This window comes from Leptospira ryugenii (assembly GCF_003114855.1).
GTDB lineage: Bacteria > Spirochaetota > Leptospiria > Leptospirales > Leptospiraceae > Leptospira_A > Leptospira_A ryugenii.
In genome coordinates, this window is sequence record NZ_BFBB01000007.1 from 171565 (window position 1) to 228981 (window position 57417).

Sequence of the window (57417 nt, forward strand, 5' to 3'; positions counted from 1 at the left end):
AAAAGAATGATGGAGAGAGAGGAAAGAGAGTATGGATTAACGGTCGATTCCGACAAGGTCGATGACTTTGATTTTCGACTAGGCAGACTCAGGCATGCCATTTTGGACAATATAGCCGCAAAAGCAAAAATTCCAAAATGGGATAAAGAATCGAATGCGATCGAAAAATTAAGAAAGATCCTTTCTACCTTAGAAATGGTTATGATCGGCTCCAAAGATCCAGAACTTCCTTCTTTGGAAATGGCAACTTGGGCAAGGAAAGCAGCAAGCAAAGCTTATGATTTCATTACCATCCAAACAAGTTACATCAAAGATCTTCCGTCTGCGGAGCGTCTTTATGAATTTCTCTATCGCTATGAAAATGAAATACTGGGTGAATCTCGCAACCGACCTCACAAAGCTTTCGTACGAATCGCCCCCGCCTTTACGATCAATGAATTTTTTGCAGACTACAAAAAAGACAAACGTGCGACCATTGAGGCACTTACCAATCGATTGAAACAAGATGTAGAGACACTAATGAAGGATGAAATCTCAAAATCGCATCCTTTATTTCCAAATAATTATATTTTTTAAATATGAGTTTGGATGCTAAATCAATTCGAGAATGCATAGACGCTAACAAAGCCATAACTTTTAGAAAGTATGGCCCTTCTAGCGAATTTGATGAAGAGTTGATTCTTGTATGTAACGAGTTATGTGATTACTTTCATCTAGAAGACTTTGGATCCTTGTTTTATACTATGGTAAAGGATTTGGTCTTAAATGGTTTTAAAGCAAACTTCAAAAGAGTTTTTTTCTTAGAAAATCATTTGGATATTGATTCTCCCGCAGATTATGAACTTGGTGTTAGGATGTACAAAAGTTTCATCTTAGCAGGCAAAAGCAAAACTTACACAGACATCGCCGCTGGAAAAAACTTTTGGGTAAATACTGAGTTTTCATTTGATCAAGATGAGATCCGAGTTATTGTAGCAAATAACCAATCTTTGACGCCAGCTGAGATGTCGAAAATCAAACATTCTCTCGTCCATGCTCAAAACTATAATGATATTATGGAATATTATATAGAAAGAGGAGACCATTCAGAGGGAGAGGGAATAGGAATTGCTCTTATCGTAATTTTAATGAAGGGCAACGGCATCCCCACAACCAACTTTAAAATCCAAAGCATCAAGGGAGAGACAATCGCAAGCGTGAAAATCCCGATAAAGAAAAACTAGGCAAATACATTCTTCCGAAAAAGCTGGATAGTAAATGTCGTATACAATTTCGAAAGTAGAAACAGATTTTCCAAAATTAAATAGTTTTCTAAAAAAAGTTATCGAATCTCCTAAACAGCATTTTTTATGGCTCAATACGCTGTCTCTCTTAGAACATATAGGATCCAGAAAGATCTTACTTACTCAATCCAATCAAAATACATCGGAAATGATTTTACGGCATGCAACGGAAGAAGCAAGGCATGCATTATTTTTTAAGAAGGCAGCAAATTCTTATCGTGAGGACCAGGAAGCAACCTACAAGAACAATGAATTACTTAGAGGTAGCTCAGCGAAGATTTATTTTGCAAAACTGGATGCTTCAGTGCGCAAAGAACTTAAGAAATCTAATATAGCACCTGAGCACCATTCCTTCCTCTCCTATTTGTACACAACAACACTGATAGAACTTAGGGCTTTGGATGTCTATGAAAGTTATAATCAAATCTTGCGTAATACGCTTGCAAGCTTTCAGTTGGATAATCTGATTTTAGAAGAAGAAGGACATCTTGATGAGATGCAAAAAGAAATCATGAGCCTAGACTCTGAGTATATGACTCGTTTAGAAAGACTCATTCAAAAAGAAAACACTTTGTTTTCAAAATTACTCAATCAATTTATTTTAGCAGTTGTTTGACGTCAAAAAATTTCCAGTATTCCCAAGAAAATGCAGAGAATAGATAAAATTGTTGGTAGGGATACATCTCTGCTAACAATTTACCCTTGTATATATTCCCATAGTCGATAAGTTTGATTTCACTTTCTCCGCCAGAATCATTTCGATAAAGTACGCGAAGGTATTGCACAAATGTGGGACGAGCATTTGTTGGGAATTTTTTATCCAATGTAACACTATCCGATGTCCAAAATCTGACTCTCTTAAAAAATTGCTGGATTGCCATTTCATCAGCGGTGCCATCAACTTCAGGAAATATTTTCCAATTCCCATTTAAGTAATGAATAGAATAAACAAGTCTTTGGTTGGAATGGTATTCAACAGCAATCAATCGATCCTCTGGAATTGAACCAAAAGGTTGTTTATCCAGGATTGATTCTTCAAAAAAAATTGAAATCGGCAATTGCTCTCGCAAAGGATAAGAATACAATGTCTTATCAGCACCAATTTGTAAAAAACACAATTCTAAATCCGTTCGGCATCCAAAAGAATGGAGATCATACATAAGATTCGACTTCAATTGAATTTGAATATTCTCACTTGTGAATTTTTCAGAAAGATTGAGTTTACTTGGATCGCCTTTGTATGGAAACTCTCGGATATTGAGGAGCTTTGAAAGAAAGTTTTGAATTTGCATTGGGTCTGGGATTTTTTCCGTCTCCTCCCAATTTCTTTTGATTCGCCATACCCCTGTTTGATTAGATATTTTGACATTTTTCTTTTCATCTGCCTTATCCACCTGAATAATCAAGGCGCGAATCTCATCAGATTCAAAACCAAACAAAAGATTCCCTTCTTCATAGGTTTTTGGATCGAAGGAAAAGGGATCATAGCTCAAAAACAGAACAATTAGGAGAAGGAAATTTATACAGGAGAGCAAAATGCTAATGCGCTTCATTCAATTTTGCCCAATTGTCTTTTGTACAGATATCTTATGACTAAAAGGATCATCAAAAAAGGTAAAAGAATGACATTAAAGGAGGAATAAATGATCCTCTCTCGGGGTGAAAAAAGATTCAAAGGACTAGCAACTATTTTTTTGTTACGAGAAAGTATGAAATCGGTCTCACCTAACATATAATCAATGAGATTTAGCATGAAACTAACATTAGAAGATTTATAAACGGATCGAAATTCTGGCAAAGAGAGAATATCTGAAATCAAATGACCGCTTGAAAGTGTAAAAATTTCTGTTTCTACCAAAGATTTTGTCCCTGAGAAGTAAGGGTTTATCTTTCCTTTAGTGAGTACTCCTAAAGGAATCCTATTTCTAATGATCTCATTCTCTGAAAACTGATTCAATTGATCGAGTTGGAATACATTTGATTTTTTCATAATCTGCAAATCAGAGTAGAGAATTGTTTCGGATTTCATACCTACTTGAAAACTCAAATCTATTTGCATCACAGAAACCCAAGGCACTAACAATAAATTTGAGTTAAGCGTTAACAAATGATTTTGATGAAAATTCCCTTCCTCTTTGTACAAATAATGCCAGAGTGGGTAGTATTTTTTTATTTCTTGGCTGGACTGTGAAATCAATACAGGGCGGTTGAGATTAAATAGTAAACTTGGCTCTATCCGAAAGCCATAGTGGGCAAATTGATCTGACCATGTGGCATATCCTTGCTCTGGATATGCCAAAGTGCTCCCATAAAATTTCAATCCATCTCGATCTCTCGATGTTTTTAAATTAAACTTAATTGAGTTGGCAAAAAATACCAACCTACCACCTGAAGCCAAAAAGGCATCCAGCCTTCTTTTTCCCACTTCACTCCAATTAGGCGATCCAATGATCAATAGTAGCTTTATTTCTGGAGAAATTTCTTGATCATTTAATGCAATAAATTGAGGAGGTCCGTATTCTTCTACGAAAACTTGATGAAAGAAAACTCCCCATGTATTGATACCTGATCCATTTCCAGGAACTGGAAAATCCAAACAACCTCGGTCAACTATGATGCCAATCTGTTGGCCAATTCTCCTTTGGTCAAATTTTCTTAGCACACGCATTATTTTTTCTTCTGCCTCTTCTACAAAGAAAAAATCTGAAATAGGAAATGATTCATTTCGATACCGAATCACAATTCCCATATAGGCCTCGCGAATAGATTTTGAGGATCCCACATTGTTTTGGATTTCATTGGCGATGAGGCCAACTTCGCTTGCCTGTTTACGAATCTCTGGTGAGGAGGAAGGATCCAAAAATTTGATTTTGATAAAATCTGGATTTAACTTTCTGAGCTCTCCCAAATAAAATTGAATGAGCTCCATTCGGGTTGAGTACTCAGGAGGAAGATCCGAAGAAAAGTAAGCATCAATGAATAAAGGACTTTGTAAGTCCTGAATCCGATTCTCCGTTGATTTAGAAAACTCAAAACGTACCGAATTGGAAATATCGGTTCGACAACTCAACTTACTCACCAATAGATTTGAAAGTATAAAAAATAGTACGATTTGTACCAGAAAGAAGTATTTCAAAGGGAATTTCAATTTCGTTCCCTCAGTTTCCAATATGTAAAAAATAAAAAAAGACCTGAAACCGAAATGAAAAAATAAAAATCATAAACATCTAATATACCCAATAAAAAAGTTTCCACATGCCTTTGAAGAGAAATGGATTGTAAGCTTGAAAATTGTTCAATTCCAATCAGATCCGTAAACTTTTGAATCCCAAAGAAGTATAGAGTAAACAACAGAAAAAATGAAAATACCATAGAAGCGATTTGTGTTTGAAAGAACAAAGAAATAAAAAACACAATCGAAAGATTTGTGGCACCTAACAAAAAAATTCCAAAATAGCCAGATAGGATTAATCCAAAATCAGGTCTCCCAAAAACAAAGGTTGTGATTGGAACCATTACTGTACTGAGAAGCGCTATAAATAGAAATGCTAAAAAAGCAACGTATTTGCCTAATACGATTTCCCAAGTAGCTAGAGGAAGCGTGAAAATTAATTCTATCGTCCCCATCTCCCGTTCTTCTGCCCAAACTCTCATTCCAATAGTAGGGATAAAGATTAGTAACATATAAGAGGTATATTGAAAGAAAAATGTAATATCAGAACTTCTTCGATCCCAAAATGAACTTGGACCAGCTCCGTAAAAAAAGAAAAGATTTTCGAGAAACATAAACAACAAAAGAATCGTAAAGCCCAAAGAAGTCCCAAATAGGATTTTCCATTCTTTATAGATAACAGCCGATAGTCTTTGGAAAGAAATCACTATTTGTTTGTTATTTCCTTGAATATTTTTTTTAGAGACTCTTCTGATTCTTGAAGTTCTCTGACCAAAATTTTGTTCTCTGAGCAAAGAAGATACAATTCTTCGATTTTTTTATCATTCAATGAAACTTCATACCGAAAGAATGAGTCTGCGCTTTTTGAAATTAGTTTCAGTTCGGAAAAGCCTGCCGATTTGAGCAAATGTAAAAAAGTATCATAGTCTTGGTTGGTTTGAATGAACACTTTGTCCTTTCTCTTCAATTCTTCTACTGAGTTATTTGCCAGCATTCTACCTTCTGAGAGGATAATCACATCATCACAAATTTCCTCCACCTCGCTCAAGCTATGCGTTGAAATCAAAACTGTTTTATCTTTACTCAAATTCTTGATGATTTTGTGTACTTGTCCGATTTGGATGGGATCGAGTCCATAACTTGGTTCATCCAAGAACAAGTAGTCCGGATCGCCTAATAAGGTGGAAGCCAAAGCCAATCGTTGGCGGAATCCTTTCGAAAGTGTGGCGACCAATTTGTTCCGAACATCCCCTAAGTCGAGTTCTTCCATCATCCTAGTTAATGCTCGATTGATCTGCTGGCTTGGAATGCCTTTTGCCTTCGCAAAGAACCACAATGACTCTTGTACGGATAGATCTCGGTAAACTGGTCCGTTTTCAGGAAGGTAGGCAATTTTTTCGCGGATGCCTTTCGGTAAAGTCTGGTAGACTTTTCCCTCCACTTCCATATAGCCTTGGTTTGCGCGGAAAAATCCTGCCAAAAGTCGCATAGAAGTTGTCTTTCCGGCCCCATTTGGGCCAAGCAGTGCCGTTAAACGCCCCGGTTTGAGATGGAAATCGAGCCCGGAGACTCCCCATTTTCCAAAAAACTGTTTTCCGAGTCCAACGGCGCGCACAGCTTCGATTCCGAGGTATGGGAAAGAAAAGCCAACCACAAAAAATGGCTTGCGGAAAAAGGACTGGGGGCCAAATTTCCAACATACTTGATGAGACATAATGTAGAAATGGATACCCTTTGGCCATGGGCTTAGAACTGATTTTATTACCTTTTCTTGCCAGCGTAGCCGTGACCATTGGTCTCAGACGACTCGACAAATCCAACACCAAACTCTCGCAATTAAAGCGTTATGCGACCAAACTCACAGAGGAAATCCATAATTCTGCTCTGGTAAAGATCCAATCTGTCAAAGATGCCGGCATTGACTTGGACATTTTGGTCAAACAATCGAGAAAGGTAGCTGAAGAAATCCAAAATTTAAGTGCCGAATCACGCGAGTTATTCGAAAAACTGAAATCTAATAAAGAATATTTATCTACCATCGCCGGGGAACTAGACCAAGTCGCCTATCTTGGCCAAGAAGTCAAAAAAGAAACTTCCATGATGGAGTCAGGTTTACAGCAAATCCATTCTCACAAACGAGAATTGGAAAATCTCTCTCTAATAATGGATCGGATTCAGGATGAGAGCCAGGAAATGGTCCATGAATTTGAATCCAAGCTAAACCAAAGATCGGATGAAATTTTGCAAAGTGTTGCCCACAAAATGGTTGAGCTGGAAGGTTTATTAGAAAGCAAATCAGAGTCTTTGGATGAATCGATCCAACACATCGCCAAACAAGCAAAAGAAAAACTTGTCTCCCATGCCGAAGTGATGGTGCAAGAATCTACTGGCAAGGTAGACCAAGTGAAAAGAGAAATCGATGCTCTTTTCGATTCCATGAGACTTGCTCAAAATGAATTAGACCTAAAGCTTACAAAATTTGAAGACACTTCTTCTTTGTTAGCCGACAAAGTTGATAAATTCGATGAAAAGATAGAAGATAAATACTTACGCATTTCCCAAAAGCTGGATGACCGAGTCGCACTGCTAGAGAAAAAAATCCAAGAACGGTTTGATTCGATTTTTGATCAAGTCAGTCATACAAAAGATTCCTTTATGAAAGGTCTTTCGAACGAAACGCAAACCATTAAGCGAGAAATAGAAGATTTATCCCTTGAGACTCTTTCAAAACGAGATGAGATCATCAATGAAACAAGGAGACAGGCTGACCAGATCAACCAAACAATCACCAGTTTCCAAGAAAAGTATTTGGAAGCAGAAAATAAACTTCTAAGACAAGCAGACACTCGCAAACAAGAATTGATAAGAGAGATTGAGACCTTTAGTGAAGAATTCCATCGCATTTCAGAAGAGTTAAAGGAAGAGGCAAGTCACTTGAAAAAAAGTGCACTCCAAGAGTTAAAGACCTTTGAACGTGATTTAGAAGAGGCAAGAAACGCTCAAGAAAATCAAACAAAAACATCCTTACTTAGCCTCAAACATGAACTAGAAGAAAGTATTAAAAATAGCTTCGCAAAATCTGAAGCAGAGATCAGCCAAGAAATCGAAGGCCTTGAAAAAAGAATTTCTTCATTGGGCCAAAACGTTGAAGAACATACCAAAGAAGTTGATGAATATGTAGAGGAACTAAAAGGTGCCCTCAGAGAAACGGCTTCTGAGATATTGGAATCCGTAGAGGAAAAAGCAGAAAAAGCAGAAGAAATTGTAACGGAAAAGATTCACATCGCAAACGCCAATCTAGAACAGTTCGTTCAGAAGTGGGAAGAATCCCTTTCTCACCTGCGTGCAGACCAGCTCGACTCTATTGAGGAACTTCAAAATCGATTAAAAGACATTCACATTGAAGGAAAGGACTTATTAGCCTCTTTCCAAGATGCAAGTAATGAAGGTAAAACCCAACTCAATCGCCATGCGGATTCCTTGGTACAAAAAATTTCTGATACCACTAGTATCGCGGAAAAAGAGCTCTCTCATATTTTGCAATCCCTAGAAGAAACGGGAAATGCATTTTTCCATTCTCAAGAAGAGAAGATGGATCGTCTCAACGAAACAATCGATAGTAAAATTTCTCACCAACTCACAAAATTATTGGATAAGGGAAATATTCAGCTAGGCCAACTCGAGGAAAAGATCACTCAACACTTAAATGGTGTTAGAAAGAATTTAGAAGAAAGCATCAAACGCTCCAAAGAAGAATCAAAACGGCAAATAGAAACCTATCAAAAAGATTATGAGAAATCTTTCCGTGAAATCGCAAAGGACAGTCGGGATTTTTTAAAAGATACCCACGAGCAATTCCAAATACTTAAGTCTGAAATAGCGGACGGTTTGTCCGAATTCAAAGAAACAAAAGAGGAAACTCTATCCGAGATTCGATACAATTTAGATGAAATCACAGAAACAATTTCTACTTTAAAATCCGACCTAGAAGAAGTCAAAGAGCACACTGACCTATTTGTAAGCGCCAATCAAATTGCTGAAAAGTCAGAGAAGGCAGTTTCAGAAATCAAAGAAGCACTTTCCCAAATGGAAGAGAAAAAACCTGATTTTGAAATTGTTGCTCAGTCAATTGAAACTTTCCACGAACTACAAGAAAAAATCCGAGAAGAGTGGGAACGTATCCAAATTTCCCAAAACCAAACCGAAGATATTGACAAACAAGTCGAGATCCTATCCAGCCAAGTAGAATTTGTGAAAGGCAAAATGGATGAGTTCCAAGGTATACTTCCTGAGGTCAGTAGCTTAGAAAATCGTTTACTTAACATTAGCCGAGACCAAGAAAAGATCGAATCCTTCCTATCCTCTCTGCAAGAGTCGGAAGACTCAGTCCTTCTCCTTGTTGATAACATTGAAAACCAAAAACAAAACACCCGAGAAGTACAAGCACGCTTGGATATCCTGGACCGCGAGATCGGGGTGGTAGAGGCAAGAGAGCGAGAATTAGCCGAGTCTATCCGCCTAGCAGAGAATAAGACCTCCTTCCTTTCGGAAAAAGCGAGCCAAATGGAGTCTGTGGAAAGAAAGTTTGAAAAAATTGAGGAGCTCTTAGGTGATCTTTCTGACCGACACAAACAAATCCTCACACTGCAGAAACGTTTGGAGGAGTTGAGGGAAACTTCCGTAGAAACGCGCGATGACCTTGAGTCCCTTTTGGGTGAAGCGGACGAGACATTCGAAAAACTCTCGCAATTCTTGGACATCGTCCAATCCACGATGGCCCCAACGCCAAACCAGGAAAAAACAGCCAGAAAAACGGGACATAATCCATTTATTGAGCGCAAAAAAGCCACAATCCTGAGTTTATACGACAACTACCAATGGACGGCAGAGGCAATTAGCGAAAAATTAAATATTGAAAAATCCCTTGTGGATACGATCCTCGGAGCAAGAAAGAAATAAACCCTCCGAGGAAACCATGTCAGAAGACCAAAACGAAACAACTTCAAAAGAAACTCTCATCGTAGCATCCAAAGTAAAGGCTTATATCAAATCCAAAGGATTTATGACAGCTGGTGATGCGATTGAAGGATTGAATGAAGAGATTTACCGCCTCATCGACCGTGCTCTTGAACGCACTGCTTCCAACAAACGAACAACTGCGAGAGCTACTGATTTTTAATCCGCCTAGTGATTTACATCAAAAACAAATCTGAAATCGAAAAGATGCGTAAGGCAGGTGCCTTCGCAGCAAAACTCCTTAACTATCTGGCTCCCTTCGTAAAGGCGGGAGTCAGTACTCTCGAACTCAATGATATCGCGGAAGACTATACCAAAAGGCATGGGCATAGATCGGCACCTCTTGGCTATAAAGGCTTCCCAAAATCGATCTGCTCCTCCATCAACCAGGTAGTTTGCCATGGCATCCCCAAAAAGGAAGATATTTTGAAGGATGGTGACATCATCAACTTAGATGTCTCACCAGTTGTGGACGGCTATATTGGGGATACCTCGCGTACCTTCTTCGTAGGAACGCCTGCTCCGGAAATCCGCCAATTGGTGGAAGACACGGAAAGAGCTATGTGGATCGGCATTGAGCAAGTAAAACCAGGCGCAAGGGTAGACGAGATCGGAAATGCCATCGATGACTTTCTGAGCCCCAAGGGATATGGCATTGTGAGAGACCTCATGGGACATGGAGTTGGGCGCAATTTTCATGAAGAACCACAGATCCCTCACTTCCGCATGGGAAGAAAGTTAGCAAAGATTGAAGCAGGGATGATCTTCACTGTTGAACCCATGGTCAACCAAGGAACTTGGGAGGTCAATTTTGACAAACTCGACAAGTGGACCGTCCGCACAAAAGACGGAAAGTGGTCTGCCCAATTTGAACACACAGTACTTGTCACTGAAAAAGGTTACGAAATTCTCACAAAAGAAGACTGAGCACCCTTTTTCTACTTGAGGATTTCAAAATTCTGGGAGTCTAATGGAAAAATACCTAGGAGATTCCTATGAAAATCACACTCGCTCTTTCCTCATTCTTCCTTAGCTTAGCCCTCACTGCTTCGACTCTTCCCTCAGAGAAGTCCTTTTTCCATTGCCCTGGCAAAGAAAAGAGAAGCTGCCCGAACGACGGTAAGTAAACAACCAAATCTCGAGCGCCAATGGTCCAATCCTTGACTCATGCCATACTCTTTGTGGATGACGAACAAATCATTTTGATGAGTTTGAAATCCCAATTAAAAAAACATTTTGGGAACGACTACCGATATGAAACGGCCCAGAATACAGAAGAGGCATGGTCCATCATTGATGAGTTGGCCGAGGAAGGCATCACCATCTTGATCATCATATCAGATTGGCTGATGCCAAACCAGCGCGGTGATGAATTTTTAAGGGATGTCCATAAAAAATACCCAGCAATCAAAAAGATCATTATCTCTGGCCACATAGATGAAAATTCGCTTAACAAATTGAAGGCAGAGGTCAATTTGCACAGTTTTTTAAACAAACCTTGGTCTGAATCAGACCTAATCAAAAAAGTGGAAGATGCGATTGCCAAAATAGCTTAGTTTTCTCATCCTATTCTTGGTATGGAAACAAAGATAGAAGCGATCATCGAAGACCTCAGTTTAGTCCGTAAAACAAATCCATTAGTACACAATATCACAAATTATGTTGTGATGAACAACACTGCAAATGCTCTGCTTGCTATAGGTGCTTCTCCTATCATGGCACATGCTGAGGAAGAAGTGGAAGAAATGGTTAGCATTTGTTCCTCTTTGGTCATCAATATTGGAACACTTTCAGAACCTTGGACCAAAGCCATGGTGAAAGCTATCATAAAAGCAAAAAACATTCAAAAGCCAATCATATTAGATCCTGTCGGCGCTGGTGCTAGCACATTACGAAACCAAACAATCAAACGACTGCTAGATGCAGCCTCCCCTTCTGTGATCAGAGGCAATGCCTCTGAGATCATTTCTACACTTTCTTCCTCGGGTAAAACAAAGGGTGTAGATTCCATTCACTCCTCTGAGTCTGCTATTGAATCAGGTAAAAAATTGAGTGAAATCATACAAGGCACCGTCGTGATTTCTGGTGCAACTGATTACATCATCCAAAGAGACCAAACGAGAAAGGTATCCAATGGAGACCCCATGATGACAAAGGTAACTGGTTTGGGTTGTACTGCTACAGCTCTTATCGGTGCCTTTGCAGCTGTTCAAAAGGATACACTACGAGCAAGTCTTTCTGCTATGGCGGTAATGGGCATCGCTGGTGAGATGGCAAAGATGAAAGCAGAAGGCCCAGGAAGTTTCCAAATGCATTTTTTAGATGCACTCTACCAAATAGGAGCTGATGAAATCCGGACTCGTTTTAAGGAGTAAATCTTGCTGATACGAGGACTCTATCTAGTCACCGATCGATCCTTGTGCTTGCACCATAGTTTAGAAGAAGTGATCCTTAAGTCCGTTCAGGGTGGCGTGCAAATTGTCCAACTCAGGGAAAAAGAAGCTTCCTCTCGCGAATTCTTTGCTTTAGCGACAAGGATCAAAGAACTTCTCAGCCCATTTTCTATCCCTTTGCTCATCAATGATCGATTGGACATAGCTTTGGCAGTGGGTGCCCATGGATTACATCTCGGCCAAAGTGATTTACCAGTTATTGAAGCAAGACGACTCTTAGGTGACGATAAGATCATAGGATTATCTGTAGAAACAGAACAAGATGTTCTGCAAGCAAAACAACTGCCTGTCGATTATTTAGGTGTCTCTCCCATTTTTGCTACCCCGACAAAACGAGATACCAAATCTGCATGGGGGCTAGATGGTCTGCGTTGGATTCGAAAGGAGATTGAACTACCATTGGTAGCTATTGGTGGGATTAACGATACAAATGCAGAAGATGTCATCTCTGCTGGGGCTGATAGTTTAGCACTAGTTTCTTATTTGTGCTCGGCAGACGACCCAACTCACAATGCAGAAAAAATTTCAAAGCTATGGAAGCATTGAGTCATTCTATAACACAAGCTTTATGTTTTCGTTCCATTTATCCACGCCTATGCGATAAATAGCGGAATCAGAAAATATTTCCTGGAATTCTTCTGGAGACATTGGTTTGGAGACGGCTTGGTTTGGATCCGTAAAGATAGACTTAGGAGCATAATCCAATACACGCGTTTCCACTCCATTTCGTTCCGCAACCTTAGCATTCCAAGGACAGACTTCTTGGCAAATATCGCAGCCATACAACCAAGAAGCCCTTTCTCGATTCCCCTCTCCCATTGGCTTTTTGGATTCTATGTTGTGATGCGAAATGCAAAGGCTCGCATCCAATTGGTAAGGGGCAACCAGAGCTTGTGTAGGGCAAGCATCCATACAAGCGCGGCAAGAACCACAATGGTCCGTTATCATATCGGGTTCATAGGAAAAGGGTAGATCAGTAAGAATGGTGGATAGAAAAAAATAGGAGCCTAATTTTGGATGGATCAGATTGGTATTCTTACCCATCCAGCCGATTCCAGACTTTCGAGCGAAAGCCTTTTCAGGGATCGGTAGGCTATCTACAGAGAGTCGAAAATGGAAACCAGGGTGCCGAGTCTTCAAATGTTGGAGAAGAGGTTTTGCCTGCCTTCGGATAACGGTATGGTAGTCTCGACCTAAAGCATAACGCGACACTTTATACTTGGCGGTTTTACTTAGGATTTCAGCAGTTTGGGATCGATAGAGCATCCCCAAACAAATCACTCTCTCAGGTTTAAAGCCAAGATGTTTTCCCTCCAATCGGATTTCCATACTCTGGGGTTTTGCAAACCAATCCATATCGCCATGTTTGCCGTCCAAAACCCATTTGCTTATGTAATTCTTCTCTTCATCCGTTATCGACCAATTTGTATAGCCGACCAGGTCAAAGCCTTGCGTATACGCGAGTGTTTCAAATTCTTTGAAATGGAGATCATTTTCAGAAAGTTGGTCTATGGACATTTCGAATCTACCAATCATCAGTAATTGGAAAGAATTTCAAAATTCAAGCCTAAAGTCAAACATTGAAGGCAGATACCAAGAGATCCTTTCCAGTTTAGAAACCGCAGGGAAGGCAGAGCTCCTCCAAAAAGGCATTCAAATTTCCTTATTGGCATCCATACTTCGGTTGATTGAAAGAGGAATCAATCCAACACTACCCATCTTTCGTGTAGAATACCTCAATATGATGAAAGAAATTGAGGAAATTTATTTCTCTATCTTACCACAGGAAGAATCAAATTGGTTAGAAGAGTGCCTTGCGTACGGAGATAAAAAAGCCTACCATTGGGACTGGAAACACTTTGGTTCAAAAGAACTCTTTTAAAAAATTTCTTTAGTTAGTTGGCACCAAACGCCGAATCTAGAAAAAATACGAACTTTTACCACAAATCCGTCAACTTGACATATAAATTACTTGATGGATGTTTTCAATGGTATAAGAACAGCTAGACGAAGTGGAATGCATAGATGAAAAAAAGGACAGTTTACGTACATCAAATTTCGGAAAGGAGGCATACCAGTTTTACATTTTCTAAATGGCAGACTCTTCATATACACGCAAAGATCAGTAGCCATGGGTCAATCTCCACCTACATTGATTTTTTGATCGACCGCTATTGCTCTAGGGTATACGAACTCGCCTTGTACAATCGCGCACTTTTAGACCAAGACACTATCCTTGCAAAAGAGGATACCATGCGCCTCAACTGTATTTTATCTGATACCACATATGATGATCTGTTAGAGCTTTCCTATATTGCTATGGTAAACAGAACCAAGATGTTTCGCATCCTTTTGAATTGGGACACGGAAAGACCTGAACCAAGGGTACGATTGGTAGCCTAACTTTCCATTTCTGCTTCGAGAATTTTTCTAAAATCACTTGGAATCGTACGTTTTGCACCTTCTCTATAATCAAAGTATACCTGTGTTGTTTTGGCTCGGACGTGTTCTATTTTTTTACTTTCATTCCAAATCGAATAGGCAAATTCCCAGGAAGTATTCCCGATCTTTGAGACCCAAATCCGTGCCTCAATTTCGTCTCCTGGCACAACCGAGGCTATTAAGTCCATTTCTACCCTTGCCAGGACAAAGGGAATATCTTCCAAATTTTCAATCTGCAAATACTGTTTGCAAAACCTAAGCCTTGCTATTTCAAGATAACTAGAATAACTAGCATTGTTGACCCTTCTCATCGGATCCATATCATTAAAACGAATTTGAATGGGAGCAGAAATCATACACTCATCCTTTGGATCTCCACTTTTCTGTAACGCATTCTTTCTTCAGGAGTCCGACCCAGGAGAGGTTCTTCTGTTCTTTGGAGGATGTGATTTGTAGGAATCCCCTTCTTTTGAAGGAGAGTGGCTACACTTTTTGTTCTTTCTTTGCAGAGTTTGCGATTCTTGCTTGGATTCCCAGATTGGTCTGCATAGCCAGTTACCAAGTACTGGAAGGGCAAATCTTTTGTTTCGGCCAACCACAAATAAAGTTTTCCTTCTTCTTCTGTCGGTAAACGAGAAAGGCCAGCGCCAAAAAATACATCCAGTTTTGTCCCGAAGGTTGTTTCTACTGTTGAATCTTCTTTTTGTACGGCCTCTTTCCTTTTGATTGGTTTTTTCTTGGGAAATAAAAGATAGAGAAACAATCCAATGGAAAGTAAACCAATCGAATACAAAAAGATGGGATCTATGAGGACTTTCCCATTCTCTTGTTTTTGGATTTTGGGCGAAGGCTTTTTTTCAACTTTAGGGCTGCCTCTTCTCCTTTCTGGGCACCTAATTGTACAGTTTGGAACAAACTCTCTCTTGCCGTCGTTGTTAATTTAACAGGAAGTAATTGGTCAGGTGCGATTGTATGGATCGTCACTCCTTCCGGCGGATCGCTGGCAATCTTTCTTCCAAAGTTGAAATGATGGTGGTGTAATCTTCGCATTAACTTTGCTATCTTCCAATTTCTGGGGAAGGCAAACATACCTGTAAACAATCCTAAAGGTTTAGATATATGTTGGATGGGGGAATTTAAAATGACTACGATCTCCTTATAACCAGCTTCAATCAGATCTTGGACAGGGAGTGGATTTAAAATGGCGGCATCTGAATACAACTTTCCTTCTAACCATTGCCTTCCACGAGTTGCTATCGGCAAGGAAGTCGCAGCTTTTAACAATTCAAAAATATTATTCGAAGTAGCCTTCACATATTCAATGCTATGTGAATGTAAATTGCTAACAGCAATTCTAAATTCGGGAAGACCATTTTTTTCCAAAAACTCTGACTCTAGTCTCACTTTTTTCCGAAAGATAAAATCAACTAGATACTCTTGGTCTAAAAATGTTTTTCCCTTTAATGGATGGAAGACAGAAATCAACTTTCTACCGGAAAGTTCCCTGTACCAGACACTCAAAGCTCGTTTGCTTTTTTCGGGCTCGGGATATTTCATTGTCACATAATAAGCTGCCGAGCAGGCCCCTGAAGAAACACCTACCACCAAATCAAAGTTCTTCGCTCCAAAAAATTGGTTCAGACTGTGTAAGACACCTCCGGAAAAGGCACCTTTCATCCCTCCTCCTTCTACTAATAATGCTCTTTTTGTTCCTTTTGCTTCAGGCAGTTTCAATTCCATAATCCTAATAGATATGAACCTTTATCTCCAAATAGGTTGCAAAAAAATTGAGCTGGAAAAGCTTGAGGAGGAATGTATCGAAGACCAAGTATACATTTCGCTTAGGAGATCATCCAAAATGATGAAGGCAAAAAAAATCATCCTCATGCTGGCACTCAGCTTCCTTCTACCTCTCTTTGCTTCTGACAAAGACTTAGTGATCCAAGACATCAAAGTGGGAAAGGGAAAAGAAGCTTTTTCTGGATCGAATGTGACAGTACATTATGTCGGCAAATTAAAAAATGGAACCAAGTTTGATAGTTCCCGTGACCGAAAGCAACCCTTTGAATTCAATTTAGGGGCCAGAGAAGTGATCCGAGGTTGGGACAAAGGCATCGTTGGCATGAAAGAAGGAGGCATCCGGAAATTGGTCATCCCTCCCGAATTAGGGTATGGCGAACGTGCCGTGGGCTCTATCCCCCCCAATTCTACCTTGGTATTTGAAGTTGAGTTGATAAAGGTTTATTAATTACAACTGAGATACAGATTTATTGCAGCTATTTCAGAAAAAGATTTGATTTGCATGATTTTTTTTAGATGCTTGGCTGAGGTTTCCGTATTCCCCCTAGAGGGACGGGATGCCTGGTCTCTTTATGAAAATCATTCTTCAAGAATCCGACCTAGCCTATGAGCGCATCCTTGACTTCCACGAACGCATCATGGAAGTCATTGCCACCACGGATTCCGATTTGGTTTTAGATTTTTCCAATGTCTCTTTTACCTTGGATAGTGCTGTCATCGGTGAGCTGATGAAGTTTCACAACAATCTCCAAGAGCAAGACCGCAGACTGATCCTCGAAAACACCAATAAACTCACCCGCACTGTATTTCGTCTGAACAAGCTAGATACCATTCTCCACCTTTCCCCTTGATCCAAATTTCAATTCCGATTGGAAAAAAAATTCTAGACAGATTTCTCTTGACATAAAATAGCTTAATATTAAACTATTCAATATAGGAGTGATTATGAAACAATCTCAAATACTTACAACTGCCCTCGTTGCATTCAGTGCTCTCGTACTCAATTGCGGACAAAAACCAGCTCAATTGGCAGGCGATGCTTACCCAGTTGCAAAGGCCTCTGGTACAAACTTCAACCTAGACGTAAACCAATCCAAGATCGAATGGATCGGAGCAAAAGTAAGCATGAAGCACAATGGACTCGTGAATTTAAAATCTGGAAACCTTTCCGCAAAAGGTGGCGAGATCACTTCAGGTAAGTTCATCATCGACCTTCCAAGCCTTGTCAATTCTGACTTAGAGGGAACTTGGAAAGCAAAATTAGAAGGTCACTTGAAGAGTGAAGACTTTTTTAACGTAGAAAAATTTCCAGAAGCTATCTTTGAAATCGCGAGTGTGACAAAGGCAGATAAAGGATATGATGTTAGAGGAAATTTAACCATTAAAGGAATTACAAAAGGTATTTCCTTCCCTGCTGAGATCCAATTCGAAGGGGAAAAGCCAGTTTCTGCAAAAGCCAAAGCTGTGATCAACAGAAAGGATTGGGGAATTGTTTACCCTGGAATGCCTGATGATTTGATCAGTGATACCGTTGAATTTAATTTGAACTTAGTTACCCAATAAGAGAATTCCGATTTCAAAGGCTTGGTAGAGTATACCAAGCCTTTTTTTTTTAATCTACATCAAAGACAGCAGAGTCCACATTTGGATACTTTTGTTGGATATCCGACCACCAGACATCCGTACTAAACGCACCCATTTCTTTAATTTGCCATTTTCCGTTTTTCTTCTCAACCAATGCCTCCACATGACAACAGTCATATGGCATATCTGATTCGGGCAATTGGAGTGCTTTTGAAGTTTTAGATTGCGCATCCAGAAGTAGCCAAGCGTAATTTTTGCTCATTTTGAAATGATTTACAATGAATACAACTTCCAGTCCAAAGTCTTTTTTTACCTTTGAACGCAATAAATCCAAAATTTCTGTTCTTTCCAAAGAATTCGATTGGGTTTTTTGTTTGAGATTGATTACCTCTGCCCCTACTGATACTGTAAATACCCAGAAAATACAAAATAGCATCAATACACGTAACTTCATACTATCTCCTCATAGAAATTCTCTATAGACAAAATAAAATCACCTGCCACTATGTGTTCGGATACTCTTCATGTCAAACGCCGAACACAAGACAGGAAAATTTAGAAGCCTACTCCATATTTCGGCGATCCTCAATGCCAGTTTAGACATCCACCAATTGCTCCCTTTAATTATGCTCTACTCCAAAGATCTTTTAGAGGCTGAGGCTAGTTCTCTGTTTCTTTTGGATTCCGATGACTTTCTCTATTGCGAAGTAGCTCTCGGCGAAAAAGGTGAGATCATACAACAGTATGCTAGACTGGAATTAGGAGAAGGTATTGTTGGCACGGTTGCACAAGAGAAAAAGCCCATAGCATTGGAAGATGCCTACCAAGACCCAAGGTTCAACCCTGAAATGGACAAACGATCAGGCTTTCGCACGAAGTCATTGATTTGTGTCCCCTTATTTGTAGAAGATAAGATCATAGGTACATTAGAAGTTATTAATAAAACAGGTGGCAGGGTTTTTGATGATTTTGACCTGGAGTATCTTTTGGCACTCTCTGAAGTTGCCGCAATTGCGATTCAAAATGCGAGTATCAAAGATAGTCTAGACAAACGGATCCTAGAGTTATCTCTCCTTTATGAATTTGAAAAGTTAACGGTCTCAGAAAAAAGTTTACGTGAATTAGGAACATGGATTCTAGAACGCGTGCTAGACTACCTCGGCGCAACCTCTGGAACCATTTATCTATTAGACAATGAAGCTCAGATACTCAATATTCTTTCCGCCAAGGGCATCCCAGAAGAGGCCTACGACAAAATAAAGGTCCCCGTAGGCACAGGGATAGCAGGTTGGGTGGCCAAGGAAAGACAGGATCTTTTGATCCACAACTTAGATGCAGACCCAAGGTACAACAAACTCTCCCACTATAAATTTGAAGCCAACTCACTCATCTCCTCTCCTTTAGTCTATCATGAAGAGTTATTGGGAGTGATTAGCATCAACAATAAAAAATCAGGTTATGCATTCAACCACTCTGACCTTATACTTCTCTCTACTATCGCGGGTAGATTGAGTAGCACCATCAAAAATGCACAACTATTTCACCAGGTTGTTGACTCTGGAAAAGAGTTAGACCGTGCCAAAAATATCATGACAAAGATCATGCCTTCGGCACTACCTATGACCCCAAAACTTGAGTATGGCATAGCACACATTCCTTTAGAAAAGGTAGGTGGCGATTACTATGATGTAACACAGATTACGGATACAAAGTATTCGATTCTCATTGCCGATATCTCCGGCCATGGTTTATCTGCGGCTGTTCTTGCCGCCATGTCGCATATGGTGATCAAAAATTTTGAACCAGAATTGAAATTAGATCCCTCACAATTTTTAACTACCCTCAATCACATGCTATATGGTAAACTCGCGGGAAATTTTTTAACAGCTTTCTATGGAATTATCGATATAAAAGAGAACACTTTACTTTGTTCCAATGCTGGCCATCACCCTCCTTACCTTCTGCATAAACAAACAAAAGACATCCATCAACTTCCTATCAAAGGGAAGTTACTTGGATTGATTCCCGATTTGTTTTATGAAGAAAAAACCTTCTCATTTTCAGAAGGAGAACGGTTGGTCTTATTTACTGACGGCCTTACAGAGCACGCTAGTCGGGACAAGTCGATTAAATATGATGAAATCCAATTTTCCAAAGAGATCGTAAACAGTGCAGGCCAAAATGCAGAACAAAGTGCCCTTCACCTCGTTGAGGCTGCTCGCAACTTTACCAAAGCAGATACCTTCGACGATGACATAACCCTACTCCTTGTAGACAGAAAGTAAGAAAATAGATTTTTTTTTAATTGCCTTTCGTATATATATCGTAAATTTACGATACACGATGGGATTAAGTAAGCAGAGTTCTTTTACAGAGGATTTCCAAAACCTCGCTCACTTTTCAAAAATGCTTTCGCACCCTGCCAGATTGGAAATACTCAAAGTGCTCGCAGAGCGTCAAACATGTGTTTGCGGAGAAATCGTTGATCTTCTCCCCTTATCACAATCCACAGTCTCCCAACACTTAAAAGATTTAAAATTAGGTGGCTTAGTCCAAGGGGAAATTGAAGGGAAACATTCATGTTATTGTATTAATTGGGAAGCCTTACATGAATTCCATGAATCATATTTAGATTTTTACCAAGAATTACAAAAATTCAAAAAAGAAACAAACTGTTGTTAAGTAGGATAACATATGAAACATATATTAGTTCTTTGTACAGGAAATAGTTGTCGAAGCCAAATGGCTGAAGGTTGGCTTCGCAAATTTGCAGGAGAGAAAGCAAAAGTTTGGAGTGCCGGGATAGAAACTCATGGCGTAAACCCTAGGGCGATCCAAACAATGGCCGAGTATGGAATCGACATATCAAAACATACTTCAAACCATATCAATGAATATAAAGATATCGAGTTTCACTACATCATCACAGTTTGTGACCATGCAAAGGAGAATTGTCCATATTTTCCTTCTATGGCAAAACGATTTCACCATAATTTTTCAGATCCATCAAAACTGAAAGGCAGCGAAGATGAGATCAAAGCAGCATTTCGAGAAACATGCGAAGAAATTCGAGATTATTCTGAGAAGTTTGTCTCTGAAGAGCTTATATAAGTAAAATGAAACAACTTAATTTTTTAGATCGATATTTGAGCCTTTGGATTTTTTTAGCCATTTTGTTTGGCGTAGCAATTGGAAATCTATTTCCAAAGTTTACACTCCTACTCTCTTCATTTAGTATAGGTATCACGAATATTCCTTTGGCAATAGGTTTGATTCTGATGATGTATCCTCCATTGGCAAAAGTAAAATATGAAAATTTACACAATGTATTCAAGGACATCAAATTACTCAGCGTCTCACTCTTTTTAAATTGGGTCATAGGTCCATTGCTTATGTTTTGCTTGGCATATATTTTTTTGGCAGACAGACCGGAATATATGGTGGGCTTGATATTAATCGGACTCGCAAGGTGCATTGCGATGGTCATAGTTTGGAATGACTTAGCAAACGGTGATAGAGAGTATGCGGCTGGTCTCGTTGCGCTCAATAGTTTGTTTCAGGTATTTTTTTATAGCTTCTATGCTATCATTTTCATAACATATTTACCTAAACTGTTTGGATTGCAGAGTTTTGAGATTCATGTTTCTTTTCTGGAAGTTGCAAAAACTGTTTTTATCTATTTAGGAATTCCATTTCTTTTAGGTTTTCTAAGTAGAAAGTATATTATACGATTTTTCTCAAGAGATTTCTTTGAAACCAAATACTTACCAAAAGTCTCTCCGATCACTCTCATAGCATTGTTATTTACGATTATCATAATGTTTTCTTTTAAAGGAGAAATGATATCTCACCTTTTCTACGATATTCTTATTGTGGCGATTCCATTGTTACTTTATTTTTTGATCATGTTTTTGGTAAGCAAACTGATAGGTCGGCTTTTGTCTGTGGAACATGCAAAGGATACAGCCATTGCCTTTACCGCAACTGGAAACAATTTTGAATTGGCAATCGCAGTTGCGATTGCTGTATTTGGATTCGAAAGTAAACAAGCGTTTGCTGGAGTGATCGGACCCTTGGTAGAAGTTCCAGCATTGATTCTCCTAGTTCAACTCAACGATTGGATTTTAAAAAAGTTTCCAAAAAAAACTCAATGATTCTGAGTCCTCTGCATCCATTTCTGGTATCGTTTCGTTAACTTTGCCAAACGCAGTTGGTCGGATACCAAACGCCAAATCGGCGAGATTTTGGTATCTGTGGGTTTATTTTTTGCCATACTTTGCAATTGAAATCGAACCATAGCCATATTTGCTAAACCTTTGAATGTTTTAGACTTCCATTCTAGTTTTGGCAGATTTTTTTCCTTATCATTGATTCCAGATCGCCAATCTTTTGCTAGATGAGGATTGATCGCAAGTGCAGTGGCAATACCTATCATGGGAATCCCATTTTTAAGAACTTCCTCGGCTACTTCTTTACGTTTGATGCCTCCAGTTACCATAACGGGTACTTTGCATTTGGGTTGGACTTGTTTTGCAAATTCGAGAAAATAAGCTTCTCTCGCCAAGGTAGATCCATCCTTAGATTCCCCTTGCATAGCAGGTGCTTCATAGCTACCTCCTGACAATTCGATAAAATGAATTCCTTCTTTTTCAATCCATGCAATTACCTGCAAAGCATCTTCAAACGAAAATCCACCTTTCTGAAAATCTGCGGAGTTTAATTTCACACCAATGGTAAAGGAAGTGGAAACCTTTTTGCGAATGGAGCGAATTACTTCGATCAGAAACTTTGCCCTGTTTTCCAATGAACCACCATACTCATCTGTTCTTCGATTCACTAAGGGAGATAAAAATTGGCTGATCAAATACCCATGGGCTGCATGGATCTCAACTCCATCAAAACCCGCTTTTTCTGCTAACATGGCAGTTATGCCAAATCGTTCTATGGTTTCTAAGATTTCCTCCTTTGCCATCTCTCGAGGGACACCCATCAAATGGCTCAACTTGCCCAAATCCACAGGAATAGCGGAAGGTGCCCATACTTCACCACCTAACTTACGCAATACCTGGCGTCCTGGATGGTTGATTTGCATCCAAATCTTTGAACCATGCTGTTTTGCTCTTTCCGACCAGGTGCGAAACGGGGCAAGGTCAGTCTTCGTTTCTAAGACCACCCCTCCAGGCCCTGTCATTGCCCTGTGGTCAACCATGACATTGCCAGTGATCATTGCCCCCAGTTCTCCCCCAGACCAAGCACTGTAGAGGTTCCAGAGCTGCCCATCGGGCAATAGTTCGGCGTTCGAGAGGTTTTCTTCCATCGCTGCTTTTACAATGCGGCTCTTGATTGTCTGGCCATTGGGAAGGGTAAGGGGAGAAAAAAGATCCATGTGGTATACGTCCTTGGAGACACACTTGACAAATAGGTCAAATTCTGTCAAGTTTGTAAATTAGATGGATGAAAAGAAGATTTTGATACTCGAAAAGGCTGTCCCGGTTTTTTTCCAGTTTGGCTTCAAAAAAACCTCTATGGATGATTTGGCTAAGGCAGCGAATCTTTCGCGGCAGGCACTCTACTTACACTTTCCAAACAAAGAGGAGTTGTTTAAAGAAGCCATCCTCCATCTCTTCCGCAGTTCTTTGGAGGCGGCACTCCTCGCCTTACAAGATCCTCATTTGGAAGATTTGGAAAGATTTGTAAAATCTGTATCCATTTGGGTAGGCCCAAGTGCTGGTAAATGGGATTCACAAAATGCAGATTTGGTGGAGGCTACACAGAGTTTGGTCTCGGATGCTTTTTGTAGTTTAGATCTACAGTTTGGAAAGGCATTGGAAAAAGCACTCGCGGAGTCAAGTTTTGCCTCTGGGCTTGCCGCTCGCAAGCAAAGCTTAGAAGACGTAGCTAAGACAATAGGACTCATTGCAAAAGGCGTACGCCTCAACCTCTCGGGAGATTTTCATGCAAGTCTTAGAACCGCTTTACAGACTCTACTTATTTAAGATGTCGAAATGGATTTAGAGAATAAGGAAAGAAAATCCACTCGGGAGCAAGAACTGCCGAGTGGACGGTTTTTGTTTTAGTCTTTTTTGGAGGCTGCTTCTTTAATTACGTAAGCAGCGATTTCATTTTTCTGGATTTGAGTCGTTCCTTCAAAGATAGTAAGAATCTTTGAATCTCTCATGAGTTTTTCCACTGGATATTCTTTTGTGTATCCATAACCACCAAATAACTGCACTGCGTCCGTTGCGCACTGAACTGCACATTCAGAAGCATATGCTTTTGCAATGGCAGAATACTTTGGAAGGTTAGGGTCATTGGCATCTGAAAGTCGAGCTGCTTTGTAAGTAATTTCACGAGCGGTTTCCAACTTGATAGACATATCAGCCAAAATGTGTTGTACCGCTTGGAAAGTTCCAATCTTTACACCAAACTGCTCACGTTCACGAGCATACTTAGAAGCGTGGTCAAGTGCCGCTTGTGCAACACCAACTCCCATCACCGCAACAAATGGACGAGATGCATTCAATGTTTGGAGCGCGTATACAAAGCCTAAGTTTTCTTTACCAACTAAGTTTTCTTCCGGAACTTCACAGTCTTCGAAAATCACTTGGTGAGTAGAGGATGCTCTAATTCCTAATTTGTCTTCTTTTTTGCCGACAGTTAATCCTTTAGCATCTCTTGGAACATAGAAACAAGATACTCCTCTTGTTCCTCTGTTTTTATCGGTGTAAGCAAACACAGTGAAGGCTTGCGCATCCGATGCTCCCGTGATCCACTGCTTAGCACCGTTGATGATCCATTTATTTCCTTTTTTCTCTGCGCGAGTGGACATACCAGGAACGTCAGACCCAGCACCAGGTTCTGATAAACAGAAAGACACTCCAAATTTTCCGTCTGCAATAGGAGGAAGCCACTTGAGTTTTTGCTCATGAGTAGCACCTTTTAGAATAGGTAGGATTCCCAAACCTGTATAAGCAAATCCTAATGCAATACCCAAGCAGCCACGCGATAGTTCTTCAATCGCCAAACACTGCTCAATCGCACCTAGTCCCCATCCACCATACTCTTCTGGTATGACTAGACCGTTGATCCCCAGCTCAGAACGCATTTTGTTGATAAGTTCAGTTGGGTGTTGGTTTTTTTCATCCCAATGCAACGCTACTTCGTGCGGGATTTCTTTTTTAACAAAATTTCGGACTAGGTCCCTGATTTCAAGCTGCTGCTCTGTGAATTGAGTGTACATTCCGGGAGATTCCTTCTTAGAATGGGATATTAACTACCTTTTTTCGTACGTGCCTTTCTATGCCAAGGGTTTTTCTGTCTTTACAAAGAAGGCTTTTTGTTCTACTCTGCTTGCGATATGAAAGAGAACTCTGTTTCCCAAATTAGCCTCTCTGCTCTGCGGAGATTTACCCTCCTCCTATTCTTCGCTTCTGTCCTCCAGGTATGTTCTGGAAGACCGAGTTATGAACCGAAGCCACTCCCCAAGTATGAAAGCTTTGAATCTTATTTCCAAGCAAAGATCGCGGAAAGTAAGGCAAAAAACCACAGACCTGGCAACGAGGAAAGGTACATCAGCTTCGGAAAGAGAACACCAATCGCTTTTCTATACATCCACGGGTTTGGTGCTTCCCGAGCCGAAGGCGAAGCTGTCATGGAAATTTTAGCAAAAAAATTCAAAGCAAACACATACCTTCTCCGTCTTCCTGGCCACGGAACCAATAAAGAAGACCAAGCAGCACAATCCTTTTCTGATTACCTTGATGCCTCAAGAGAAGCTTTAGAGATGATGCAAAGCCAAGGAGACCGAGTGATTCTCTTTGGTTCCTCTATGGGAGGACTCCTATGCACTTGGCTTGCCGCAGAGTATCCAAACCAAGTCAGTGGAATCGTCCTTGCAAATCCTTTCTATGCACCCGTAGACTCTAGCTTAAATATCCTCAATTACCCAGGCGGATTGACTTTTATCCATCTTTTAAAGGGGAGGGTGCGAAGTACAACCAAACAAAATGACCCAAATGTATTGCCAGAAAGGAATGACTATTGGTATCCAGAGCAGTACTTCTCAGCGCTTGTAGGAGTCAATGATCTGAAAAATTATGCTGCCATTCCGACCGTCTATCAAAAGGTAAATGTGCCTACACTTCTTCTCTACTACTATAAAAATGAAAAGGAACAAGACCCGACTGCAAGTGTTCCCGCAATGCTGAATGCTTATTCGCAATTTGCTGAAACAAAAACAAACCCAAAGAGTAGAAAGGTCGCTATTGAAAATGGTAGGCATGTGTTAATGTCAAAATACATCATTACAGATAAGGCATTGATTGAAAAAGAAACTTCTACCTGGTTAACAGAAGTCTCAAAATCAAAATGAATCCCAATGATCGAATAGCACTTGTTACGGGAGCAAATCGCGGAATTGGGAAACAAGTTGCTCTAGACTTAGCATCTTTGGGAATTCGAGTTGTGGTTGGTTCGCGAAACCTTGAAGAGGGGAAAAAAACCGTAGAAGAGATCGCGGCCAAAGGAGGCTTCGCACAGGTACAGGTTTTAGATGTTAGCGATGATCTTTCCATCCAATCTGTTTTCTCTTTCATCAAACAAACCTTTGGTAGATTGGATATTCTCATCAACAATGCGGGTATCCTCCTTGACCGAGGTACCTTTTTGGAAACAAATCTCCGAGATCTAAACCAAACATTCTTAACCAATGTGCAAGGGCCATTTCGACTAACACAGGTATTTCTTCCGATGATGAAGGAGCAAAATTACGGTCGGATCGTCAATGTAAGTTCTGGGATGGGGCAATTGAGTGAAATGGGAGGCGGTTACCCTGCATACCGCATCTCAAAGGCTGCCATCAATGCGATTACAAAAATTGTTTCGGGAGAGGTGTCTGGACAATCGATTAAGATAAATTCAGTTTGTCCTGGTTGGGTAAAAACAGATATGGGAGGACCAAATGCCTCCCGTTCTGTACAAGCTGGTGCCGAAACTATCGTTTGGGCAGCTTGTCTACCTGCAGAGGGACCAACTGGTAAATTCTTTCGCGATAAAAAGGAAATCCCCTGGTAATGGAGGAAACGGCTGCCCTAGACTGTTCCCAAACTAGGGCTATCGTCTTTTCCCTCTACGAAGGTTGCTTTCACACGTTTTGAAAAAATCATATATGGTACCCAGATAGCGGCGGTTATTATGCTTCTAATCAGTTCGATGTTTGTTTCCACAGAAAAAGTCGTTTCATTTTTTGCAACCAGGGTCACCATATAAGCGTCTAGAGGGATCAAAACAATGGGAACTAAGGCAAATGCAATGTAAGATTTTGGAAATAGATAGTGCTTTTTAAAGAACAAATAAATAAGACCAAAGGAAACAAGGATCATGAGAGCATTGTATCCCATCTCAAACAAAAAAAGAGGCAGCCAAAGTTCATTGTAAGCTTCTGTTCCGGGTGTCGTTAAGTAAGTAAAAGATCCATCTGTGATGAGTTTGTAATATGTCGGTATGATTTCCAATCCTTGCCGAAAAGGAAAAAATACCAATCCTAGACCCACTAATATTAAAAATCCACCTATTCCCTTTATTCTTTCGTTTTCACTCATAGGTATTTAATTTCCTTTTACTGTATTTTGCCATTCTCTTTCTACTTCCACCTCAGGAATCGCATAGATCCTTTGGTCTTTCTGGATTCCTTTTAATTTGTGCTCACCCAGGTCTTCCCAACTAACTCCAATTTGTTCTGCAAATCGTTCTGAAGAAAGAACTGCTTTTTTGAGTTGGCCACACATTCCTGCAATCCGACTGGCTAAATTGACAGCTTCGCCGATAACTGTAAAGTCTAATCTATCTTCAGAACCAATATTTCCATACCGTATTGTGCCCAAATGGAGTCCTACGCCGTGCTCAATCGGAATCTTGTTTTCTGTCGCTCTCTTTCGATTCAAAAGCATCAGGTTTCGGAAGACCTTTCTAACAGCGATCAGAGCTTGGTAGCCAACTCGTTTTTGGTTCTTGGTTTGGTATGGGAAAACGGCTAAAATGCCATCTCCTAGGAGCTTCAAGACTTCTCCGCCCATTTCTTCGATGACGGGAATCACGAGTCCAAAATAAGTATTCAATAAATCGACGATCTCTTGCGGACTTAAGAGCTCGCTAATACCTGAATAATTTCTGATATCAGAAAACCAGATAACAGATGTAATCTCTTCTAAATTTCCCCTATGAATTTTTCCTGAACTGACTCGTTCTCCCGTTGTTTTGCCCAAATATATACCAAGAAGGGTTTTTGTGAGATCATATTGAAGAAAAGTCATCATTTTCAGAGATAGAACACTTAAACTTGCCGATAAAAAATCTTTTTCTTCTTTCGTAAAACCAAATGGTTTTTCCGTAACTAAACTTAAGAATGCATAAGAATTGCCAGCCTGTACAACTGGTACCGCAAAATAAGCAGTAGGTGTAGAATCAGCTAGCTCTTTTAAGATGGGGTAAGGATAATCAACACCATTGTGATCTAAAAAAGAAAAATAATAGGTATTCTTTGTCGAAAGCACATATTGAATAGGGCTGGTGGTAAACTGGTTGGATGCCAACGAACCAACCTTAAATTTTGAGACCTTTACACTTCCATTCTCGTAAGGAAACACAGTCGTAGAAAAAAAAAGCGGATCTGGTTGAGTATAGAGAAGTGGTTCTTTCCCTTTGGGCACCCAAAGATAGGCCATGGTTTCGACTTGCGGGTGTAAGGTCCTAGTTCCGAAATTTCCTCGAGTGATCAAAAAACCGATTTCATTTAGATAGTTCATGTAAGCGTGAATTAAATCTACACCCGATTCACAATCGGATGCAAATTTCAAAAACCAATCTAAGAATTCTTTAACCATACTTATTTGATTTCGATTGTAAGTTCAAATTCACCTTTGAGCACATCCTTTGCACCAGAGACTCCAATAAACACTCGGTATGGGTTGCCTACAGCTCGCAATTCTACAGATTGTGGTTCATTTGGTTTTGTAAAATCCGGAGTTCCTATCCAGCTTGGATGAGATGCCTCGCAACTAACAGCGCCAGTGACATTTGGTGGAATGTACTTGGGATCAAATCCGCTAAATGCATATAGATTGATTCTATGCTTTGGATCCTTTGGTTTCACTGTTATGATCATGGTGCTTTTCTTTGGCAAGTCAGTCCAATAAAACACCTGGTTGCCTTCAAATTCAACATTACGGATTCCAGGCCAACAAGCCATGGAACTCGTCTCTGCCCACTCTAGATCCTCTAATACCTTTCCTAAAGAAAGATCTCCAGAAACCACTATCGATTTCTTTTTGATGGATTTGATATATGTAACACCAGGTACGAGCGCCATAGGATACATACGTTCCTTGCTTACAATTTCATCGTAACTGTCTGAGTAACCATCGTAATGAACCAAGAAACCATTTGTCTCTGACTTCAGAATGGTCGCACTGTATCGTTTGTTAGTTTTGGGATCCAAGACATCAACTCGATCCCCAACTTGGTAGTTTGCTTCTGAGAAAATAGGGCTGAGGCTGTACGCGAGTAAAAGTAGAAAAATAGATAACTTCATGGTCATCTCCTAGTTGAATTCAAAAAAAATATCGAATATTCGAATTTATGCAACTTCCTTTCCTCTTCCTGCTTGAAGAATTTCAAACCATTCGATTCGTGAAATTTCGAAAGAAAAGGATTTTGATGCACTAATGATCCTATCGATATCATTTGTTCCCAAAACGGGGATAAGCCCAGCGGGGTGGACACGAAACCATGCATAAAGGATTTGATCAGGAGAGACTGCATAACGCTTTGCAATCTCACTTAATGTCTCAAATAAGGCTTTTGCTCTTTCCTCGTTTGGTTTAAAAATGCGTCCACCTGCAGTAGGTGACCAAACCATGGCTTTGCATTTGCTTTCAAATAATTGGTCAATTGTTCCATCAAATAGTGCATTCGAAACCAGAGGACTTAACTCTATTTGGTTGGTCACAAGCGGTTTGGAATACGCGGATTGTAAGAGAGAGAATTGACTAGTTGTGAAATTGGAGACTCCGAAATGTTTGACCTTTCCTTCTTTGCTTAGACTCAAAAAACTCTCTGCAATTTCTTCAGGGTCCATCAAAGGGTCAGGCCTATGGATTAAAACCAAATCCAGTGAATCAAGACCAAGTTTTCTGAGTGATCTTTCAACCGAATAACGAATATGAGCTGCGCTTGTATTGTAATGTTTGGTCTTAAATTTTTTGCCAGGGATCTGAATCCCACACTTAGTAATGATTTTTAATCGAGAATATAAGGATGGTTCTTCTTTTAAGGCAGCACCAAACAATTCTTCATTTCCAAAGTCTCCATAAATATCAGCATGATCGAAAGTATCAATTCCCTGCTCCAAACAAGTATGTATCTTTTCTAAAATGCGTTTCGGAGAAGAGCCTAGTGGATCTTCATGCATCCTCCAAATTCCATAGACTAAGGAAGAAATTTTGGGACCATTACTGTGTAATGTGGTCTGTGGTACTGTCATTTGCGTTGGCCTGTTGTTAATGGTGTGACTGGTGTGTGTTTGGGTTTACGATTTTGTGCCTCAGCAAAATTAACTGTTTTTAAATTTGGCAATACTGTTTTGGCAAAAATTTCACTTTCAGGCATCAAGGGATAACCAGAAAAAATGAACGCTCTGATTCCCATTTTGATGTATTTCTGTATTTTTTCATACACTTGCTCTGGGGTTCCCACAATTGCAGAACCGCAACCTGATCTTGCTAGGCCTATTCCGGACCAAATGTACGGTTCAATAAAAAGATCGGTATCAGCATTTTTTCGGAGTTCGTCTTGTCTTTTCACTCCGGCAGATTGGCTATCCAAAGCACGGTGTTTGATTTCATTGGCCTCATTGAGATTTATTTTGGATAGCAGTTGTTTGGCGGCATCTCTTGCATCTTTCTCTGTATCTCGGATGATTAAATGGATACGTAAACCAAAGTCTATCTTTCGCCCAAATCTTTGAGCTCTCTCACTTAAATCAGTCATGGTGGCTGTTAGTCTCTCTTCTGTTTCTGGCCACATTAAGAATACATCACAAAACTCTGCGCATAGTTCCCTTGCATCCTCTGAGATGCCTCCAAAGTAAAGTAAAGGTCCTCCGTTTTCTTGGTAGGATTTCACAGGGTCTGCGGAAAGTTTGAACTGGTAATGTTTTCCTTGGAAATGAATTTCTTCTTGGGTCCAACCCTGTTGCAAAATCTGTATCACTTCCTTGGAAATCTCATACCGAGTTTTTGAATCACGAACCGTTCCTGGGAGATCCGAGGAGATGATATTGATATTTAATCTACCCTTTAACATATGATCTAGAGTCGAGAGAGTCCTGGCAAGCATGGGAGGATGGATCTCGCCACACCGAATAGCCGTTAGGAGAGAGATTTGATGGGTAAAAGTAGAAGCTGCCGCCGCAAATGCCAGAGTATCTTGGCCTGTTTGGTAAGATGAAGGCAATAGGATATTCTGAAACCCAAGGCGATCTGCCTGCCGTATGATATCGGAACAGTGTTCGAAACTAGAACGAAGGGATCCTTCGGGGACACCCAGATATTCATAATCGCCATTGCAAAGATCACAAAACCAGGCAACCTCGACCAATTCCTCAGGAGATCGGATGATAGGAGATGACATAGACTCTAAAAAGTCGAAAATCTAAGGAAATACAAGAGAAAATACTTTCCTATCCCGAATTCACTTGCCTCAAATGAAAAAAAAATTCAATATGACGAAATAATTATCTGCTATGTTAACTAGTCTTGATTTCGGATTCTTTGCCTTTACCTTCCTTTTGGTACTCCTCATCGGCATCTATGCTGGTCGCAAGGAATCCGATGCGAACGATTACTTTTTGGGTGGGAGGTCTCTCCCTTGGTGGGCGGTGGCAGGCTCACTCTTCGGAACCAATGTTTCCGCCAATCATTTAGTAGGAATGTTGGGGATTGGGTTTTCTGTAGGCTTTGCCCAGAGCCATTATGAATTTGGTTCCATACTTGCCATTTACCTCCTCGCCTTTGTCTTTCTGCCTCTGTTCCGTAAACAAAAACTATATACGCTTTCGCAATTTTTAGAGGTAAAGTTTGGGAAAGAAACTGCCCGTATCTATTCTGGTCTTTGTATTTTGCTCATCATTATACAAATGACTGGCGCACTTTATATAGGTGCGCGGAGTTTTCTTCCCTTTCTTCAGATATCAGGCATATCCTTTTCGTATTCGGAACTTGTATTGATCATTTCCTTTACCTCCACAATCTACACATGGTTTGGTGGACTTAAGTCTGTTGTCTATACAGATGTAATCCAAACCGTCTTGATCTTATTATCAGGATTGTTGTTATTTTATTTGGCTCTAAATAGGCCAGAGGTCGGGGGCTTCAATGCCTTGTTACTCAAGGAAAGTTTGCGTGGAGATGAGTTAAGTAAAATGAACCTTTACCTACCAAGCAATCATCCCATATTACCTTGGTCAGGTGCTTTAAGTGGGTTATTTCTTTTGCATATCTTCTATTGGAATACAAATCAATATGTTGTCCAGAGAACTTTAGGTGCCAGAAATATGAAGGAAGCAAGATTAGGAATCCTTACTGGCGGATTTTTGAAATTGAGCATTCCTTTTTTTTCAATTTTAACAGGAGTAGCTGCCTACCAAATATGGTCTGCGAACCCAAATCTACAAGAGATTGATCCCGATGAAACATTCTCTCGACTAGTTGTTTTAGTTGTACCTGTTGGCTATGGTTTGATTGGTATCATCCTTGCAGGGCTCTTGGGAGCAATTTTTTCTAGCATAGATTCAATGTTACATTCAGCGGCTACTCTCTTTACCATTGATTTTTTTAAACCCTACCGTGAGCACATCGGAAAACCAAGCTCTGATCAATTGGATATGAGAGTAGGAAGAATCTTTCTTCTCCTTTTTTCAATACTGGTAACTGCATTTGCTTTATTCTTGGTGAATCCAAAATCAAAAGATAACTTCTTTATTGAACTTTCCAGCCAAAGTTCTCATTTTACACCAGCACTATTGGCATCTTTTATATTGGGTATGTTGGGCTATAAAATCCACCAAAAAATTGTTGTTAGTCTATATATCATAATGCCTCTAGTCAGCCTTATCTCTCCGACTCTTTACGAATTACTGGGGAATGAGACAATCTTTCACGTCTTTGGGTCAAAACTCAATTTTTTGCATCGAGTACTTTTGGTTTTCTCAATTTCCATAGCAGTCATGTATGTTTTTCGTATTCGAGAACCTAAAAAAGTGAGATCCTATAATCATAAGACATTGTGGATAGGCCTTTCTATTTTTTTATTGATTCTCGTTTTATTGAGAATTGTAAGTCCCTCATTCAAAGTATGGTGGGCTTTCTCGGGTGGAATCTCGATCTTTGGGCTATTTCTTTTTGTTTCTTGGCGAACAAACCAAACCAAAATTACTTTTGAAAATCTTTATCGAAAAAAAGACCGTTGGTTGTTTGGATTGTTGTTAGGTCTGACGTTTTTCTTTTATTTATACTTCTAAGGCTTCCTAATTCTAGGAAGCCTTAGCAAAGTTCTTATTTCAATTTTGCATCCAATCTTTTTTTGACTGCATCCATAAATTGAAATGTATCCAATTCTTTTTTGCTAGATGCTGTCGAAAGAGAGAGAAGGTCTTTTGTCATTTCACCGCCTTCAATGGTTTCAATGATCGCTTCTTCCAATTTCTTAGCAAAATTCACAACATCAGGAGTTCCGTCCAATTCTCCACGTTTGGCGATGGCACCCGTCCATGCAAAGATTGATGCCACGGAGTTTGTAGAAGTAGTTTCTCCCTTTTGGTATTTACGGTAGTGGCGAGTCACTGTTCCATGTGCAGCTTCGTATTCGTACTTTCCATCAGGAGAAACAAGTACTGAGGTCATAAGTCCCAAGGAACCAAATCCTGAGGCAACCATATCAGACATCACATCTCCATCGTAATTCATAAGTGCCCAAAGTTGACCGCCCTCATTCTTTACAATTTGCGCAACTGCATCATCGATTAGGTAGTAGTTATAAGAAATGCCTGCGGCTTTCAATTCAGCATCTCTTTCAACAGACATTTTGTCGAAAATTTCGCGGAATCTAGCATGGTATTTTTTGGAAATCGTATCTTTCGTTGCAAACCAGATACTGATTTTTTCAGAGAGAGCATAGTTGAAACAAGCCTTAGCAAAAGAAGTGATAGAATCATCCAAATTGTGCATTGCGAGTGCAACACCTGAACCTTTGTATTCGTTTACTAACAATCTTTGCTTTTCCTTACCGGAGGCATCTGTATATACAAGTTCAACCTTTCCTGGGCCATCCACGATCATTTCAACATCGCGGTAGATGTCTCCATATGCATGTCGGCCAATTGCAATCGGCTTTTTCCAGGAGTTTACAGCAGCAGGAATGTTTTTGATAATGATAGGTTTTCTAAATACCGTTCCGTCGAGAATGGCACGGATTGTTCCATTTGGTGATTTCCATTCTTGTTTTAGATTGTATTCTTTGACTCTGTCTGCGTTAGGAGTGATCGTTGCACACTTTACACCTACACCATGTTTTTGGATTGCTTTAGCAGAATCCACTGTGACTTTATCATCTGTTTTGTCTCTATATTCAACACCAAGATCATAATACTCCAGATTGATATCTAAATACGGATGGATGAAGCGATCCTTAATTTCTTTCCAGATGATCCTTGTCATCTCATCGCCATCTAGCTCAACTAACGGTGTTTTTACTTTTATTTTGCTCATTTCATTCTCCTGAAAATTCTCTACCTATTTTTGATTCGCTTATGATTCCGATTTTATAAATGGTACGATGTGTTCATTCCAGAGTCTATGGCAAAACTCAGTGGAATGATTGATGGCACCAGGTATGGTATAGATACCCGTTAAAGAAGTGTATCTTTTTTTGTAAGCCTCTGCTTCCGAAATTTGACCCAGTTTCTCTTCTATCTTTACAAGAGTCATACGCCATTCTTTCATAATTCTAGTTCTCTCTCGGTCTGATTCTGGAATTTTTAAATCAGCCGCCCTTTGGATTGAAATATCCAGAAAGTGAAGGGGAAAGGCTGGAGGTGTAAACTTGTCCCTGATTTCAACAAGGTCTTTTTCAATGTCCAATTCTTCAATCTTAGATCGGAAGAAGAAAGTAGAGAGAGCCATAGAAGCAGGGAGATAGAAGGCAAAATTTCGATCAAAGGCGGCCATCTGCGAAACGGCCCAAGCAACCGATTTGGCTTGGGGGCTTGGAACTCTTTCCCAATCTTCCCTGCTGATGGAGGCTATTTTTTGGAAACAGTACTGAGTGAAACGGAGTTTTTCGATCCAGAAAATTTCTATAATTGAGGGAATCATGTCCGTTTCGTTCATTTTTACGAAAGGAAACATTTTTTCAAGTGAGAATCTTTTTTCCGAACAAAAGCTTCTCTTTTCGACCCTCTTCTTTCGTAGGAGGCCTTAGCATGAGCGAGTCTGAGGAATGCTGGTACGAACTAACAGATCGGATAGATGAATTTCAAAATATCCTGAGAATTTTGAATCATTATTATGAGATGCTCTCGACCAAGGTGAGTCCTCTTTTCCAATTTAGAAAAGAGGTAGCAGGATTGGCAAGTGACCAAGTGCAAATCTTTCTCTCACCCTTGGGAAAGTATGAGTTCCAAATCGCCTGTAAGGTTCCCAAACAGAATCGTTGCGAAACCTGGATCCATCTAGATGGAATCCAAGAAGAACGTGATCGATTGCAAGCAAATGGAATCCATGAACATCCAGTATTTCAAATCGTATGTTTGAATGACCTCTTCCAAGCTTCCACGGTGCCTTGCACAAATCCTTTGTTAACACAAAAAAAAGTAGCAAATGGAGACTGAGGGTGTATATATTGCGGAATGTTTTTCCTCCTATTTCCCGTTGTCTTCCTAAGTTTTCTCTTTCCTTTAGCTGCAGACGACAAACCTACGCAGGCAATTCGTCCCAACCTAGCAAGCGACTTTAGAACTCAGCTCTATAAAGATGAAGGGTATCTCCAAGCCTGGAATTTCTCTTTCCAAAACCAGGATTACAAAGTTTTTTTAACCTTTTTGGTCAGTAATTTCGGACCCGGAAGCAAAAACAATGGGATGAGTGTTTTGGTTAAACACAAAAACAAAGACTTGTACTACAGCACACAAGAGTTTGGTGAAGATGAATATTCAATGAAACCTGGCCAATTTTTCCAACAGAGTGGCGAAAATTGGATGGCTTTTAAAGAGGGAAAGTATGTGCTCCATATGGTGTTTCCTGATTGGATCTTTGATTTAGAATTCAGTCCCACTCTCAAATCAGGAATAGCTATTTCTGGGGGCAAACTGTATTTAGGTGACAAAGAAAGATTTATACAAGCAGATATCCCACTCTCCTATGCAAATGTGAAAGGGTATATTTTTTACAAAGGATTGCCAGAAGAAGTGAAAGGTGTAGGAGGTATGGAACACCTTTTAACAAATTATGAAGTTTATAAATTCTCAAAAAAATGGGAAATCGTGAGAAGCCAAACCAAAGAGGGAACGAGAATTCTAGCCGGCGGATTTATGGGTTCAGAAATCATTCCAGGAGGGTTTTTTCGGAAAGTAGGTCTTATCTCCAAATCAGGTGAGATCTTGTTGGATGGAACTGTATCCAAAATTGAAATTCTTGAAACAGAAAAAGATCTCGTTTCTGGCTATACTTTACCAAAAAAGGAAAAACTTTATTTGAATGAAAGAGATGATTGCCATCTAACAATTGAAAGAAAGCAAACAATAGGCTCTATGAGCGCCTTAGAAAATATCTCTGCCCTCTTACGTTTTTTTATTGGATTGTTTTTTACAAAACCATACCAGGTACATTCCGATGTAGAGATGAGCATTCATTGTGGGGATTTCCAACAAAAAGCAAAAGGGATTCACTCTTATTATTTGATCAATGAATGAATCTTCGAAATCAATCTAGTAAAAACGTCATTCCTTCTCTGGCGACTGTAACTTGTGTTTTGCTGGTATCAACAACCTTTCCCTCTTCCAAAATGATGCGTATCACTTCCTGGTCATCGTGGTCTGGTTCATGATGCGTCAAGACAACGGAACGAATGTCCATCATTTCAGCAAATTCTACTGCCTTACCAACAGCGGTGTGGCCCCAGCCAACTTTCTTTTCCGCCTCAGCTGTACTATATTGAGCATCGATGACAATCAAATCGGCACCTTCGATATGAGGTTTGAGAGACAAGAGATACTCTCTGTCCTCTTCTCTATACTCCACATCGGTACAGAAGAGAAACTTTCGATTCCCCTCTCTGACTCGGTAGCCAGTGCAACTCCCAGGATGCCGTAAGGAGATCGGAATGATCTTCAACTCACCAATCGAATACGATTCAAATTCTTTCCAGAGGTGAAAGGTTTTTTTGGAGGCCATCTGGTCGAGGGTAATGGGAAAATTTTCAGGGTGTTGCTGGCGCACCAAACGTTCTTCTAAATTTGGGATGCAAGAATAGAATTGGATGTTCGTAGAAGGGGAATACCCTGGTTTAAAGAAGGGCCAACCCTGGATATGGTCCCAGTGAGTATGGGAAACAAGGATATTTAGGTCTAGGGCTTGGCCACTGAAGGCCAAAGGAGCCAAGGTATTGCCAAGCTCTCGGATGCCAGTCCCCATATCAAAGATGATGCGTTCCCCAGCTTCCCCTTCTAAGTAAACACAGGTGGTATTGCCACCAAGGTCCTGGGCAAGTGGCATGGGCAAGGAATGGATGAAATCATCCTCGGAAAAGTCTTTGTTTTTCTGCCACTCCGCCTTTGCCATCTTCAGGATTTTTTTTAATTTATCCTGGTATTCCCGTTTTGTGATCGGGGTTGGTAAAGAGCCTCGCACACCAAAGAGAGTAATTTTCATTCCGTTCCTCTAGGAAATATCATTTCAGCCTTCGTTTGACGAAAGAACCTACTTACAAAGTATCGGTATACAGGAACCATTTGCCTTGAACCTTACTCCAGAAATCAGAGAAAAGCTCTGGTCTTTTGCCTCTCGTACCAGTTTTCAGTCTGACTACCTCATTCAGGTTCAAGAATGGGGCAAAAAAATCGACCCAAAAAAATATTTCCCGCCGCACGTGACCGAACTCTGGTTAGAGTTGGGATCAGGCTGGGGCGAGGTAGCCATACAGCTTGCCGAAGCCTTTCCAAACACAGGCTTTTTGCTCATGGAGAAAAAAATAGATCGGATCAAAGCTACGGAAAAAAAGAGAAAAGAGAGAGGCCTGGAAAACATCCGCTATATGACCTTAAACTTTCAATGGTTCTTTAGTGAGTTAATGGAAACAGAAATGTTTAGTACCGTACTCATCAATTTTCCCGACCCATGGCCTAAAGCAAAACATTGGAAACATAGATTGATGCAAGAAGAGTTTCTCACCAATCTACATGCAATCATCAAACCAGAAGGTAGGCTTTTGTTTGCGACAGACTATGGTCCGTATGCGAGAAAAACGATTTCTATGTTTCGTAGGCTAAACCATTTGTTCAAGGGAAGTACGGAAGTTGCATTTGAAAGACCTAATTTTCCCGTCTCTTTTTTTGAAAATGAGAAACGGGAAGAAGGAAAGCGGATTTACTATCTGGAAAGGACTAAGGTGACTCCACTCGGATCGTACTGATGCGTTTGCCATCTTTCTCAGGCGTCCATGAGAGAGATTTTTTCTGGCTATCTTTGGTTACGAGTAGTTCTTTACCCTTTGCATCCACAGAGGCACCAGGAAAAGAGTGCCTAAAATCGAGCCCAGTCAATACTTCCGACCATTTGCCCTCTGCCTTCCAAACCAATAATGATTCGGAAGTCCGAAGGTGGATGCTATCTTCATTTCGATAGCTAAGAACTACGGTTCCCTTTTTCGCAAGTGAGGTGACCTTAGCATTTATATCTACTTCTAGAAACTGTTGGTTTGTTTGCAGGAGACAACTTCTCACCAAACAGCCATATATGCGAGGAATCTCCTTAGTATCTCCCTTGAGAAAGGTTCCTGTTTTGTTGGATAATGTCCAAGTATCATATGTTAAACTTTGGAATAGAAACTCTTTTTTCTTGTCACGTATGATAAACACTTCTCCCTGAGGTAGGACTGAAAAACTAAGAATGTCCTTTTCTTTAGATTCAAATTCTTTTACACCTTCAAAGGATAAAATCTGAAAGTGCATCTCTTTTGTTTTTTGGTTTTGGGATAGAAGGTAAATATGGTCTTCAAAAACTTCCCCATGCACAATGGATTCATTTTCATTGAGTAAAATATTTGTACTTAATGCACCAGAATCAGGGTATATCTTCTGGAGTAGTCCACGTTTGAGCGCTACCAATTGTTTACTGGCGACAAGCAATGTAAATGGATCTGGAGTAAATATCTTCCATACCTGTTCCTTCGTTTTTCGATCTAAGGCAACGATACTTTCCCCATAATTGATAATGATGCGATTGGGATAGAGAATTGGGTCTTGCTTTGGTGTTCCAGCCAATTGCAATTCTGTGATCACTGCTGGGATCCCCTCTTCATCGACTGGCAACATCCTAGCATATTTGGTATCAGGATGGTTTTTGCGGATCTCTTCACGGATCGCATTCCGTTTTGCTAGGGTTTTTTCGTTTGGTGATGATTTTTGTTTTTCCGAGAGAATCGTAAAATAGGCATACAGTGCTTCGGGGTTCCGATCATCTTTCAAAACATTGAGTATGGAATCCTCTGCTTCTTTCAGTTTTCCTTGTTTAAAATAGATATAGGCTAGGTGGATTTCCCCATCTGAAAAATCAGGATCAGACTTTCGCAATCCTTCCAGAACCTCTTTGGATTCCTCTATCAAATCCTCATTAAAATATGCAATGGCAAGGTTATAAGAGGAAAGGGAGAATTGATTGTCTTTGTTCTTTGCTTTCTCAAATTCTCGTTTTGCCTCCGCAGGTTTTTCTGTTCGGTAATAGACTAGACCTTTGGCAACATTAGCAGGAGCAAAATTACCATTTAAGAGTATGGATTTATCCAATTGGTTGATGGATAGGTCCCAATCTTTTTTCTTCATTGAGATGAGACCAAGCATATAATAGCTGTAAAACGAATCTGGTTTTTCTTTTAGGATTTGATGAAACCCTTCTTCTGCCTTACTGGTCTCTCCTTTTTTGTAAAAATAGGCAAAGATACCCTCGCGAAACGAAGAAGCTTGGTCACGGTTTTCTTTGGCAGCTTTTTCAAGAATACTGATGCCCTTTTCTTCTTCGCCTTTGGCCATATAACATTCGGCAACTTTTACCAACAGAGATGGTTTAGGAACTTTATCATGCGCCTTGGTATATGCAGTGATGGCATCATCATATCGCTTCTTGTCAAAAGCTTTGTTTCCTTCACGCACATAAGGAATGATTTCCGCAAAGCGTAGATTTTCCTTAATGGTGTTTTCTGTTTCATTCACCTCAGGGATTTCTTTGGATAACTTTTTTGATTTTTGAATCGTTTCTAAGGCTTGTTTGTATTTTTCTTGGTCATTTTCTTCGACAGCCCTTTTGTAATATAGATTGGCTAATCGAAACTGAATGGCTTCGTTTTCTGGATTCTTTTTTTGCAAATCTAAATAGATCTTTTCTGCTTCTTCAAATCTACCAGAATCTTCTGCGATTCTCCCCAATGTGATGGCAGCATATGGATCATTTTTGGCGAGAGATTGCAGTCTGTTAACAAATTCATTTTCTTTTTTAGAATCACCTAACTTTGCATAAACTCTGGCTAAACCTTGGATTGCGAGTAGATTTTTCTCATCTAATCTAAGCGCTTCCTTATAGCTCGATTCTGATTTTTTAAAATCTCCAAAAGCAAAGAATGCTTTTCCGAAAGCATTGTGTGCAGATGGATCTTCTGGATTTCTTCCTAAGGCTTTGCCATAAAGATCCAAGGCCTGTTTCTTCCTTCCCTGCCTAAGAAATGTATCTCCTTCTTTGATGTACATCTGAGATTCTGCAAATATCTTTGCTTTTTGAATCGCTTCTTTATCTGCATGTGGATGGCTTTCTGCCTTTTTCAAAGCTTCTAAGGCTTCATCATTCCTTCCGAGATCAATCAGCAAGTAGGCCAAATTGATCTTTGGTTCAAAAAAATTTGGATCGATGGAAGATGCATCTTGGAAACTCAAAATTGCTTTGGGGCTTTGTCCCCATTTCCATTGGCAGATACCTAATTTATTTTTTAGTTCTGCATTTCTCGGTGATTTCGTTAATCCCAACTCGGAGACCTTTTGGCAATCAGCATACTGGTTTTTTTTGATGTAAAGATTGCACAATCCTAGATAGGCGGGAATATGATTGTCTTGCAGTGAAATCGACTTACGGAAGCTAGTTTCTGATTCAGAGAATGTACCTTTTAGAAAGTAAGCGGTACCCAAAAAGGTATGAAGCGAGGCATTGTTTGGTTGTAGGTCTATGCCTTTTCTGTATTCTGAAATGGCCAGGTCATAATTCTTTTTATTCAGGGCATCGTTTCCCTTTTGGATGTATCCAGCCACACGCGTTGCTTCTTTTGCATTTTGAGAAGATTTGCTTTCAGGTTGTAATTTCTCTGCTTCCGCAAAGTAAATTTCTGCTTCTTCATATTTTTTAAGTTCTACACAAACATCACCCAATTGATTGAGCAGTTCAACAGGATAGGGAAAGTCTTTTGTCTCCCGAAGGGGTTTGAGGGTCACATAACTTTCTTGGTACTTTCTCTGTAACTTGAGTAAGGTGCCGACCTTATATTTGTAGACTGGCTCCTCAGGGTTGATCTTAACTAGAGTCTCATAGGTTTGCACGGCATCTTCGTACTTACCAAGCGTTGCCTGCACTGTACCCAGTCCTATTAGAATCTTTTGGTTGTCGGCATCCAATCGTTTCCCCAAAAGATAAGCCTCTTCAGCCACTGAATAGTTGCCCAATCGATATTCAGAAGCGCCTAATAGAGCATAGCCTTCTGCCGTTTCTACTTTTTGGTTGGCCTCGGAAGCAAGCCGGATGGATTCATTGAACTCAGATTTTTGAAAGGCCAAATTGCCTTTGGCAATTAGAGCTCTTGCATCTTCTAAGTTTTTGGGATTTACGCCATTTAACTCTTGCTTGACCTCATCCTGTACGGAAACCGTTTTGAACTCCCGAGATTGGCAACTAACAATTAAAAGACAGAGACAAAGGAATGGGAGAAATCGATGGATCATTTTTTTAGCTTCTCCTCAAAAGAAAGCATATCAGGGTATCGTATTTTTAGGCTTCGCAGTGGCTTTCCACTGAGGAAGTTTTGAGAAGGTGTTAGGATGGCAAATTGCCAAAGAGTTTGAAAACTCCAAGGTTTTTCTAAGACCAAACTGGAACCAAGGTAAACTTTTAAGATTTGTTTTTCTGGATCAGTTTCAAAGGAAATGGTGCGACCTTTTTCTGGGTCTTCAGATTTCCAACGGTAACTAGCGCTCACCTTTGCTTCTTTTTCACCGCTTGCATATTGGATCAGATGAAAATCAGTTTTATCAACGACAAGCAGACTACACTTTCCCGTTCCATCCGTGAAGGAAACAGCTAACCTTCCCGGGGTGTCCTTAGAAAGCCCAAGAACAAAATTGGATTTCATTTTGTCTGGAATGATATTTTGGGAGTACACACCGTACCATCCATTGGGAAGGTCTTGTTGTTTTTGGAACTGAAGACTGCCTGTGAAATTTGTTTGGAAGTGAGGTGATCCACCTGAAGGAAACCAAAAGTCTTCCGCTTCCCAAGAAACCCCTTCTTCCAATCCAAAGGGAAGCGAAACATGGCTAAGAGATTTAGGAAGTACTTGAACCGATGCTTTAGCATATTCAAAACTGTCCTTATCCGTCGTCCTTAAAAACTGAATCGGATAATTACCGTATGGAACCCCTGCTTCGACATATTGTGTATTGCCTTTGTTTTGTCCAGAAACGCTAACCGAGAGTCCAGAGGGATAACTAGTTACAAAAATAGTTCCTTGGGAAATGTCATCATTCCATTCGTGGAAGATTCTTGTTTTCTTTCCTCCTCTTACCAAAATGCTGCGTTCCACAGGATCTTTTCCAGGTTTCGAAAATGCTAACCTATGTTTACCATTGATTAGAGGGAAGTCAACTAGTGGTGCCTTTCCGATTTCCTTTCCATCCAATAGAATGTTTGTTCCAGGAGATGTTGAATAAAAAGAAACCTGCGCCTTCATAGAAGACTCCAAAATTGTTTGGATTTCAGAGGCAGTTGGTGCAAAGACCTCTGACCAATACTCCTTTACCGCGGCACTCAATGGAACTAGTTGGTTATTTTTATGGTAAACCTCTAAACTCTTTACATTATCTGAAATTTCCCGTTCCGAAATAAATTTGAAACCAAATTCTTTTGATCCATAGGATTGTGGGCTCACACTGTCTAGGTACTCTAGGTTGACTTTCAGAAAATCTTTTTCCAACTGAAGGGAGGCTTTTAAGATGAGGTCTATGTCCTTTGCTTTGAGAGCTTCTTTTTCAAGATTACTCCCCATTGGTGTTCGAAAGTGATCACCAAACTTTCTATGGGAGGTGATGATTTTGTCTTCAATGAATCTCAAATCGGATTCTTTGGTGGAAGGCGTCACACCATTCCACTGGATCACAAAACTTGGTCTGATTTTGGTTTGGATCCTTTCGCGAAAGTCGAGAGAAGAAGGAAGAGGTTCTACATTGCTTAAGACCACGTCCTTATATTCAGGACGTGGAATGACTTCCATGTTGGTTTCAATTTGAGTGACAGAGGCACAAGAAATCAGTAGAAAGAAACAGAAGACAAAGCTAAATCTCATCGTTTGTCAAAACTTTCCTTTGCAGGTAATTTAAGTGAATCTTTTTGTACGTCTTTTTGGATGTATTTGGATTCTTCGACTGATTTAGCTGTTGTGATCACTTCATCTGATTTATTTTTGGACATCTCACGTTTGCGAACAGCTGATTCCACTTCTTCTTGGGAAGAGCCAAGATCCATTTTCTTTAGATCTTCATTGTTGTTTCTAAGCTCATTGGATAATGATTCGTATTCTAACATTTTTGTGTTTTCAAATACTAACATCTCTTTTAGGTCATTGAGAGATTGAGACGCCAATGGTTTTACCATTTTTTCGCTAAGCTTGCTGTTGTTATCCACAATCGCTTCTTTTTGTTTGTCTACGATGATCTCATTGTCTGAGTTTGGTTTTTTAATTGCAATCGCTCCGTCCAATACAGCAAAACGGACAACACAGTTGTTTTCTTTGCAAGGGACTCCGCCTTTCTGGTCGGATGGTGACTCAACTGAAGTTAAGAAGGATGTACCTCTCACACCCGCGATAGAGGTTGGTGTCACAACATTGAATTGTTCGGACTTTCTTTCTTTTTTAAGAACTGTGATGAGCTTTCCATATTGAACAGTAACTTCTGTTTGTTTTTCTTCTCCATGACCCGCCAAAGCAGTTGCAATGCTCAGGGAAGTATTTTTGGATAACTTTAAAACTCCATCATCACTTAACAATATTTCGACGGCACCATTTGCTCCTGTAACGATTGTATCGGTAGCTAGGAGTGGGTCACCAAGATTAGGTTTTGACTGGTTACCTGCCCGCAAAACAACAACCTCACCTTTGACAAAAGCAATGACTGCTTCACTGCTCGGTGCTGCATTGTTGGATGTATTGCTTGGGACATCGTCTTTGGATTGCTTTTGGCAAAGTCCTAAAAATGTGGAAAATCCAAGGATTAAGAGGGCCGACACAAATGGACGGAAGCGGAAGAATTTCATAGAACCTCCTCAATGAAAGACATCTTCTAAATTGAATAACAACTGAGGGAGAGGCAAGTCTTTTCCCTAATATCTTTTTGTTGTACTTTTTGACCAATGGTCCCGTCTAGTCACCCGGTGGGGCTTTTCCAAGCTCTCCAACATGGATTCCAGGCTCTTTTTCCTGCTTTCGGAGAGGTCTTTCTCGATCGCTGTTAGCAATTGGCAGGAAGGACCTAAATCGCAGCAGTATTCCAAGGAGCAATTTGCCCGAGCAGAACTCAGTTCGGGGAAGCTGGAGAAAAGTTCATCTTGGTCTAGATGTAAAACTCCCCATTCCTTCACTCCTGGAGAATCAATGATGACGGTTTCCTCTTCTAAAAAAACAGCGAGGGAATTTGTAGTGGTATGTTTGCCTTTTTTGGTGCCCTGGCTGATTTCATTTACACGTTGTGCATCTTTGGCCATCAGATGGTTCAAAAGACTGGATTTACCCACTCCTGAATTGCCACATAGAAAGGTCGTTTTTCCGAGGATGTGTTTTTTTAACTCAGCAAGTGAAGAGAGATTTTCCATTGATATGCTAAGGACATCATAACCTAAGGCGCGGTATGTGGCCTCTTTTTGTTCTCTCTCCTCATTAGAGACGAGATCTGCTTTTGTAAAGACGATTAAGGGAGGTATCTTTGTATGGAACGAGGCAGCTAACAAACGGTCGATGAATCCATCTTTGGTCTCTGGCTCCTTCAAAGAGGCAAGGATGGCAACTAGATCTAAATTGGCACAAAGGACGTGGCTATCCCCAAAATCACTCTTTCGTGTTAAGTAGTTTTTTCGCTCTAATTTCTCCAAAATGACCCAATCCCCTTGCGAAGGTTCTGCGTAAACTAGATCACCTACAACAAAGGGATGACGGTCTCCTGACTGTTTGAGCCTAAGTTTGCCTTTTAACACAGCGCGCACATAGGATGTCTCTGCTGAATGGAGTTCATAGTAGGCGCCAAAGATTCTGGCTACCGTAAATAGTTCTTTACCCGAAGTGCTCATCATTGTAAACTAAGGTCTCTTCCAGCAAATCATAACGAACATGCAAAGACAAGTTTTCTTTCCTTTTTTTAGAAACTACTTACCTGTAATGCTTTCTAGTTTGATGGCAGTGCTTTGTTTACTCGATCCGCATATTCCAAAAACCATTCCCCTGGCCTTTCTACTCTTTAGCCTATTCTTGTTTCTTTGGATTCGAAGCGGAAACAAAGCATCGATTGCGAACAAAACCTTGGTTCGTGCAGAAGAAGAACCAGAAAAACCCAAAAAAAGGGACGAACTCGTCCAAAACCTGTTTGCGCTAGAAAAATTTAAAGAAGAGCTCATCTCCTACAATGACCCTGATTTGATCAGCTTAAGCATTGTTAACTACTTAGAATCGAAAGTACCTACACAATTTGTACGGGTATATACTTGGGATGAAGAAGAGGCTCACTTTCGATGCCGACCCTATCCCAAAGAGTCAGATGAATCCTCCATTTGGAGTGTTCCGATCTTTGATCCATTTTTACTGTGGCTCTCGGACCGCGAGGGCATTCACTTAAAAGAGAATTTCGAAAATGAAATTTCCGCAAGCCATATCAAAATAAAGAATGCTGCCATCAACTTTTTTGATCGTACTGAGTCGAAACTCGTGGCAACTCTTGCAATGAAATCAAGCTTAGTTGGTTTCATTTTGTTCGGAAAACATAAAGAAGACCAAGCCTTTGGCATCCAAGATATCGAACATATTTTAGAAATCTTATCTGTTTCTTTAATGTCCCTCTCAAATTCCATCATATACCAAAGGCTTGTGAATTTGACAGAAACTCTAGAAGCCAAGGTAAAGGAAAGAACCAAAGAATTGGAAGAGGCCCAATCACAACTTGTACAGTCAGAAAAAATGGCCTCTCTTGGTATTATGGTTGCAGGCATTGCCCATGAAATCAATACTCCGGCTGCAGTGATCAACGGTTCTTCGGATAATTTAGAAATCAATTTGGATTATACATTTAGCCATTTAGCAGACCTAAGGATACTGATCGAAAACGAAGAGTTGCGTACGACTTATTTGGATTTATTGAATGGCTTGATACGAGATGAACTCAAAGGTAAAGTAGACCCAAAAGATAAATTCAAACTGAAAAAAGAAATCAAACAGAAGCTGATCCAAGAAGGCTTAACAGAATCTGATGCCGTCGAACTTTCTGGGTTTTTGGTCGAACAATCCATTCCACAAAAAGATAAAGAGATACTTCTCATCAAAAAGATTGGCGGGAAAGAAATCTATGATTTATTGAAAAACAACATTAGTTTACATCGAAACATCAAAAATATAAAATATGCGATTAAAAATATAGTTCGCATTGTCAAGGCTTTAAAGTACTACTCACACTTAGGTCAATCCTCTTATACAGATGCAGATATCCATGAGGGGATTGAAAACACTTTAGTCATCATGCAAAACCAGATCAAACAAGGTGTAGAAATCGAAAGGCATTATGGCAACCTACCTCACATTAAATGTAATATTGATGAACTAAACCAAGTGTGGACAAACCTGATCACAAATGCTATCCATGCCATGAAAAAAACAAACAATCCAAAACTCACAATTTTCACTCGGGTGATTGGAGATGAATATATCATGGTAGGCTTTGAAGACAATGGATCTGGCATTCCTCATGAGATAAAAGATAAAATTTGGGATCCATTCTTTACAACAAAAGACCAAGGGGAGGGTTCCGGATTGGGCCTTGGTATCGTAAAGGGTATCATTGAAAAACACAAAGGCCGTATTGAAGTGGAATCAGAACCATCGAAAACTCGCTTTTTAGTTTACCTTCCTCTGGAAGGACCAGGCGATTTGCCTAGCTTACCGAAAGAGATATTACGAGGATAAATTGGTATCCAAAGAGAACTTACCCTCTCTTCCACACCGACCAGGCATCTTAGAACGTTGGGGAGTCCGTGTCCTCTTCCGGTTAAACAAAAAATACAAAAACAAAGAAAAAGAAGAAAGGAGTTTTGAATCGAATGCTACGCGTCTTATCCTAAAAAGTGTTGTTCTGTCTTTTTGTATTGGTTTTTTTACTACCGTACTTTTTGTACTTACCAGCCTTTATTTGCCCCCTCTACAGATGCATTTTACTCTGGAAGGATTGAAAGTAATATCTATTCACTTAGTCTCTATATTGTTTTTTACTTTTATTGAATTTTATCTTTTATTTCGTTTTGGACTAAAGCAAGCCTATCTAATGGCTGAATATGCCAACTTAGAATTGGCAGAGGAACCAGAGCTATTCACACCCGTGCCCGGAATGTTGTCGAGAATTGCCTTAGAGATTCCAGATCCAGAACTACGCATATTGGGAATCAATCCTTACAAAAGACTCAACCGAAGAACAGCACTCATCAAATCCTTATTTTATAAGTTAAAGGTGATGATTTCGAATCTCCTCGCCAAAGTTTTGTTAAAAGCAATCCTAGGTCGAACAAGTCTTCGTTTTCTTATCGAATACATTTCGGCACCCATCACCGGGATTTGGGATGCAGTAGTCACATGGCAAATTCTGTCCGAGCTTAAAGCTCGCATCATCTCCAGGAAATTAGCAGAGAGATTGCTTTCCGAAACAGAAAAAAGAAAAACAAAGTTTACATTGGAAGGAAAAGAATGCCTCTTACGTGCCATCGCAAATTCCATTGTATTTACAAAAACCTTTCATCCAAACTTCGAATATCTTTTGTTAAAATTGGTTAAGTTATTTCAATTCGATTACCAAAGTACAGAAATGGATGATTACGATCCATTTTTACGCCAATTACAAAAATGTGAACCATCTGAAAGAGAATTTATCATCTCAACATTTTTAATCGGAGCCACTTTTGATGGAAAGTTGACAAAGGAGGAATGGAGCATAGTGACAGAATTGCTTGCTTTCTCTGATTCACCAGATCGACTCAAAGATACGGAATCCCTGAATGTATGCATTCAAAAAGGAAAATTAAAAGAATCAATACTCCTAGTAGAGAAAATGATTTCTTGATTTTTCCTTATCTATGGAACAGATTGTAAAGTCTAAACCCCGTAGGAGAAAATATGGCATCAGTGACCCTCAAAGGTTCCCCCATCGAATTGGAGGGATCGATCCCTAAAGCAGGAGACAAAGCACCAGACTTCAAAATCACAAAACAAGATTTAAGCGAACTAAGCTTAAAAGACCTTTCTGGAAAGGTAAAGATTTTGGTGTCTGTACCAAGTTTGGATACAGCAGTGTGTGCGATCGAAACAAAAAAGTTCAACGAAAAAGCGGCGAAAGAGGCAGACATTGCGACCATTATCGTGTCAGGTGATCTACCGTTTGCGATGAAAAGATTTTGCACAACGGAAGGGATTGACTCTCCCAACCTGATTACAGGATCGCAATTTAAAGATTTTTCTTTTTCGAAGAGCTATGGAGTTCATATGTCCTCTGGCCCACTTGCAGGACTTGCGGCAAGAGCTGTCTTCGTAGTGGACCAGTCAGATGTTGTTCGTTATGTGGAACTTGTGCCAGAAATCGCAAAAGAACCAAATTACGAAACCATACTTGCGGAAGCTAAAAAGTTAACCTAAGCCAAACGATGTGGAATGCAGGGAATTTTATGGGTCTCTGCATTTTTCTCGATCATACTTTTTAAATCCTCGTCAAACGTAAACACTACTAAATTCCAACCTGTTTCCTGAATGAATCTCATTAAATATTGAACAGATGTTTCTAGCCTTTCTTTGTCTAAATGCCTAAACGGCTCGTCCAACAAAAGCCAAGGGATAGATAGATCCTTGGAAATTCGGTATGCATATTCCAATCGCAAGGTGAAATAAAATAAATCTCTCGTACCAGTTGAAAGTTGGTGTACCTCTCTTATATCCTTTTGTGCATCTTCGGTTTTAGGATTCTCAGTTAACTGGTTCCAATCAATGGCTCTTAGTTCTGCCTTGGGTAGAGTTTCTTGCCAGCGTTTCTGTAAAGACGTAACAAGTATTTGCATCTCTTGGTTTGAGCTCCCTTTGATCTCAGAAAAAATTTGTTCTAAATTTTGATAAGCCTTTAACTTTTCTTGAAACTCTAACCAATCTGCATCTACTTGTAGTTTTGACTTTAAGCTGTCCTCTTCTCTTTTCAATGCAGATTGCATCTTTTCCTGAGAGCTTCCCTTTTTTGTGGCCAATCGTTCGACTAATATTTGCAAGTCTCCGACAAGTCCCTCTTTAACTTTTCCCAGTTTTTGGATTTCATTTGGTATTTGGGCCAGCCGGATAGATTCATTTGCTTGGATCTCTTCAACAATGGAATCCTCTTTTAATACTTGCAAGGAGGCTTCTACTTTTCGTTGCAAGGAGACAAAGTCACTCACCTGAAAGGAAGGAAACTCTTTTGCCAAGCTAGCTTCTATCTCCTGATACTTTCTATGGTTGATTTTAATTTCATTTATCTTCTCTTGGAACTGATCAAAATGTTTGAGTCCGATCATTTGGCATAAAGATAAAACCTCATTTTCTAAGATTGGTATTTGAAGCAAGAGTTCAGAATGTTCTAATTCTAGCTCATTCAACTTTGTTCTCATTTTTTTGAGTTCGTTGTCCAAATGATTGATCTCTGAAGTTTGTTCATTCTTAGCATCACGAAAGTTTTTGATTGCCGCAAAAATCCCTTCCTTTGTTTTCAAAATAGGAACTATTGTGTTTTCTGAACGGATTTGCAAAGCATCCGAAAGAGAGGCGAGGGAACTAAGCAATGCTCCCTCATCCTTAATCACGGTAACCGTTTTTCCTCTCCATAAAAACAGAGCAATCGAGCTGATCGCGGATACCACAAAAGGAAGGAAAGTGATCCATGGCTCTAGTCCCCGATTGGCGAGAAAATAGGAAGAGATAGAACCAATCACAAACAAAAGAAGGCTTGTGAAGATATACTTTGTATTCCATGTAGATTTGATTTGGTTGGGAGTGTTTGCGATAGAATCAAGGACCTTTGCTTCTATCTCTGTCGCGAGTGCGGAATGTACTTCTGTTTTGGAAAGCTTTGCTTGCCTTTCATTCTTTTCATCCTCTAGTTGAGCGAAAAGTTTTTTCTGATTCAGAATGCTATCACCTAAAGAAACAAGCTTTGCTTTTCCTTCCTTGAGTAGATCTGCTTTTTCAAAGGTGAGCTTATCTTTTCCCGTTTCCATAAACGAGCGAAATGATTCATGTACTTCTCTATGAGAAAGTAGATAATTTGATTTCTCGGATAATTCTGCCAATTTGCGAAAAGAATCTTTCTTGTTAAGGATTTTATAATCCTCGTTCAAAGCATGGAGTTGCTCATTGATTTCTTTAATTTTCTTTTCATATTGGGATTTTTCTTCTTCCCATTTTGGAATCTCTTCCCAAGCAGAAAACATAGAAACGCGCTCTTCAAGAGCCGTTTGGTATTCCTTTGTTTTGATTTCTAATTCTTGGGAAAGCCGTCTGAATTCTTTTGCAGTAGCGCCAGAACCATTTGTTTTTGCTTTGTCAGCACATAGCTTTACTAATTTCAAAGGATCAAATCCATCGTGAAACAAAGAATTACGAATAATTTCAAAAAATTCTGTGATTTCTTTTTGTTCGCTCAATTCTAGAGCGACCCTTCCTTCGCGAATCGCAAAGGTGTTTAAAAAATTGGTGGGATTTATCTCTATTGGTTCGGTGGTTTGTAGAGCTGCTTTTACATCTTTACCATAACGCTCTGAGAGTATACGTCCATATTTGGTGGCACCCTTAACTTTAATCAAAGAGAAAACGAAAGCATCAAATAGAGTGGTTTTTCCACTTTCATTCGCACCTGAAAAAATCGAGACTTGTTTTAATTCAAAGGATGAATTTTTAAATTTTCCGAAGCGATCTAAAATTAATTTCACTTGGTAACCTCGTTTAATAGAAGTTCAATGCCAAGCTGCTTTGTTAATGCCCAGGAGGATCCTAATTCTTCTTTTTTCTGATCGATGATTTGAATGAATTGCCGTATGGCAACATTTTCTGATATATCAGGAACAGTTTTTACTTTTTGATCATCAAATTCAAGCAATCGAATCCGATCTTTGTACTTTGATTTTAATGCAATTTCATAATTTTGCTTTTCTTGATTTGACTCAACTACACCATTCCAATGAACTAAAAGATAGTCAGACTTGCCATATTGGTCTAAATTTAAGTCTGCTTCAGACTTTGCTTTTCCATTCAAATCGAGTTCAATGTTGAGTTCATAAAACTGTCCTGCTGATTGAATGGGTAAGTATTTTTTAGAAATTCCTTGCTCATTCACCTGGATTAAAACACAAAAGCGAGCTCCAAATTCTCCTTTTCGCCAAACCCGCGAGGAACCTGCATAACAAACCTCTAATTTTCCAAAGGATTGAGATCTTGAGGAATGGATATGGCCAATGGCCACGAAATCCATGTTGAGTTTTTGGAATAGAGCAGGGTCTAACAAGCCCCCTCCCTCTTCCACCTCTTCTTTCGGACCAGTGTAGCTCATGTTCAAGACAGTCGCATGTGCAAGCCCAATCCTCCATTTTGCTTTTTTTTCTGGGATAGAAATGTTAAGCAGCTGCGTATAAGATTGGCTATGCGGAATGCCAAAGATTTCAATCTTTTCATTGAGATAGATAAAGTGATATGGCTCTTCATCTAACAATCGAATTTTTTTACCCCAGTCAAACATTTGGTACCGGGTATGTTTGTCAGGGCGTCTCAATCCTTCATGGTTGCCAGGAAGGAAAAAAACTTCGGCGGAGGCAGATTCCATTTTTTTTACAAACTCATGCCTCAAGGCAACAAAATCAGAATAGGTATCAAAGATGTCGCCACATAAAAAGAGTGCGTCAACTGATTCAGTGTTTGCGATGTTTAATAGCTCATCTAAAATTTGAAAAGAATATGCCTTTTCGGCCTCTGAAATGTGCAGGTCGGAAAACTGTAAAAATTTCATATTTGTCCTAGGATTCCATTTTACCGAAACCCTAGGACAAAAGAGCGCTTACTCAGCAAAAAAGCAAGAAGTCTAGATTACTTTTTCTTGTTTGAATTGGCTAATCTCTGCGTCAGAATACCCTATCGTTTTGAGGATTTCTTCTGTGTGCTCGCCATGTTCTGGAGGGAAGGTTCTAAACGAAAAGGGTGTTTCTGAAAAATGAAAAGGTGAACCATACTGGGTGATCCTTCCGTATTTCGGGTGTTCGACGTCAAAGACCATCTTTCGTTCCTTCCAATGCGGGTCTTGTGTAACCTCCTCCAAACTCAAAATAGGTGAGAGACAAGCATCTTCATTAGAAAAAATAGATTCCAAATCAGAATATGTTTTGGATAGAAAGTATTCTGTTAGAATTGCTTTCCACTTTTCCAGATTTTCTTCTTTCAACGGCATCTCTTTCAAGAGCTCATCTTTACCAATTGCTCTAACAAATGTTTGGAAGAACATGTCTTCTAAAGCACCCAAAGCAACATATCTACCTTCTTTTGTTTGGTAGATTTGGTAATTCGGGAGCTTTCCAGACAAAATCTCATTGCCCGGTTCTGGAGTAATTCCCGAGGCGGAATGAATTCCACCATACAAGGAGAGGAACTGCAATGAAGCATCGGTCATAGAAATGTCTATTCTCTGGCCTTTTCCCGTTTTTTCTCTGTAGTACAAAGCGGCAAGGATGGCTGACAGAGCAGACAAAGAGCCACCACCCACATCTGCCAACTGAAATCCAGCGGGTCTTGGAGGATTTCCTGTTTGGTGGAGAACACCAGAAATCGCTAAATAATTGATATCATGGCCAGCAAAGTCTACGTACTTACCCGAAATCCCATACCCAGAGATTCCGCAATAGATGAGCTTAGGGAATTTTTCTTTCAGCACATCGTATCCTATCCCCATTTTATCCATACCATCAGGACGAAATCCTTCCAAAAGAATATCTGCATCTTCTAATAGTTTAAAAAGAATCTCTTTGGATGCGGGTCGTTTCAAATTTAAGGTAATCGCCTTTTTATTGCGATTCAGCATCATAAACAATGCCGGATAACCTCCGTTACCTTTAAACATAGCTCTTGAAGCATCGTAGGCTCTAGGATTTTCAATCTTGATAACTTCTGCTCCCATATCGGCTAGATGTTGTGAGCAAAGTGGACCTGGGAGCAAGAGCGAAAGATCAACTACCTTCACTCCTGACAATGGCCCTGTATTTTTTTGAGTTTGAGACATTTTATTTCCCTATAGATAATTCTTTTTTTGTTAGTGAACGTAACCTTGTTTTTTCAATATTTCCATGGCATCAGTTTCTAAGTCATCCTTTCTTTCGTAGGATTGTGCACCTTTCCCTTGGCGCCAAACCTGAAAAATATTAGAGAACGATCTCCTAGGTTGATTCAGACCTGTATCATAAAAAGGAAAACAATTCGGATTACATGCATTAGGTGAAATTTCATAAACCCCAATTCCTATTTTATCATCAGCTACAGGTTTTCCGTTCACCTCAAAGCGAAATTGAGGGAAACTAACATCAGGATAGACCTCAAAGCTAATTTGTTTTGACCCTTGCTTTTCAGGAGCCGAATCTTTCCAGACCAAAAGAGCGTTCTGATTGGACTGCCAATCGATTTGAAAATCGTCACTTTCCAAAATTCGAATGGACCCTTCTTTGGTCTGCAATCGGATCTTTACCTCATTTAGCATAGTAAGACCCAGATTGACTCTGATCTGGTATATAGGGATAGGGGGCTCTAAAACCTTTAACTGATTCCAGAGATTGGAGATTATAGATTTTCCTTCTTCTGGCAAGGTTTGGTTATCTATTAATTCACTTAGATCAGAAAAAATAATAGGGGAAAGTTGTTTAGGGTCTTTCTTTCGGTCATAGTAAAAATATTTTTCTTTTCCTACGAATCCCTTCCAAAACTTTCCAGGTTTGTGAAAACGAAATGATTTTTGCAATAAAAAATGCTCTGCAATCCCTACACCTTGCGTTGCTCTAGTCTCGCCATAATATGTACGTTCTGTACTATTTTCAGAAACCAATATATTTCCAAAACTTTGTCCAGAAATCTCAGGTGGAATTGGAATATTCAAATGTTCTAACAAAAATGGATACAAATCAACGGACTGGGTTCTTTTCTGTATCCGCCTTCCTTGCTTTTGATTGGGCATTTTTATGAGGAGTGGTACGTGGATATTTTCATAGAAAAGATCTTGTCCATGTCCAAAGAAAGTATTTGTGCCAGTGAAGGGGGAAATCGCATGGCCTGGATCCATCACTTCACCATGGTCAGCAGTAATCAAAATTAGAGATGTGTCATACAATCCACTCTCCTTTAATGCATCGAAGATGATTTTGATTTGGTCATCGATGTAGGCAACTTCACCTAAATAGTCTCTTTTTCTCTCTTCTAAAATCTCTTTGGTTTGGATACGGTTTGTATATCCAGTGGGTGGTGTATAAGGTTTGTGTGGGTCATTGAAATTGATAAACAGGAAAAAAGGATTTGCATTTTTTTCTTTGGAAATCGTATCAATGACTTCCAATGTTTTATTTGTAATCAGAGGAGTATCTTTCGCAAAATTTGAAAAGTCGTATAACTCTTTAAAGCCGACATTTACTCCCAAACCAAATTGATCATTTAGAAAGGGATTATTTCCAACCATAATCGTATTCATCCCCTGGTTCAAAAGGATACGAGGCAAAGGATATTTGACCTGTCGGTAGAACTCGGACACCTCCTCTCGAGTGGTCGGATAATCCCAGAAATTAACAGGCAAACTACTGGCATATTTTCCAGTAAAAAAAACCAAGGTCGAAGGCCGAGTCCAAGCCGCATTTACCAAATGGTCTTCAAATACATAACTCTCCCTTGCAAATTCATCCAGGTGTGGGCTTACGCCATAATTGCCTAAGATATCTCCGCGAAGTGAATCAATCACGATCCATATCACATTCGATTTAAGGGGTTTGGTATCTACTTGGATGGGAAGATCAGGGCGACAATGAAGAAAGAAAAATAGATTAAAAAATAATAGGAGTACCGATTTCAAGATTCGACATCAAACATCTGCAAAGCGGTCAACCAAACACCGATTAGAATAAAGACAATGCCTATCCACTGGGTTAAGTTCAATCTCTCTTTGAAAAAGAAAGCACTCGCTAACAATACGATAATAAAACCACTCGACGTAAAGACTGGGTAAGCAAGAGATAACTTCAGACCTTTGCCCAGGACAAAACGATAGCCGAGCAGTGCTAATCCGAAACTCGCAAGACCTAAGATGAAGTAAGGATTGAAGAGCGTTTGGAAAAGTCCATTTGCATTGGCTTGGATTGGCTTCTCTGCATCTGCGAGAGAGGATGTCTTCATCAAAATGTTTGCCAATGCATTGAAGAATACAGCTATACAGAAAAAGAGAACGATCTGGACTTGCATGAGATACTGGCAATCTAGAACGTAGCAAACTTAGGTCAAATAGAAAAATGAATGCAAAGACTTTCACATTCCAAGGGAAAAAAGTTGCCTATTATGATTCGGAAACGGCAAACAAACCAACTGTCTTAATCTGCCATGCAAACGGCTATAGTGCCCATTGCTATCGTTACTACTGGGAAGCCCTCAAGGCAGATTATCGAGTGATTGGCTTGGACTTTATTGGACATGGCAAAAGTGAGAGTGATCTCTATTTCCAAAATTGGTATTTCTTTCGAGACCAAATCTTAGAACTCATCCGAGTTGAATCCCTAGAGTCGGTGACTTTGCTTGGGCATTCTTTGGGTGGTGCTTCCTCCCTCCTCGCAGCAGAAAAAAATCCCCATGCCATCCGAAAGGTAATTGCTTTAGATCCAGTGATCTTGGGCTTAAAACTCATTACTCTTGCAAAGATATTCGGAAGCCCATTGGCAAGAGGTGCGTTTAAACGCAGAAAAACATTTAACAATTTAAATCTAGTTCGGCGGGCCTACCAGAAATTCCCAGCCTTCGCCCATTGGGATGGGGCTATATTTGAAGACTATCTAAACTCATGCTTTCGAAAGACTGGCAATGGAGAAGAAGTGGAACTATGCTGTGATCCCAAAGTTGAAGGACGTATCTTTTCTCATGCACACTATACAGTATTTTGGAAATTCAAAAAGATCAAAGTTCCGAGTTTTATCCTCATCCCTGATCCACCTGAAGTATGTACACCGGCCTTAGCAAGGATGATCACGAAAGGTGTGAAATCTTCCGAATTTGAAATTTGGACAAACTGTACTCATTTTTTTCCATTTGAAATTCCTGAAAAGACACTATCTTACATTCTTTCAAAGTTAAAACAATAATGGTTCTTCCGCATCAGGGAAGGCTTGGATGGATTCAGAAGGGTATTGGTGGATTAACTTTGTTATCATTGTTTCTTCCTTAATATTTGGATCAAGCCAAGCTTCTAAATCTTTTTCTTCAATCTGAACTGGTTGTCTCCCTTGGTTTCCTCCTGTATTGTGTACCTCTTTCATGAGTGAGTTCCCTTCTTGGGTCAGAATCGTAAACCAGATGGATTGATCATCAGAATCTGTCTTTCCATAGATCCCCGCAAAACAAAAATTTGATTTATCAGAATTTTGGATTCGGTATCTAATTTTTGTTCCTTTCTCGGACTTCCATTCTAAAAAATAGGAGGCAGGAACTATACACCGCTGCGTTTTGATATGGTCTCTCCATACATTTGAGGAAAATAACTTTTCAACTCTTGTATTGAAGATTACCTTGG

Annotated in this window: 59 protein-coding genes (2 of these 59 cut by a window edge); 30 read left to right on the forward strand and 29 right to left on the reverse strand. The window is 39.9% G+C overall.

The genetic code is table 11. The annotated features are described in order from the left end of the window. The 3 genes in view from DI060_RS11895 to DI060_RS11905 are tightly spaced (at most 34 nt apart) and all read left to right on the forward strand, a layout consistent with a single transcriptional unit that may run on beyond the window. Window positions 1-576, forward strand: partial view of a lysophospholipid acyltransferase family protein gene (locus DI060_RS11895; protein ID WP_108976867.1) — the 3' end only. Its footprint begins 675 nt before the window's first position; 576 of the gene's 1251 nt are visible here — the last part of the coding sequence; the start codon falls outside the window, past its left edge; the stop codon is at window positions 574-576. Between the two features lie 8 nt (window positions 577-584). Further along, the gene (locus tag DI060_RS11900; RefSeq protein WP_209452036.1) at window positions 585-1223 is read left to right on the forward strand and encodes a hypothetical protein; all 639 of its coding nucleotides are present in this window, start codon (window positions 585-587) and stop codon (window positions 1221-1223) included. Window positions 1224-1257: 34 nt separating this feature from the next. Continuing rightward, on the forward strand, window positions 1258-1899 hold the full coding sequence (locus DI060_RS11905) for a rubrerythrin (protein ID WP_108976871.1): 642 nt from the start codon (window positions 1258-1260) through the stop codon (window positions 1897-1899). On the opposite strand, the gene DI060_RS11910 is transcribed toward DI060_RS11905, so the two are convergent. The 4 genes from DI060_RS11910 to DI060_RS11925 are packed head-to-tail and all read right to left on the reverse strand — an operon-like array spanning window position 1880 to window position 6169. After that, the gene (locus DI060_RS11910) at window positions 1880-2836 is read right to left on the reverse strand and encodes a hypothetical protein (RefSeq protein ID WP_108976873.1); all 957 of its coding nucleotides are present in this window, start codon (window positions 2834-2836) and stop codon (window positions 1880-1882) included. The genes DI060_RS11905 and DI060_RS11910 overlap by 20 nt on opposite strands. Beyond that, window positions 2833-4431 (reverse strand): GldG family protein, encoded by a 1599-nt coding sequence (locus tag DI060_RS11915; RefSeq protein WP_209452037.1) that lies wholly within the window; start codon window positions 4429-4431, stop codon window positions 2833-2835. Before DI060_RS11915 ends, DI060_RS11910 begins: the two co-directional genes overlap by 4 nt. Continuing rightward, window positions 4428-5162 (reverse strand): ABC transporter permease, encoded by a 735-nt coding sequence (locus DI060_RS11920; protein ID WP_167836993.1) that lies wholly within the window; start codon window positions 5160-5162, stop codon window positions 4428-4430. Before DI060_RS11920 ends, DI060_RS11915 begins: the two co-directional genes overlap by 4 nt. After that, complete coding sequence (locus DI060_RS11925) at window positions 5162-6169, reverse strand: ABC transporter ATP-binding protein (RefSeq protein ID WP_108976879.1); 1008 nt, start codon at window positions 6167-6169, stop codon at window positions 5162-5164. Before DI060_RS11925 ends, DI060_RS11920 begins: the two co-directional genes overlap by 1 nt. 26 nt (window positions 6170-6195) lie before the next feature. Between DI060_RS11925 and DI060_RS11930 the strand changes: the two genes are divergently transcribed. The 7 genes from DI060_RS11930 to thiE all read left to right on the forward strand — a co-directional run bounded on the left by DI060_RS11930 (window position 6196) and on the right by thiE (window position 12470). Further along, on the forward strand, window positions 6196-9414 hold the full coding sequence (locus DI060_RS11930; RefSeq protein ID WP_108976881.1) for a SpiroCoCo family coiled-coil protein: 3219 nt from the start codon (window positions 6196-6198) through the stop codon (window positions 9412-9414). A gap of 16 nt (window positions 9415-9430) precedes the next feature. Beyond that, a complete protein-coding gene (locus tag DI060_RS11935) occupies window positions 9431-9634 on the forward strand; it encodes a hypothetical protein (protein WP_108976883.1) in 204 nt (67 codons plus the stop codon). An 8-nt stretch (window positions 9635-9642) separates the two neighbouring features. Continuing rightward, window positions 9643-10398 (forward strand): type I methionyl aminopeptidase, encoded by a 756-nt coding sequence (gene map / locus DI060_RS11940; RefSeq protein WP_108976885.1) that lies wholly within the window; start codon window positions 9643-9645, stop codon window positions 10396-10398. 68 nt (window positions 10399-10466) lie between these two features. Then, complete coding sequence (locus tag DI060_RS19270; RefSeq protein WP_282097148.1) at window positions 10467-10598, forward strand: hypothetical protein; 132 nt, start codon at window positions 10467-10469, stop codon at window positions 10596-10598. A gap of 33 nt (window positions 10599-10631) precedes the next feature. Continuing rightward, complete coding sequence (locus DI060_RS11945) at window positions 10632-11027, forward strand: response regulator (protein ID WP_108977144.1); 396 nt, start codon at window positions 10632-10634, stop codon at window positions 11025-11027. A gap of 21 nt (window positions 11028-11048) precedes the next feature. Beyond that, the gene (thiM, locus tag DI060_RS11950) at window positions 11049-11846 is read left to right on the forward strand and encodes a hydroxyethylthiazole kinase (protein WP_108976887.1); all 798 of its coding nucleotides are present in this window, start codon (window positions 11049-11051) and stop codon (window positions 11844-11846) included. 3 nt (window positions 11847-11849) lie between these two features. Further along, on the forward strand, window positions 11850-12470 hold the full coding sequence (gene thiE, locus DI060_RS11955; protein ID WP_244594379.1) for a thiamine phosphate synthase: 621 nt from the start codon (window positions 11850-11852) through the stop codon (window positions 12468-12470). Between the two features lie 6 nt (window positions 12471-12476). On the opposite strand, the gene queG is transcribed toward thiE, so the two are convergent. Then, window positions 12477-13442, reverse strand: a complete 966-nt coding sequence (gene queG / locus DI060_RS11960) for a tRNA epoxyqueuosine(34) reductase QueG (RefSeq protein WP_108977147.1) — start codon at window positions 13440-13442, stop codon at window positions 12477-12479. Here queG and DI060_RS18850 point away from each other — a divergent pair. Continuing rightward, window positions 13435-13806: an LIC_11502 family protein gene (locus tag DI060_RS18850; protein WP_135355047.1), complete on the forward strand. Its 372-nt coding sequence runs from the start codon at window positions 13435-13437 to the stop codon at window positions 13804-13806. The genes queG and DI060_RS18850 overlap by 8 nt on opposite strands. A gap of 143 nt (window positions 13807-13949) precedes the next feature. Then, window positions 13950-14327, forward strand: a complete 378-nt coding sequence (locus DI060_RS11970) for a hypothetical protein (RefSeq protein ID WP_108976894.1) — start codon at window positions 13950-13952, stop codon at window positions 14325-14327. Here DI060_RS11970 and DI060_RS11975 read toward each other — a convergent pair. From DI060_RS11975 to DI060_RS11985, 3 genes are read right to left on the reverse strand one after another with little or no spacing between them, the layout of a single operon-like run. After that, window positions 14324-14722 (reverse strand): acyl-CoA thioesterase, encoded by a 399-nt coding sequence (locus DI060_RS11975; protein WP_108976896.1) that lies wholly within the window; start codon window positions 14720-14722, stop codon window positions 14324-14326. The two genes, DI060_RS11970 and DI060_RS11975, sit on opposite strands and share 4 nt — an antisense overlap. Next, on the reverse strand, window positions 14719-15159 hold the full coding sequence (locus DI060_RS11980; RefSeq protein WP_167836994.1) for an OmpA family protein: 441 nt from the start codon (window positions 15157-15159) through the stop codon (window positions 14719-14721). The genes DI060_RS11975 and DI060_RS11980 overlap by 4 nt, the downstream gene beginning before the upstream one ends. 11 nt (window positions 15160-15170) lie before the next feature. Next, window positions 15171-16100 carry a patatin-like phospholipase family protein gene (locus DI060_RS11985; protein ID WP_209452040.1) on the reverse strand — a complete coding sequence of 310 codons (930 nt, stop codon included), beginning with the start codon at window positions 16098-16100 and terminating at the stop codon, window positions 15171-15173. 127 nt (window positions 16101-16227) lie between these two features. Between DI060_RS11985 and DI060_RS11990 the strand changes: the two genes are divergently transcribed. The 3 genes from DI060_RS11990 to DI060_RS12000 all read left to right on the forward strand — a co-directional run bounded on the left by DI060_RS11990 (window position 16228) and on the right by DI060_RS12000 (window position 17729). Next, window positions 16228-16614, forward strand: a complete 387-nt coding sequence (locus tag DI060_RS11990; RefSeq protein ID WP_108977149.1) for an FKBP-type peptidyl-prolyl cis-trans isomerase — start codon at window positions 16228-16230, stop codon at window positions 16612-16614. 124 nt (window positions 16615-16738) lie between these two features. After that, complete coding sequence (locus DI060_RS11995) at window positions 16739-17017, forward strand: STAS domain-containing protein (protein WP_108977151.1); 279 nt, start codon at window positions 16739-16741, stop codon at window positions 17015-17017. Window positions 17018-17111: 94 nt separating this feature from the next. After that, window positions 17112-17729 (forward strand): YceI family protein, encoded by a 618-nt coding sequence (locus tag DI060_RS12000; protein ID WP_108976902.1) that lies wholly within the window; start codon window positions 17112-17114, stop codon window positions 17727-17729. A gap of 49 nt (window positions 17730-17778) precedes the next feature. Here the strand turns inward: DI060_RS12000 and DI060_RS12005 are convergent, their stop codons facing one another. Next, on the reverse strand, window positions 17779-18204 hold the full coding sequence (locus tag DI060_RS12005) for a hypothetical protein (RefSeq protein ID WP_108976904.1): 426 nt from the start codon (window positions 18202-18204) through the stop codon (window positions 17779-17781). A 70-nt stretch (window positions 18205-18274) separates the two neighbouring features. On the opposite strand from DI060_RS12005, the gene DI060_RS12010 reads away from it, so the two are divergent. The 4 genes from DI060_RS12010 to arsB all read left to right on the forward strand — a co-directional run bounded on the left by DI060_RS12010 (window position 18275) and on the right by arsB (window position 21904). Next, entirely contained in the window at window positions 18275-20035 is a 1761-nt protein-coding gene (locus tag DI060_RS12010) for a GAF domain-containing SpoIIE family protein phosphatase (RefSeq protein ID WP_108976907.1), read from the forward strand. A gap of 157 nt (window positions 20036-20192) precedes the next feature. Beyond that, window positions 20193-20432, forward strand: a complete 240-nt coding sequence (locus tag DI060_RS12015; protein ID WP_439956914.1) for an ArsR/SmtB family transcription factor — start codon at window positions 20193-20195, stop codon at window positions 20430-20432. Between the two features lie 12 nt (window positions 20433-20444). After that, window positions 20445-20861, forward strand: a complete 417-nt coding sequence (locus DI060_RS12020; RefSeq protein ID WP_108976912.1) for an arsenate reductase ArsC — start codon at window positions 20445-20447, stop codon at window positions 20859-20861. 5 nt (window positions 20862-20866) lie between these two features. Continuing rightward, the gene (gene arsB, locus DI060_RS12025; RefSeq protein ID WP_108976914.1) at window positions 20867-21904 is read left to right on the forward strand and encodes an ACR3 family arsenite efflux transporter; all 1038 of its coding nucleotides are present in this window, start codon (window positions 20867-20869) and stop codon (window positions 21902-21904) included. On the opposite strand, the gene DI060_RS12030 is transcribed toward arsB, so the two are convergent. Further along, the gene (locus DI060_RS12030) at window positions 21898-23136 is read right to left on the reverse strand and encodes an NADH:flavin oxidoreductase/NADH oxidase family protein (protein WP_108977153.1); all 1239 of its coding nucleotides are present in this window, start codon (window positions 23134-23136) and stop codon (window positions 21898-21900) included. The two genes, arsB and DI060_RS12030, sit on opposite strands and share 7 nt — an antisense overlap. A gap of 64 nt (window positions 23137-23200) precedes the next feature. Between DI060_RS12030 and DI060_RS12035 the strand changes: the two genes are divergently transcribed. Further along, window positions 23201-23746, forward strand: a complete 546-nt coding sequence (locus tag DI060_RS12035) for a TetR/AcrR family transcriptional regulator (protein WP_108976916.1) — start codon at window positions 23201-23203, stop codon at window positions 23744-23746. Between the two features lie 77 nt (window positions 23747-23823). Here DI060_RS12035 and DI060_RS12040 read toward each other — a convergent pair whose 3' ends face one another. Continuing rightward, window positions 23824-24990: an acyl-CoA dehydrogenase family protein gene (locus tag DI060_RS12040; protein WP_108976918.1), complete on the reverse strand. Its 1167-nt coding sequence runs from the start codon at window positions 24988-24990 to the stop codon at window positions 23824-23826. 117 nt (window positions 24991-25107) lie between these two features. On the opposite strand from DI060_RS12040, the gene DI060_RS12045 reads away from it, so the two are divergent. Both DI060_RS12045 and DI060_RS12050 read left to right on the forward strand, forming a co-directional pair. Further along, window positions 25108-26121: an alpha/beta hydrolase gene (locus tag DI060_RS12045; protein WP_108976920.1), complete on the forward strand. Its 1014-nt coding sequence runs from the start codon at window positions 25108-25110 to the stop codon at window positions 26119-26121. Beyond that, complete coding sequence (locus DI060_RS12050) at window positions 26118-26822, forward strand: SDR family oxidoreductase (protein ID WP_108976922.1); 705 nt, start codon at window positions 26118-26120, stop codon at window positions 26820-26822. Before DI060_RS12045 ends, DI060_RS12050 begins: the two co-directional genes overlap by 4 nt. A gap of 17 nt (window positions 26823-26839) precedes the next feature. Here the strand turns inward: DI060_RS12050 and DI060_RS12055 are convergent, their stop codons facing one another. The 5 genes from DI060_RS12055 to DI060_RS12075 are packed head-to-tail and all read right to left on the reverse strand — an operon-like array spanning window position 26840 to window position 31436. Then, window positions 26840-27349, reverse strand: coding sequence for a DUF2569 domain-containing protein (locus DI060_RS12055; protein ID WP_108976924.1), 510 nt, complete (start codon window positions 27347-27349; stop codon window positions 26840-26842). A gap of 6 nt (window positions 27350-27355) precedes the next feature. After that, window positions 27356-28630, reverse strand: coding sequence for an adenylate/guanylate cyclase domain-containing protein (locus tag DI060_RS12060; protein ID WP_108976926.1), 1275 nt, complete (start codon window positions 28628-28630; stop codon window positions 27356-27358). A gap of 2 nt (window positions 28631-28632) precedes the next feature. Further along, entirely contained in the window at window positions 28633-29337 is a 705-nt protein-coding gene (locus DI060_RS12065; RefSeq protein WP_108976928.1) for an MBT domain-containing protein, read from the reverse strand. A gap of 45 nt (window positions 29338-29382) precedes the next feature. Continuing rightward, window positions 29383-30288 (reverse strand): aldo/keto reductase, encoded by a 906-nt coding sequence (locus tag DI060_RS12070; protein ID WP_108976930.1) that lies wholly within the window; start codon window positions 30286-30288, stop codon window positions 29383-29385. Next, window positions 30285-31436 carry an LLM class flavin-dependent oxidoreductase gene (locus DI060_RS12075; RefSeq protein WP_108976932.1) on the reverse strand — a complete coding sequence of 384 codons (1152 nt, stop codon included), beginning with the start codon at window positions 31434-31436 and terminating at the stop codon, window positions 30285-30287. The genes DI060_RS12070 and DI060_RS12075 overlap by 4 nt, the downstream gene beginning before the upstream one ends. A gap of 112 nt (window positions 31437-31548) precedes the next feature. Between DI060_RS12075 and DI060_RS12080 the strand changes: the two genes are divergently transcribed. Continuing rightward, a complete protein-coding gene (locus tag DI060_RS12080; protein WP_108976934.1) occupies window positions 31549-33324 on the forward strand; it encodes an SLC5 family protein in 1776 nt (591 codons plus the stop codon). Window positions 33325-33358: 34 nt separating this feature from the next. Here DI060_RS12080 and DI060_RS12085 read toward each other — a convergent pair whose 3' ends face one another. Next, window positions 33359-34570: an NADP-dependent isocitrate dehydrogenase gene (locus DI060_RS12085; protein WP_108976936.1), complete on the reverse strand. Its 1212-nt coding sequence runs from the start codon at window positions 34568-34570 to the stop codon at window positions 33359-33361. 39 nt (window positions 34571-34609) lie between these two features. Next, window positions 34610-35176: a hypothetical protein gene (locus DI060_RS12090; RefSeq protein ID WP_244594381.1), complete on the reverse strand. Its 567-nt coding sequence runs from the start codon at window positions 35174-35176 to the stop codon at window positions 34610-34612. Window positions 35177-35283: 107 nt separating this feature from the next. On the opposite strand from DI060_RS12090, the gene DI060_RS12095 reads away from it, so the two are divergent. Both DI060_RS12095 and DI060_RS12100 read left to right on the forward strand, forming a co-directional pair. Beyond that, window positions 35284-35691 (forward strand): LIC_13246 family protein, encoded by a 408-nt coding sequence (locus DI060_RS12095; RefSeq protein ID WP_108977155.1) that lies wholly within the window; start codon window positions 35284-35286, stop codon window positions 35689-35691. A gap of 18 nt (window positions 35692-35709) precedes the next feature. Then, complete coding sequence (locus tag DI060_RS12100) at window positions 35710-36771, forward strand: hypothetical protein (protein ID WP_108976940.1); 1062 nt, start codon at window positions 35710-35712, stop codon at window positions 36769-36771. A 10-nt stretch (window positions 36772-36781) separates the two neighbouring features. On the opposite strand, the gene DI060_RS12105 is transcribed toward DI060_RS12100, so the two are convergent. After that, window positions 36782-37729: an MBL fold metallo-hydrolase gene (locus DI060_RS12105; protein WP_108976942.1), complete on the reverse strand. Its 948-nt coding sequence runs from the start codon at window positions 37727-37729 to the stop codon at window positions 36782-36784. 85 nt (window positions 37730-37814) lie between these two features. Between DI060_RS12105 and trmB the strand changes: the two genes are divergently transcribed. Then, on the forward strand, window positions 37815-38489 hold the full coding sequence (gene trmB, locus DI060_RS12110; protein WP_108976944.1) for a tRNA (guanine(46)-N(7))-methyltransferase TrmB: 675 nt from the start codon (window positions 37815-37817) through the stop codon (window positions 38487-38489). Here the strand turns inward: trmB and DI060_RS12115 are convergent. The 4 genes from DI060_RS12115 to rsgA all read right to left on the reverse strand — a co-directional run bounded on the left by DI060_RS12115 (window position 38461) and on the right by rsgA (window position 45661). Then, a complete protein-coding gene (locus DI060_RS12115) occupies window positions 38461-42051 on the reverse strand; it encodes a tetratricopeptide repeat protein (RefSeq protein ID WP_108976946.1) in 3591 nt (1196 codons plus the stop codon). The two genes, trmB and DI060_RS12115, sit on opposite strands and share 29 nt — an antisense overlap. Further along, entirely contained in the window at window positions 42048-43667 is a 1620-nt protein-coding gene (locus DI060_RS12120) for an LIC10124 family lipoprotein (RefSeq protein WP_108976948.1), read from the reverse strand. The genes DI060_RS12115 and DI060_RS12120 overlap by 4 nt, the downstream gene beginning before the upstream one ends. Next, on the reverse strand, window positions 43664-44635 hold the full coding sequence (locus DI060_RS12125) for a FecR family protein (RefSeq protein WP_108976950.1): 972 nt from the start codon (window positions 44633-44635) through the stop codon (window positions 43664-43666). The genes DI060_RS12120 and DI060_RS12125 overlap by 4 nt, the downstream gene beginning before the upstream one ends. Window positions 44636-44701: 66 nt before the next feature. After that, entirely contained in the window at window positions 44702-45661 is a 960-nt protein-coding gene (gene rsgA / locus DI060_RS12130) for a ribosome small subunit-dependent GTPase A (RefSeq protein WP_439956917.1), read from the reverse strand. A gap of 40 nt (window positions 45662-45701) precedes the next feature. Here rsgA and DI060_RS12135 point away from each other — a divergent pair, with 40 nt between their 5' ends. Genes DI060_RS12135 through tpx form a run of 3 tightly spaced genes read left to right on the forward strand, consistent with a single transcriptional unit; the run spans window position 45702 to window position 49253 of the window. Then, the gene (locus DI060_RS12135) at window positions 45702-47540 is read left to right on the forward strand and encodes an ATP-binding protein (protein WP_244594382.1); all 1839 of its coding nucleotides are present in this window, start codon (window positions 45702-45704) and stop codon (window positions 47538-47540) included. 1 nt (window position 47541) lies between these two features. Next, window positions 47542-48684: an LBF_2804 family protein gene (locus DI060_RS12140; protein ID WP_108976954.1), complete on the forward strand. Its 1143-nt coding sequence runs from the start codon at window positions 47542-47544 to the stop codon at window positions 48682-48684. A 53-nt stretch (window positions 48685-48737) separates the two neighbouring features. Further along, a complete protein-coding gene (tpx, locus tag DI060_RS12145; RefSeq protein ID WP_108976956.1) occupies window positions 48738-49253 on the forward strand; it encodes a thiol peroxidase in 516 nt (171 codons plus the stop codon). Here the strand turns inward: tpx and DI060_RS12150 are convergent. The 5 genes from DI060_RS12150 to DI060_RS12170 form a co-directional block, all read right to left on the reverse strand. Next, window positions 49250-51562: an ATP-binding protein gene (locus DI060_RS12150; protein WP_167836996.1), complete on the reverse strand. Its 2313-nt coding sequence runs from the start codon at window positions 51560-51562 to the stop codon at window positions 49250-49252. The two genes, tpx and DI060_RS12150, sit on opposite strands and share 4 nt — an antisense overlap. After that, complete coding sequence (locus tag DI060_RS12155) at window positions 51559-52632, reverse strand: metallophosphoesterase family protein (RefSeq protein WP_108976960.1); 1074 nt, start codon at window positions 52630-52632, stop codon at window positions 51559-51561. Before DI060_RS12155 ends, DI060_RS12150 begins: the two co-directional genes overlap by 4 nt. Window positions 52633-52704: 72 nt before the next feature. Continuing rightward, entirely contained in the window at window positions 52705-53892 is a 1188-nt protein-coding gene (locus tag DI060_RS12160; RefSeq protein ID WP_108976962.1) for a CaiB/BaiF CoA transferase family protein, read from the reverse strand. Window positions 53893-53922: 30 nt separating this feature from the next. Then, window positions 53923-55716, reverse strand: a complete 1794-nt coding sequence (locus DI060_RS12165; protein WP_244594383.1) for a sulfatase — start codon at window positions 55714-55716, stop codon at window positions 53923-53925. After that, window positions 55713-56102 carry a DMT family transporter gene (locus DI060_RS12170; RefSeq protein ID WP_108976966.1) on the reverse strand — a complete coding sequence of 130 codons (390 nt, stop codon included), beginning with the start codon at window positions 56100-56102 and terminating at the stop codon, window positions 55713-55715. The genes DI060_RS12165 and DI060_RS12170 overlap by 4 nt, the downstream gene beginning before the upstream one ends. Before the next feature lie 47 nt (window positions 56103-56149). Here DI060_RS12170 and DI060_RS12175 point away from each other — a divergent pair, with 47 nt between their 5' ends. Then, window positions 56150-56989 carry an alpha/beta fold hydrolase gene (locus DI060_RS12175; protein ID WP_108976968.1) on the forward strand — a complete coding sequence of 280 codons (840 nt, stop codon included), beginning with the start codon at window positions 56150-56152 and terminating at the stop codon, window positions 56987-56989. Here DI060_RS12175 and DI060_RS12180 read toward each other — a convergent pair. Next, window positions 56978-57417 carry the 3' portion of an SOS response-associated peptidase gene (locus tag DI060_RS12180; RefSeq protein ID WP_108976970.1) on the reverse strand. 229 nt of this gene lie beyond the right edge of the window, so the window shows 440 of its 669 coding nt (coding positions 230-669); its start codon lies beyond the right edge, outside the window — the gene reads right to left on this strand; it ends in the stop codon at window positions 56978-56980. The two genes, DI060_RS12175 and DI060_RS12180, sit on opposite strands and share 12 nt — an antisense overlap.

Coding starts and splice junctions, on each gene's coding strand:
- DI060_RS11905 (WP_108976871.1), top strand. CDS start 1,258: ATGTCGTATACAATTTCGAAAGTAGAAACAGATTTTCCAAAATTAAAT.
- DI060_RS11910 (WP_108976873.1), bottom strand. CDS start 2,836: ATGAAGCGCATTAGCATTTTGCTCTCCTGTATAAATTTCCTTCTCCTA.
- DI060_RS11925 (WP_108976879.1), bottom strand. CDS start 6,169: ATGTCTCATCAAGTATGTTGGAAATTTGGCCCCCAGTCCTTTTTCCGC.
- DI060_RS11930 (WP_108976881.1), top strand. CDS start 6,196: ATGGGCTTAGAACTGATTTTATTACCTTTTCTTGCCAGCGTAGCCGTG.
- DI060_RS11935 (WP_108976883.1), top strand. CDS start 9,431: ATGTCAGAAGACCAAAACGAAACAACTTCAAAAGAAACTCTCATCGTA.
- DI060_RS19270 (WP_282097148.1), top strand. CDS start 10,467: ATGAAAATCACACTCGCTCTTTCCTCATTCTTCCTTAGCTTAGCCCTC.
- thiM (WP_108976887.1), top strand. CDS start 11,049: ATGGAAACAAAGATAGAAGCGATCATCGAAGACCTCAGTTTAGTCCGT.
- DI060_RS18850 (WP_135355047.1), top strand. CDS start 13,435: ATGGACATTTCGAATCTACCAATCATCAGTAATTGGAAAGAATTTCAA.
- queG (WP_108977147.1), bottom strand. CDS start 13,442: ATGTCCATAGACCAACTTTCTGAAAATGATCTCCATTTCAAAGAATTT.
- DI060_RS11970 (WP_108976894.1), top strand. CDS start 13,950: ATGAAAAAAAGGACAGTTTACGTACATCAAATTTCGGAAAGGAGGCAT.
- DI060_RS11975 (WP_108976896.1), bottom strand. CDS start 14,722: ATGATTTCTGCTCCCATTCAAATTCGTTTTAATGATATGGATCCGATG.
- DI060_RS11990 (WP_108977149.1), top strand. CDS start 16,228: ATGAAGGCAAAAAAAATCATCCTCATGCTGGCACTCAGCTTCCTTCTA.
- DI060_RS11995 (WP_108977151.1), top strand. CDS start 16,739: ATGAAAATCATTCTTCAAGAATCCGACCTAGCCTATGAGCGCATCCTT.
- DI060_RS12000 (WP_108976902.1), top strand. CDS start 17,112: ATGAAACAATCTCAAATACTTACAACTGCCCTCGTTGCATTCAGTGCT.
- DI060_RS12005 (WP_108976904.1), bottom strand. CDS start 18,204: ATGAAGTTACGTGTATTGATGCTATTTTGTATTTTCTGGGTATTTACA.
- DI060_RS12010 (WP_108976907.1), top strand. CDS start 18,275: ATGTCAAACGCCGAACACAAGACAGGAAAATTTAGAAGCCTACTCCAT.
- DI060_RS12020 (WP_108976912.1), top strand. CDS start 20,445: ATGAAACATATATTAGTTCTTTGTACAGGAAATAGTTGTCGAAGCCAA.
- arsB (WP_108976914.1), top strand. CDS start 20,867: ATGAAACAACTTAATTTTTTAGATCGATATTTGAGCCTTTGGATTTTT.
- DI060_RS12030 (WP_108977153.1), bottom strand. CDS start 23,136: ATGGATCTTTTTTCTCCCCTTACCCTTCCCAATGGCCAGACAATCAAG.
- DI060_RS12035 (WP_108976916.1), top strand. CDS start 23,201: ATGGATGAAAAGAAGATTTTGATACTCGAAAAGGCTGTCCCGGTTTTT.
- DI060_RS12040 (WP_108976918.1), bottom strand. CDS start 24,990: ATGTACACTCAATTCACAGAGCAGCAGCTTGAAATCAGGGACCTAGTC.
- DI060_RS12045 (WP_108976920.1), top strand. CDS start 25,108: ATGAAAGAGAACTCTGTTTCCCAAATTAGCCTCTCTGCTCTGCGGAGA.
- DI060_RS12050 (WP_108976922.1), top strand. CDS start 26,118: ATGAATCCCAATGATCGAATAGCACTTGTTACGGGAGCAAATCGCGGA.
- DI060_RS12055 (WP_108976924.1), bottom strand. CDS start 27,349: ATGAGTGAAAACGAAAGAATAAAGGGAATAGGTGGATTTTTAATATTA.
- DI060_RS12060 (WP_108976926.1), bottom strand. CDS start 28,630: ATGGTTAAAGAATTCTTAGATTGGTTTTTGAAATTTGCATCCGATTGT.
- DI060_RS12065 (WP_108976928.1), bottom strand. CDS start 29,337: ATGAAGTTATCTATTTTTCTACTTTTACTCGCGTACAGCCTCAGCCCT.
- DI060_RS12070 (WP_108976930.1), bottom strand. CDS start 30,288: ATGACAGTACCACAGACCACATTACACAGTAATGGTCCCAAAATTTCT.
- DI060_RS12075 (WP_108976932.1), bottom strand. CDS start 31,436: ATGTCATCTCCTATCATCCGATCTCCTGAGGAATTGGTCGAGGTTGCC.
- DI060_RS12080 (WP_108976934.1), top strand. CDS start 31,549: ATGTTAACTAGTCTTGATTTCGGATTCTTTGCCTTTACCTTCCTTTTG.
- DI060_RS12085 (WP_108976936.1), bottom strand. CDS start 34,570: ATGAGCAAAATAAAAGTAAAAACACCGTTAGTTGAGCTAGATGGCGAT.
- DI060_RS12090 (WP_244594381.1), bottom strand. CDS start 35,176: ATGATTCCCTCAATTATAGAAATTTTCTGGATCGAAAAACTCCGTTTC.
- DI060_RS12095 (WP_108977155.1), top strand. CDS start 35,284: ATGAGCGAGTCTGAGGAATGCTGGTACGAACTAACAGATCGGATAGAT.
- DI060_RS12100 (WP_108976940.1), top strand. CDS start 35,710: ATGTTTTTCCTCCTATTTCCCGTTGTCTTCCTAAGTTTTCTCTTTCCT.
- DI060_RS12105 (WP_108976942.1), bottom strand. CDS start 37,729: ATGAAAATTACTCTCTTTGGTGTGCGAGGCTCTTTACCAACCCCGATC.
- DI060_RS12115 (WP_108976946.1), bottom strand. CDS start 42,051: ATGATCCATCGATTTCTCCCATTCCTTTGTCTCTGTCTTTTAATTGTT.
- DI060_RS12120 (WP_108976948.1), bottom strand. CDS start 43,667: ATGAGATTTAGCTTTGTCTTCTGTTTCTTTCTACTGATTTCTTGTGCC.
- DI060_RS12125 (WP_108976950.1), bottom strand. CDS start 44,635: ATGAAATTCTTCCGCTTCCGTCCATTTGTGTCGGCCCTCTTAATCCTT.
- rsgA (WP_439956917.1), bottom strand. CDS start 45,661: ATGAGCACTTCGGGTAAAGAACTATTTACGGTAGCCAGAATCTTTGGC.
- DI060_RS12135 (WP_244594382.1), top strand. CDS start 45,702: ATGCAAAGACAAGTTTTCTTTCCTTTTTTTAGAAACTACTTACCTGTA.
- tpx (WP_108976956.1), top strand. CDS start 48,738: ATGGCATCAGTGACCCTCAAAGGTTCCCCCATCGAATTGGAGGGATCG.
- DI060_RS12155 (WP_108976960.1), bottom strand. CDS start 52,632: ATGAAATTTTTACAGTTTTCCGACCTGCACATTTCAGAGGCCGAAAAG.
- DI060_RS12160 (WP_108976962.1), bottom strand. CDS start 53,892: ATGTCTCAAACTCAAAAAAATACAGGGCCATTGTCAGGAGTGAAGGTA.
- DI060_RS12170 (WP_108976966.1), bottom strand. CDS start 56,102: ATGCAAGTCCAGATCGTTCTCTTTTTCTGTATAGCTGTATTCTTCAAT.
- DI060_RS12175 (WP_108976968.1), top strand. CDS start 56,150: ATGAATGCAAAGACTTTCACATTCCAAGGGAAAAAAGTTGCCTATTAT.